Source organism: Streptomyces sp. T39, from assembly GCF_008042045.1.
Lineage (GTDB): Bacteria > Actinomycetota > Actinomycetes > Streptomycetales > Streptomycetaceae > Streptomyces.
Genome location: NZ_RDBP01000012.1, coordinates 1996553 through 2038294 on the forward strand (window position 1 = coordinate 1996553; position 41742 = coordinate 2038294).

Consider the following 41742-nt stretch of genomic DNA (forward strand, 5'->3'; position numbering starts at 1 on the left):
GTGTCGAATACTGCGCACCCCCGCCGAAGGCGGAAAAGGCGCAGATTGCGGTGGCCGGTCTCGGACTCGCGGTGCGGTTGAGGACACGCACACGAGCCCAGGCACACCCCAGGCACAAGGTCTGAGCGTACCTACCGCACGGACATCGGTCAAAACAAATGGCCTCGCGCACGGCCTCGGACATCGGGCCGCGGGGGCACGGGGGACGGGCACGGGCGCGGCGGCCCGATGTCCGAGGCCGTGCGCGAGGCCATTTGTTTTGACCGATGTCCGTGCGGTAGGTACGCTCAGACCTTGTGCCTGGGGTGTGCCTGGGCTCGTGTGCGTGTCCTCAACCGCACCGCGAGTCCGAGACCGGCCACCGCAATCTGCGCCTTTTCCGCCTTCGGCGGGGGTGCGCAGTATTCGACACACCCGACCGCGTGGGTCGGTGACGTTCCAGGTTAGTTTCACAGACGGCACACAGAAACCGGAGAAGTAGTGCCTACGATCCAGCAGCTGGTCCGGAAGGGCCGGCAGGACAAGGTCGAGAAGAACAAGACGCCCGCACTCGAGGGTTCCCCTCAGCGCCGCGGCGTCTGCACGCGTGTGTTCACGACCACCCCGAAGAAGCCGAACTCGGCCCTCCGCAAGGTCGCGCGTGTGCGTCTGACCTCCGGTATCGAGGTCACGGCCTACATCCCGGGTGAGGGGCACAACCTGCAGGAGCACTCCATCGTGCTCGTGCGTGGTGGCCGTGTGAAGGACCTGCCGGGTGTTCGTTACAAGATCATCCGCGGTTCGCTCGACACCCAGGGTGTCAAGAACCGCAAGCAGGCCCGCAGCCGCTACGGCGCCAAGAAGGAGAAGTAAGAATGCCTCGTAAGGGCCCCGCCCCGAAGCGCCCGGTCATCATCGACCCGGTCTACGGTTCTCCTCTGGTGACCTCGCTCATCAACAAGATCCTGCTGAACGGCAAGCGTTCCACCGCCGAGCGGATCGTCTACGGCGCGATGGAGGGTCTTCGCGAGAAGACCGGCGCCGACCCGGTCATCACGCTGAAGCGCGCTCTCGAGAACGTCAAGCCGTCCCTCGAGGTCAAGTCCCGCCGTGTCGGTGGCGCCACCTACCAGGTGCCGATCGAGGTCAAGCCGGGTCGTGCCGCCACCCTCGCGCTGCGCTGGGTCGTCGGCTACTCCCGCGCCCGCCGCGAGAAGACCATGACCGAGCGCCTCATGAACGAACTGCTCGACGCCTCCAACGGCCTCGGCGCTTCGGTCAAGAAGCGTGAGGACACGCACAAGATGGCCGAGTCCAACAAGGCCTTCGCGCACTACCGCTGGTAGTCGCTACCCACATCGAGACCGAGAGAAGACTGAGCCATATGGCCACCACTTCGCTTGACCTGGCCAAGGTCCGCAACATCGGGATCATGGCCCACATCGACGCGGGCAAGACGACGACCACCGAGCGCATCCTCTTCTACACCGGTGTGAGCTACAAGATCGGTGAGGTCCACGACGGCGCTGCCACGATGGACTGGATGGAGCAGGAGCAGGAGCGCGGCATCACGATCACGTCCGCCGCGACGACCTGTCACTGGCCGCTCGAGGACGTCGACCACACCATCAACATCATCGACACCCCCGGTCACGTGGACTTCACCGTCGAGGTGGAGCGTTCGCTCCGCGTCCTCGACGGCGCCGTGACCGTGTTCGACGGTGTGGCCGGTGTGGAGCCGCAGTCCGAGACGGTGTGGCGCCAGGCCGACCGTTACGGCGTGCCGCGCATCTGCTTCGTCAACAAGCTCGACCGTACGGGTGCCGAGTTCCACCGCTGCGTCGACATGATCGTGAACCGCCTCGGCGCGACCCCGATCGTCATGCAGCTCCCGATCGGCGCCGAGGCCGACTTCAAGGGCGTGGTCGACCTCGTCCGCATGAAGGCCCTGGTCTGGTCCGCCGAGGCCACCAAGGGCGAGATGTACGACGTCGTCGACATCCCGGCCACGCACACCGAGGCCGCCGAGGAGTGGCGCGGCAAGCTGGTCGAGACCGTCGCGGAGAACGACGAAGAGATCATGGAGCTGTACCTGGAGGGCCAGGAGCCCACCGAGGAGCAGCTGTACGCCGCGATCCGTCGTATCACCATCGCGTCGGGCAAGGGCGGCGACACGACCGTCACCCCCGTGTTCTGCGGCACCGCGTTCAAGAACAAGGGCGTCCAGCCCCTGCTCGACGCCGTCGTGCGCTACCTCCCCTCCCCCCTGGACGTCGAGGCCATCGAGGGCCACGGCGTCAAGGACCCGGAGGAGGTCGTCAAGCGCAAGCCGTCCGAGAGCGAGCCGCTGTCGGCCCTCGCGTTCAAGATCGCGAGCGACCCGCACCTGGGCAAGCTCACCTTCATCCGGGTCTACTCGGGTCGCCTGGAGGCCGGCACCTCGGTGCTGAACTCCGTCAAGGGCAAGAAGGAGCGCATCGGCAAGATCTACCGGATGCACGCGAACAAGCGTGAGGAGATCGACGCGGTGGGCGCCGGCGACATCGTCGCCGTCATGGGCCTGAAGCAGACCACCACCGGTGAGACGCTGTGCGACGAGAAGAACCCGGTGATCCTGGAGTCCATGGACTTCCCGGCGCCGGTCATCCAGGTCGCGATCGAGCCCAAGTCCAAGGGTGACCAGGAGAAGCTGGGTGTCGCCATCCAGCGTCTCGCGGAGGAGGACCCCTCCTTCCAGGTCCACTCGGACGAGGAGACCGGCCAGACCATCATCGGTGGTATGGGTGAGCTCCACCTCGACGTCCTCGTCGACCGCATGCGTCGCGAGTTCAAGGTCGAGGCCAACGTCGGCAAGCCGCAGGTCGCGTACCGCGAGACGATCCGCAAGGCCGTCGAGCGTCACGACTACACGCACAAGAAGCAGACCGGTGGTACCGGTCAGTTCGCCAAGGTGCAGATCGCGATCGAGCCGATCGAGGGCGGCGACGCCTCGTACGAGTTCGTGAACAAGGTCACCGGTGGCCGCATCCCCAAGGAGTACATCCCCTCGGTGGACGCGGGTGCGCAGGAGGCCATGCAGTTCGGCATCCTGGCCGGCTACGAGATGACGGGCGTCCGCGTCATTCTTCTCGACGGTGGCTACCACGAGGTCGACTCCTCCGAGCTCGCCTTCAAGATCGCCGGTTCGCAGGCCTTCAAGGAGGCCGCGCGCAAGGCTTCGCCCGTGCTTCTCGAGCCGATGATGTCCGTCGAGGTCACCACGCCCGAGGACTACATGGGTGAGGTCATCGGCGACATCAACTCCCGCCGTGGCCAGATCCAGGCCATGGAGGAGCGCAGCGGCGCTCGCGTCGTGAAGGGCCTCGTGCCCCTCTCGGAGATGTTCGGCTACGTCGGAGACCTCCGCAGCAAGACCTCGGGTCGCGCAAGCTACTCGATGCAGTTCGACTCCTACGCCGAGGTTCCCCGGAACGTCGCCGAGGAGATCATCGCGAAGGCCAAGGGCGAGTAACTCTCCCGAGTTCACGCTTTAGGCTTGACACCAGTCGTCGGGGCTCGGCCCCCGGAACCCCGAAGGATCGGGCCCCGGCGAATGGCATCCCAGCAAAGATCACCTGGCGCCGATGAAGCAAGGCGTTCAGAACCACTCCAGGAGGACCCCAGTGGCGAAGGCGAAGTTCGAGCGGACTAAGCCGCACGTCAACATCGGCACCATCGGTCACATCGACCACGGTAAGACGACCCTCACGGCCGCCATTACCAAGGTGCTGCACGACGCGTACCCGGACCTGAACGAGGCCTCGGCCTTCGACCAGATCGACAAGGCTCCCGAGGAGCGCCAGCGCGGTATCACCATCTCCATCGCGCACGTCGAGTACCAGACCGAGTCGCGTCACTACGCCCACGTCGACTGCCCCGGTCACGCGGACTACATCAAGAACATGATCACCGGTGCTGCCCAGATGGACGGCGCCATCCTCGTGGTCGCCGCCACCGACGGCCCGATGCCGCAGACCAAGGAGCACGTGCTCCTGGCCCGCCAGGTCGGCGTTCCGTACATCGTCGTCGCCCTGAACAAGGCCGACATGGTGGACGACGAGGAGATCCTGGAGCTCGTCGAGCTCGAGGTGCGTGAGCTCCTCTCCGAGTACGAGTTCCCGGGCGACGACCTGCCGGTCGTCAAGGTCTCGGCGCTCAAGGCTCTCGAGGGCGACAAGGAGTGGGGCCAGTCGGTCCTGAACCTGATGGCCGCCGTCGACGAGGCGATCCCGCAGCCCGAGCGTGACGTCGACAAGCCGTTCCTGATGCCGATCGAGGACGTCTTCACGATCACCGGTCGTGGCACCGTCGTCACCGGCCGTATCGAGCGTGGTGTCCTCAAGGTCAACGAGACCGTCGACATCGTCGGTATCAAGCAGGAGAAGACCACCACCACGGTCACCGGCATCGAGATGTTCCGCAAGCTGCTCGACGAGGGCCAGGCCGGTGAGAACGTCGGTCTGCTCCTCCGTGGCATCAAGCGCGAGGACGTCGAGCGCGGCCAGGTCATCATCAAGCCCGGTTCGGTCACGCCGCACACCGAGTTCGAGGCCCAGGCCTACATCCTGTCGAAGGACGAGGGTGGCCGTCACACCCCGTTCTTCAACAACTACCGCCCGCAGTTCTACTTCCGTACCACGGACGTGACCGGCGTCGTGACCCTCCCCGAGGGCACCGAGATGGTCATGCCGGGTGACAACACCCAGATGTCCGTCGAGCTGATCCAGCCCGTCGCCATGGAAGAGGGCCTGAAGTTCGCCATCCGTGAGGGTGGCCGGACCGTGGGCGCCGGCCAGGTCACCAAGATCACCAAGTAAGTCCCGGTGGTCTGACCTGGTGGCTCACCGAGCCGCAGAAGGGCCTCGCACCTCTCGCAAGGGAGGTGCGAGGCCCTTCGTCATGTGCGGGGAGGGCGGGGCGGGCGGCGCGAGCAGGCGGGCTTGCCAGAAGGCCACCATCGTCTGCTGGTGCTCGGCAAGGATGAGCACATGCCCACTCTGCTCTACTACCCGCTTGTCCGGCCTCCGGAGGCAGTGCTGCATCAGGCGCTGTTGTACTGGGACGGAATAGCCACGGTGGTGCCTGAGGACCTGAACGTCCGCACCGGTGCGGTGACGCCCGAGTTGAGGGAACTCGCCGAACGGGGGCTGTACCGCCCGCTCACCTGGAACGCGGGTAACGTCCGCCTGCTGTGCCGGGGCAGCAGTGGCGGCCCGGGTGAGTCGTACGACGTGCTCGTGGAAGAGCTGCGCAGCCTTGCCGCTCAGCGGCGACCGCTCGGTGAGGCGATGCGGCTGGATCGCCGCCTGTATCACTCGAAGATCGGCTACTTCCTGGAGGAGGCGGTCCTGGAACTGGGCCTGGGTCGGCGCATCGAGGAAGGAGGCCGCTGGAGCGTGGCCGTTCCACGCGAAGTGCAGCTGCTGCTCGTGGGCGCGGCTGCCCGAGAGCTCGCCGCGCGCGCAGGGGCGACTGCGGCGTACATGCCGTACACCGATCAGGTGAGTGCACATGAGTCGGCAGTACGTCCGCTGGTGCCCGGCAGTGCCCTTGCCGCCTGGCAGGTCGAGATCGGCCGTCTGCTGCCCGTTCCGGCGGCCGGCACGCCGGTGGAGGACGTGATCGCTTTTCGGGAGCGATACGACGTCGAGCGTCGGCGGCTCATGTCGGAGATTCACGCCCTGCTCGCGGAGTTGCGCCGGAACTGGGAACAACCGGCCGATGTCATGGAGGCCATGCGGGACCGTCTGCGGGGGGCGGTTGACGACTACCATGCCGCCGTCCGGAGCAGTCGCCGAGCATGGTTCAGCGGGGGCTGGCCGTCACCGTGGGCTTGGCCGGGGCTGCTGCGGGCGAGCTTGTCGTGCCGGGCATGAACTGGCTGGTCGGAGCGGTCGCGGGCGGGTTCGCGATCAACGTGGCGGCTCGCGAGGTGCGCCCCTTGCAGAAGGAACGGGCGGAGCACCCCTTTGCCTACCTGCAGCACGTGGAGACGTTGGCCCGCTGAGCTCTTCCCCTCGATCCGGGGGAGCGGGCCGATGCTGTCCGCGGAAGGGCCCCGCACCTCTCGCAAGGGAGGTGCGGGGCCCTTCGTCATGTGCGGGGAGGGTTGGGCGGGGCGGCGCCGGATCGGGTGCCGGGCGGTCAGACGCCGGCGACCGACTGGATCCAGGAGCGGTAGGCGGTGACGTTGGTGTACGCCGTGGTGGTCTGGCGGTCGCTGGTGGAGGCGACGCCCACCTGGACGCCGTTCAGCATCATCGGGCCGCCGGAGTCGCCGCCGGCGGTGATGCCGTTGCCGCGGCGGGCGCAGATCGCGGAACCGCCGTACGCGTCGGTGCAGCCGCTGGTCACGGTCACGTTCGCCACCTTCAGGTAGCGCGACTGGCAGGTGGCCTCGGAGCCGCACTGCGAGGTGGCGCCCCAGCCGTAGACCTGGACGCTCTGGCCGACCCGGACGGTGCCGGGCTGGCCGAGCGTCGCGTACGTGCCGCCGACGGAGCGGTCCAGGCGCACCAGGGCGAGGTCCGAACCGTGGGTGTAGGTCTGGGCGCCGTTGGCCACGGTCCCGCCGCTGTGCTGGTCCAGGCTGCCGATGCGGAACGAGAGCCCGCCGCCGGTGACACAGTGCTTGGCGGTCAGGATCCAGGTGGGGGCGATGATCGTCGCCGAACAGGTCTCCCTGCCGTTCGAGAACAGGCGCGCCGCCCAGGGGGCGTTCTGCGCGTAGCCGCCGCCGATGATCGGCTGGGGGCCGCTGGGGACGGGCTGCGGGGCGGCGGAGGCGGCCGTGGCGGTGGGGATCACGGCGACGGCGGAGAGCACGGCGGCCGCGAGTGCGGTCACTGTCCTGGTTATGCGCAAGGCTCCTCATTTCCGAAGACACGCGGTGGGGGCCGCGTATGGGGGTGTCCGGGAGCCATCAGGATTGCGGCCGGGCCGAGGGCGCGGGTAATAGCGCTTTGCCATAACACCGCGCTATGGGGCGGGAGTCGGCCAGGCGCGGGCGGTTTCCGGCCGGGCCTTCCAGGTCGATCGGGGCACGCGAGCCCTGATCCGGGCGAGCGGCCCTAGCTCGGCGCTTCCGCCGAGGGGCGCCAGGTCCACGGGTGGCCGTCGGGGCCGAGACCGATGACGCGGACGTCCGAGGCGGTGGTGACGAGGACGGGCGTGCCGAGGGCCTGCGGCCCGGACGTCCGCGTGAACAGACCGTCCCCGGTGCGGACCTGGAGACGGCCGCCGAGGTCCCGGCCGAGCAGAGCCGTGCCGTCCGCGGTCACCGGGCCGTAGCCCTCGAACGCCGGGGCGGGCAGCACGGTGCCGTCGGGGCGGACCCGGACCAGTCGCGGGTCCGCCGTGCCCCGCCCGTCACGGGGCGAGGCCCGGCGGTAGTCGAGCTCCCGGCGGAAGAGCAGCTCGACGGTGCCGTCGGCCGCGGCGACGGCGGCGGGTACGTCGACGGGGGCGGGCAGGCCGGCGGACGGGCGGTGGGTCACCGCGGCCCCCGGGTGTTCCTGGGCCCAGTGGTGCACGGTGTCGTGCCCGGCACCGAGGACATGGACCCGCCCCGCCGAGTCGACGACCGCGGCCAGCCCGTCCTGGACCGCCCCGCCGCCCAGGTCGCGCCAGCCGCGCCAGCGGCCGTCCGGTTCCCGCGACCTGGTGCTGACGCCCTGGTCCGCGTTGCGCACGAAGAGGTGGACCCGTCCGGCCCGGTCCGTGACGGCCACCGGCACGCCGGCGCGCCGACCGCGGTCGCCGTCGCGCTCCGGGTTGCCGAGGCCCTGCCAGGCGCGGAACGGGCCGCCGGGGGAACGCTGTTCGAGGACGACCAGCTCCCGGGCGTCGTCACCGCTGCCGTGTCCGCTGATGGACGTGAGCCGCAGCCCGAACAGCAGCCGGCGGCCGTCGGGGAGCGCGGTCGTGCCGAGCACCGGGGCCAGTGGCCCGCCGCCCAGGTCCTCCGGCTCGCCCCAGCGGCCCCCGCCCGGGGTGGTCTCGCGCCAGCGGACCGCCCGCAGCCCGAGGACGCCGTAGGCGGTCAGCCGCCCGTCGTCCTCGGCTGCCACCGCCATGCGGGGCCCCGGATGGCGGTGCCGGGTGGACCGGATCCAGCCCTTCTCGTTGGTCAGCGGACGCCGCCCGCCGACGTTGTAGTCGCCGCAGCCCGCCGTGTTGCCGCAGGCCCAGTCCACACCACCGCCGTAGGGGACGAGCGGTTCCGCCTTGCGGTCCAGCACGGTCCGCGGGAGGTTCTTCGGCCAGTGGCGGTTGTGGTAGCCGCGGAAGGCGGTGACGGCGAACGCGGGGACCCCGCCGCCGTCCCGCGTCGCCTCGGCCACCCTGCGTATCATCGCCGCCCAGCTGAACGAGGCGACGGCCGTGTGGTCCGCGTGGTCCGAGTAACCGCGCTGCTCGCTGTCCTTGCGGCGGGTCGCCTCGTCGCTGAGCTGGATGTCGGGATCCGGGTCCAGGGTGTGCACGACGGTGGGCCGGTACCGCTCCAGCAGGCCGGCGAGCACGTCGACCAGCCGGTCGTAGTCGTAGCCGCCCGACCTGCGCAGCGGTGAGCCGTCGGCGACCACCGTGGGCAGGGTGAGGGCGCGGTCGTGCCACAGGCTGGGCAGGCCGGGGCGGTTGCCGCGGGCGGTGTGCATGGCGAGGTTGAGGAAGACCAGCTCCACCCGGCGCGCCCCGTCGGCGAGCGTGTCGATCTCGGCACGCGCCCCGCCCCGGAGGGTGACGGTGTCCCGGCGCCACGCGGTGAACACGTCGAGGCCGAGCAGATGGGCGTAGGCCTGGCGCAGTCCCTGGTGACGGGCCGACGCGTAGGCGGCCTTGTCGACGGGGACTCCGGCGGCGCCGGGTATGCGGTTCCTGCCGTCGGACTCGCCCGCCGTGACGTAGACGCAGACGACCGGGACGCCGTCGGCCAGCATCTGGCGGGCGTCCGGGTTCATGAAGTACAGGTCGTCGTCCGGGTGGGCGAGGATCTGCATCAGCAGGGCGTGCCGGGGCGCGGCGATCGGGATGCCCGGTGCCGGGTCGGCGACCGGGCCGGTCCGGCGCGGCGCCGGCACCGAGCAGGCCCCGAGGGCGCCGCTCGCGGAGAGGGCCGCCAGCGCCGCGAGGACCCCGCGCCGGGGCGGGCCCGGGCGCGGGGCCTGTCCGGCCTCGGTGGTGTCGCCCCGGGCGCGCCGGGTGGAGCTGGTCTTCCTCAACCTCGCCATGCACACCGCCCGCGGCAACCGCCCCGGCCTGCCCAGCCTGTGGCACGACCGCGCCCTCACCCTGCCCACGGTGGTCGCCGACGGCTCACCGCTGCGCAGGTCGGGCGGCTACGACTACGACCGGCTGGTCGACGTGCTCGCCGGCCTGCTGGAGCGGTACCGGCCCACCGTCGTGCACACCCTGGACCCGGATCCCGACATCCAGCTCAGCGACGGACGCCGCCGCGGTGACGAACCGATGCGCGTCCGCGCGACGGTCGCCCTAGGCACCGGGGAGGTGCGGTGGGCCGCGGATGCCGCCGGGGCGTCCAGCGGCTCCGCGGCCCACCGCACCTCCCCGGTGCCTAGGGCGACCGTCGCGCGGACGCGCATCGGTTCGTCACCGCGGCGGGAGAGGACGGCGATCTCGCCGACGCGCACGTCGGCCGGTGCGAGGCGGGCCTCGCAGGCGGCGGTCAGGGTCTGCGGATCGGTGGTGCGGCCGAGGCTCAGGTGCGGGGTGAAGCCGGGACGCCGTCCCCGGCAGGCGGGGAAGCGATCGAGCAGCCGCTCGCGCAGGGCCGCCCACGGCTCCTCGCCGGCGCCCGCCGGGTCCAGCCACACCGTCGCGCCCTCCCGGTGCCCGAACCAGTGCACTCCGGCCAGCCGGGCCGCGAACGGCCCGAAGCCGGTCATGGCCGCGGAGACCAGCGGCAGCGCCGCGTCGAAGGAGGACTCGGGCACGAAGCCGAAGAGCAGATTGACGTGCGGAGGCCAGCGGTGGATCTGCGGGTCGTTCTCCCGGCGGATCTCCTGGAGAGCCGGCCAGGTCTCCCGCGGCGGGATCCAGGCCAGTGCCGTCCGGACGGTGGGCGGGACGTCCAGGGCCTCGCCCGACTCCGTCCGTGCGGGGGCCAGTTCGGCGCGTACCCCGTAGTGGTCGGAGATGTACAGGCCGTCCGCGGACGGTTCGGTGCCGAGGAGGGACGCCTCACGCGCCCGCAGCCGCCCGGCACGCAGCAGCACGCGGTCGAGCCGGGAGGCGCGGCCGGTCAGGGAGGAGACCGCGGCCAGCGGGTTGGCGGCCGGGTCGAACGTCGGGGTCGTGTCAGCGGCGCCGTGGGTCTCGCTCCACGCGTCCCGCATGCCGAGCGTGGTCTGCGGCGCGTCCGTGCCGTCGTTGACGTCGCCCAGCAGGACGACGTCGCCGTCGAGCGGGGCCAACCCCTCCGCGATGCGCGTCAGTTCGGCCTCCCGCCGGGCGGCGCCGTCGGCGGAGTGGTCGCTGCTGAGGTGGGTCGCCGCGACGGTGAGCGGCTCGGCGCCGGTCTCCACGACCAGTGCGGTCACGGCCTTGTGCGGGCCGAGCCCGTGGTGGCCGGCCTCCCGTACGGGCAGTCTGCTGAGCAGCAGCAGCCCGCAGTCGTCGACGTCCCGGGCGACCGGGTCGGTGCCCAGGGTGTAGGCCTCGCGCACCCAGGGCTCGCCGAGGAGCATGGTGAGCAGCCGCGGCTCGACCTCCTGGAGCGCGATCACGTCCGCGTCCGCCGCGCGCAGCGCCGCGATCAGCAGCGGCCTGCGCCGGACGGTGTCGATGCGGTCGGCGTCGTAGCGGTCCCACAGCGTGTTCCAGGTCAGCAGCCGCACCCGGCCCGAGGGCGGCACCGTCCCTCGCGGCGAGCGGGCCGGGACCCACTCCCCGCCGTCGAAGACGTGCGGGGTGCGGGCGGCGAAGAAGGGCGCCCGCAGGCTGCGTGCCTCGCGCACCCGGCCGGCGTCGGTGGCGTCCATCCGGTCGGTGCCGGTGGCCCGGTCCCACACCGTCTCGCCGTCCGCCTCGAAGAAGAGCACCCGGTGCCACGGGATCTCGCCGCCCGGCACGAAGGCGGGCAGCGGCACCCGCTTGGGGGCCGCGCCCCGCTGCATCACGCCGACCGTGAAGCGGGCCGGGTCGAAGCGGGCGTCCCAGCGGACCCGGTGGTAGATCTCCTCGCTGGTGCGCATGCTCAGGCCTCCTCCTCGATCGTCCCACTCGCCCCGATGTACCAGGTGCGGTGCGCCTCGCCCGGGTAGGGCGGGCCGAAGCGGCGCAGCTGGGAGGCGAGCACCGGGGGCGGAACGGGGTGGGCGCGCCGCCCGTTCCGCCGCACCAGCTCGTCCTCGTCGACGAGGACGACCGCATCGGTGACCAGCGCGTCCCGGCGGCGGGCGACCGCCTCGACCAGGGAGCGCTGCTGCCGGTTGAGCGACGTGGCGTCCCAGACCACGGTCGCGCGGCCGGTGAGGGCGGCGTCCAGGCGGCCGAGGGCGTCCCGCAGGATCTCGCCGTTGGCGCGCTGGTCGGACCGGGAGCCGCGCGCCTCGCGCAGGTCGTCCAGGCCGATGTACGTGTCCACGCCCGGGAGGCCGCGGGCGAAGGTGCTCTTGCCGCTGCCCGAGGGGCCCACGGTCCGGATCAGCCGGGGGAAGCCGCCGGAGCGCCACCGCCAGGTCGCGGCGACGGCCTCGCCGGGGCCGCCGATCCGCCCGTCGGCGTACGCCGTGTGCGCCTCGGCACGGCAGCGGGCGGCGCTCTCGGCGTCGAGGTCCGCGAACGCCTCCGCGAGACCGGTCAGGGGGCGGATCTCCTCGGCGTGCAGCGCGGACCACTCCACCTGCTCCCGTGCCTCGCGGCCGTCGGCGGTCGCCCGGGCCACGGCGTGCAGGGCGGCCAGGTCGGCGGCGCGGGACAGGCGCCGCAGGCCGCACGGGCGGTCGGCGTCGGGATACGGGCGGTGGAGCACGGGATGGAGCCCCACGAGGTCCGCGATCCGCCGCGCCTGCGGCAGCCCGAGGCGCCCGGCGAGCCCGGCGGCGAGGCGTGCCCGCCGCTGACGGTGCAGAAGTGCGGCGAGCACGGTGTCGAGCCGCGTGTCCCCGAGGACCCCGCCCGTGTCCACCCGCTCGGCCGCCTCCCGGTCCGGCACCGCGTCCGCTCCGGGCCCGCCGGCCCGGCCCGGCTGGCCCGGAGCGGACGCCGTGACCGTCTCCACCGAGCCGCACGCCTCCCGCTCCGTGCCGGCGAGCGCCTCCGTGCCGGCGGGGCCCAGTGCGGGTTCGAGTGCGGCGGCGAGCGCGTCGGGGCCGGCGGGGCCCAGTGCGGGTCCGAGTGCGGCGGCGAGCGCCTCCGGGTCGGCGGCGGCGCCCGAACGCACCGCCCACAGCGGCGCGTCGGGGCCGAGTCCGTTCGGCACGACCGCGCTGTGCATCCAGTGGGTGCCGGTCGTCACGTGCCCGGGGCGCACCCACTTGGCGACCCGCTGCCCGAACTCCTCGGCCATGAAGCCCTCGGCGGTGCGGACGACGTAGCCCTCCTGGCGTCCGAGGTCCAACCGCAGCGCGCGCAGGGCGCGTTCGTCGAACACGCCGCGCCACAGCACCCGGGGCGCGGGGATGCCGCGCTCGCGCAGGAAGCGCACGGTGCGGTCCCAGTCGGGGCACCAGCCGAGTTCGTCCCACACGGAGAAGCCGTAGAAGTACCCGTCCAGGTCGTCGTAGGCCAGCGAGTGGCGGGCGTAGAGGTTCTCGCCGCAGATCCGCCACCCCTCGGGGACGGTGTGGGCGATCCGGCCCTGGAGCGCCTTCACCCAGGCACGGGACGGATGGTGGGCGGAGTCGGGGGAGCGCGCGTGCAGCCCGTCCGCGTAGAGCGTGGTGTTCTCGCCGTCGAGCTTCTCGGTGACGACCACCTCGCGGCCCCGCAGTCCGCCGAGGTCGGTGGTGCGCAGGTCGTCCGGGGTCGCCCCGGGCGACCACGGCAGATGCCGGGTCCGCGGATAGTGCGTACGCATGGTGACCGTCCCCCGTGACCGCTGATGCCGTCGTCACTGTAGGTGTGCGGCGGGTGGGGCATCGAGGGATTTACGCCGCGGGGCAGGGCGGTGCGGGCCGGGTGCGCCCGGTGGGGTGAGGCCCCCGGGCGAGTGCCCCGGCGAGGCGCGGGGCGCCCGTATCGTCCCGGTATGAAACCGAGGCCGGGGGCGTTTCTGACCTCCGTGATGGTGCTGCTCACCGTGACGACCGGGATGGTCGAGGCCGTCTCCTTCCTCGCGCTCGGGCCGGTCTTCGCGGCCGTCCAGACGGGCAGCCTGCTGCTCCTCGGCTTCGCCCTCGGGGGCGCGCCGGGGATCTCGGCGGCCGTCTCCGCCGTCTCGCTCGCCGGGTTCGCGCTCGGCGCGGTCGCCGGGTCGAGGGTCGAGTCGGCGTTCGACGTGCGGGAGCGGCGCTGGTTCGAGGCGGCGCTCGTGGTGGAGGGCCTGCTCCTGGCGGCCGCGGCCCTGGTGATCTGGCGTGCGGACATCGACGCCCCGGGCGGCCCCGTGGACGGCAGGCACCTGGCCGCGATCGCGATGGTGGCCTGCGCGATGGGCGTGCGGAACGTGACGGCGCTGCGGGTCGCGCTGCCGGGCGTCACCACCACGGTGGCCACGCGGGCGCTCACCGGCCTGGTCGTGGCGCTGCACCCGTTCGCGGCCGACAGCCGGGTCGGTTCGGGGACGGGGATCGAGGTGCGGCGGCTGTCGTCGATCCTGGCCATGGTGGCCGGGGGAGTGTGCGGCGCGGGGTTGCTGGCGGCGTCCGTGCGGCCCGCGGTGGTGCTGGCGGTGCCCGCCGCCCTCGTGCTGGCCGCGGGCCTCGTCCGGCTGGCGGCGGCCCGGATGCGGACCTCGATGCCGGGCTGACGCGACCGTTCACGGGGCCGCGGAGGCGCGGCGCCGGACGCCGCCGTTCGGGCTCACGGGCCCCGGGGCACTGGCGCCCGGACGGCGCCGTTCCGGGGTTTCGGGGCCGCGGGCGCGCGGCGCCCGGACGGAATGGTTCCGCTGGGCGGGGCCGCCGGGGACGGGTACGGGTTCGTGCGCGGCGGTTTGACAGGCAACCCCCGCGGGGTAATCTCTTCGGCTCGATTGGCCATGGCGCGGACCCGTGTGGCAGACTGTCCGGGTTGCTCGGTTGAGTGCCGATGCTGCGCGCCTCCCGCCGGGAGGACCGGAAGCGAGTCCCACAGTACTCGTCGCCCTTCTTCGCCCCAGGCGGGGAATGGCGGACGTACGGGAATCTTCCGGGAAGTGTCAGCGGGGTACCGACCAGGCGCGCGGCGGGAGCTCTTCCCCCGGTCAGCGGTCTTCGGGCCCGCAACCCCTTGGTTGGGAAATCCTTCGGGAGATCTTCGTAGAGGGAATGCGACACGCCCGACCGCGGGGGTCGGAGAAGAGTGCAGGACTCGCCGGGCACCAGAGCGTTTCACTAGACAAAGGACTACTGAGTAGCCATGGCGGGACAGAAGATCCGCATCCGGCTCAAGGCCTACGACCACGAGGTCATCGACTCCTCGGCGAAGAAGATCGTCGAGACGGTGACCCGCACTGGTGCGTCGGTCGCGGGCCCGGTGCCGCTGCCCACTGAGAAGAACGTGTACTGCGTCATCAAGTCGCCGCACAAGTACAAGGACTCGCGCGAGCACTTCGAGATGCGCACGCACAAGCGCCTGATCGACATCCTCGACCCGACGCCCAAGACCGTTGACTCGCTGATGCGCCTGGACCTTCCGGCCGGCGTTGACATCGAGATCAAGCTCTGAGAGGCGCGGAAGAGATGGCAAAGCAGATCAAGGGCGTCCTGGGCGAGAAGCTCGGCATGACCCAGGTCTGGGACGAGAACAACCGTGTCGTCCCGGTGACCGTTGTCAAGGCCGGGCCCTGCGTCGTCACCCAGGTCCGTACGAACGACATCGACGGCTACGAGTCGGTCCAGATCGCCTTCGGCGAGATCGACCCTCGCAAGGTGAACAAGCCCCTCAAGGGCCACTTCGCCAAGGCCGACGTGACCCCCCGCCGCCACCTGGTGGAGCTCCGCACCCCTGACGCCAGCGAGTACACGCTGGGCCAGGAGATCACTGCCGAGGTGTTCGAGTCCGGCGTCAAGGTCGACGTCACGGGCAAGAGCAAGGGCAAGGGCTTCGCCGGTGTCATGAAGCGTCACAACTTCAAGGGCCTCGGCGCCGGTCACGGCACCCAGCGCAAGCACCGCTCTCCCGGTTCCATCGGTGGCTGCGCCACCCCGGGCCGTGTGTTCAAGGGCCTCCGCATGGCGGGCCGCATGGGCAACGAGCGGGTCACCACCCAGAACCTGACCGTTCACGCCGTTGACGCGGAGAAGGGTCTGCTCCTCATCAAGGGCGCAGTTCCCGGTCCGAACGGCGGCCTGGTCCTGGTCCGCACTGCGGCCAAGGGGGCCTGAGGACTATGAGCACCATTGACATTCTGTCGCCCGCCGGCGACAAGTCCGGGACCGTCGAGCTCCCGGCCGAGATCTTCGACGCCAAGGTCAGCATCCCGCTGATCCACCAGGTCGTCGTCGCGCAGCTGGCCGCTGCCCGTCAGGGCACGCACAAGGTCAAGACGCGTGGCGAGGTCCGTGGTGGTGGCAAGAAGCCCTACCGCCAGAAGGGCACCGGCCGCGCCCGTCAGGGTTCGACCCGTGCGCCGCAGTTCGCCGGCGGTGGCGTCGTGCACGGCCCCGTGCCGCGTGACTACTCGCAGCGGACCCCGAAGAAGATGAAGGCCGCCGCCCTGCGCGGTGCCCTCACCGACCGGGCCCGCCACTCCCGCATCCACGTCGTCTCCGGCGTGGTCGACGGCGCGGTGTCCACGAAGGCCGCCAAGTCCCTGCTGGGCAAGATCTCGGAGCGCAAGAACGTGCTCCTGGTCGCCGAGCGTGCGGACGAGGCCGCGTGGCTGTCCGCCCGCAACCTGCCCCAGGTCCACATCCTGGAGCCGGGCCAGCTGAACACGTACGACGTGCTCGTCTCCGACGACGTGGTCTTCACCCAGGCCGCCTTCGAGTCCTTCGTGTCCGGCCCCAAGGCCGCCAACGACACCGAAGGGAGCGAGGCCTGATGTCCGAGGCCACGATCACCAGCAAGACCTTCACGGACCCGCGCGACGTTCTCGTCAAGCCGGTTGTCTCCGAGAAGAGCTACGCGCTGCTGGACGAGAACAAGTACACGTTCATCGTCGCGCCCGGTTCCAACAAGACCCAGATCAAGCAGGCCGTCGAGGCGGTCTTCTCGGTCAAGGTCACCGGGGTCAACACGATCAACCGCCAGGGCAAGCGCAAGCGCACCCGCACCGGTTTCGGCAAGCGCGCCAACACCAAGCGCGCCATCGTGACCCTTGCTGAGGGCGACCGTATCGACATCTTCGGCGGCCCGACCTCCTGACGGAGGTCGAGTCGTCCGAATATCGGACGAGGACTGAGAAATGGGTATCCGCAAGTACAAGCCGACGACTCCGGGCCGTCGTGGCTCCAGCGTCGCCGACTTCGTCGAGATCACGCGGTCCACGCCGGAGAAGTCGCTGGTCCGCCCCCTGCACAGCAAGGGCGGCCGTAACAACACCGGTCGTGTGACCGTCCGTCACCAGGGCGGTGGCCACAAGCGCGCCTACCGCGTGATCGACTTCCGTCGTCACGACAAGGACGGCGTGCCGGCCAAGGTCGCTCACATCGAGTACGACCCGAACCGCACCGCGCGCATCGCGCTGCTCCACTACGTGGACGGCGAGAAGCGCTACATCATCGCGCCGCGTGGCCTGAACCAGGGCGACCGCGTCGAGAACGGCCCCGGCGCCGACATCAAGCCCGGCAACAACCTGGCGCTGCGCAACATCCCGGTCGGTACGACCATCCACGCCATCGAGCTGCGGCCCGGCGGCGGCGCGAAGTTCGCCCGTTCCGCGGGTGCCTCCGTGCAGCTGCTCGCGAAGGAGGGCCAGATGGCCCACCTGCGCATGCCGTCGGGCGAGATCCGTCTGGTCGACGTCCGCTGCCGCGCCACGATCGGCGAGGTCGGCAACGCCGAGCAGTCGAACATCAACTGGGGCAAGGCCGGCCGTCTGCGCTGGAAGGGCGTCCGCCCGACCGTCCGCGGTGTCGCGATGAACCCGGTTGACCACCCGCACGGTGGTGGTGAGGGCAAGACCTCCGGTGGTCGCCACCCGGTCTCCCCGTGGGGTCAGAAGGAGGGTCGTACTCGTTCGCCGAAGAAGGCTTCGAACAAGTACATCGTCCGCCGCCGCAAGACGAACAAGAAGCGCTAGGAGCGGGTTTAGATGCCGCGCAGTCTCAAGAAGGGGCCCTTCGTCGACGACCACCTGATCAAGAAGGTGGACGCCCAGAACGAAGCCGGCACCAAGAACGTCATCAAGACCTGGTCCCGTCGCTCGATGATCATCCCGGCCATGCTCGGCCACACGATCGCGGTGCACAACGGCAAGATCCATGTCCCGGTGTTCGTCACCGAGTCCATGGTCGGCCACAAGCTCGGCGAGTTCTCGCCGACTCGCACCTTCCGCGGCCACGTCAAGGACGACCGGAAGTCGAAGCGCCGCTAACGCGGGGTGGAACGACTATGACTTACACCGAAGGGACAACCATGGAAGCCAGGGCCCAGGCGCGGTACATCCGCGTCACGCCCATGAAGGCCCGCCGCGTGGTGGACCTCATCCGTGGCATGGATGCCACGGAGGCTCAGGCGGTCCTGCGTTTCGCCCCGCAGGCCGCGAGCGTGCCGGTTGGCAAGGTGCTGGACAGCGCCATTGCCAACGCCGCGCACAACTACGACCACACCGACGCCTCTTCGCTGGTCATCAGCGAGGCGTACGTGGATGAGGGCCCGACCCTGAAGCGGTTCCGTCCGCGTGCCCAGGGCCGTGCCTACCGGATCCGTAAGCGGACCAGCCACATCACCGTGGTCGTCAGCAGCAAGGAAGGAACCCGGTAATGGGCCAGAAGGTAAACCCGCACGGGTTCCGGCTCGGTATCACCACGGACTTCAAGTCCCGCTGGTACGCCGACAAGCTGTACAAGGACTACGTCAAGGAAGACGTCGCCATCCGTCGGATGATGACGTCCGGCATGGAGCGCGCCGGCATCTCGAAGGTCGAGATCGAGCGCACCCGTGACCGCGTGCGGGTGGACATCCACACCGCGCGTCCCGGCATCGTCATCGGCCGCCGTGGCGCCGAGGCCGACCGCATCCGCGGCGACCTCGAGAAGCTCACGGGCAAGCAGGTCCAGCTGAACATCCTCGAGGTCAAGAACCCCGAGGTCGACGCTCAGCTCGTGGCCCAGGCCGTTGCCGAGCAGCTGTCCTCCCGCGTCTCCTTCCGCCGTGCCATGCGCAAGAGCATGCAGTCGGCGATGAAGGCCGGCGCCAAGGGCATCAAGATCCAGTGTGGCGGCCGTCTCGGCGGCGCCGAGATGTCCCGCTCGGAGTTCTACCGCGAGGGCCGTGTGCCGCTGCACACGCTCCGCGCGAACGTCGAGTACGGCTTCTTCGAGGCCAAGACGACCTTCGGCCGCATCGGCGTGAAGGTCTGGATCTACAAGGGCGACGTCAAGAACATCGCCGAGGTCCGCGCCGAGAACGCTGCTGCCCGTGCGGGCAACCGCCCGGCCCGTGGCGGCGCCGACCGCCCGGCCGGCCGTGGTGGCCGTGGTGGCGAGCGTGGCGGACGCGGTCGCAAGCCGCAGCAGGCTCAGGCTGCCGAGGCCCCCAAGGCCGAGGCTCCCGCCGCCGCTCCGGCTGCTGAGAGCACCGGAACGGAGGCCTGACCGACATGCTGATCCCCCGTAGGGTCAAGCACCGCAAGCAGCACCACCCCAAGCGCCGCGGTATGGCCAAGGGTGGTACGACGGTTGCGTTCGGCGAGTACGGCATTCAGGCCATGACTCCGGCGTACGTGACCAACCGCCAGATCGAGGCGGCTCGTATCGCGATGACCCGCCACATCAAGCGTGGCGGCAAGGTCTGGATCAACATCTACCCGGACCGCCCGCTGACGAAGAAGCCCGCCGAGACCCGCATGGGTTCCGGTAAGGGTTCCCCCGAGTGGTGGGTCGCGAACGTGCACCCGGGCCGGGTCATGTTCGAGCTGTCCTACCCGAACGAGAAGATCGCACGTGAGGCTCTGACTCGCGCGGCGCACAAGCTGCCGATGAAGTGCCGGATCGTCAAGCGCGAGGCAGGTGAAGCGTGATGTCGGCCGGTACCAAGGCGTCCGAGCTGCGCGAGCTGGGCAACGAGGAGCTTGTTGCCAAGCTCCGCGAGGCCAAGGAAGAGCTGTTCAACCTCCGCTTCCAGGCGGCGACGGGCCAGCTCGAGAACCACGGCCGGCTGAAGGCCGTCCGCAAGGACATCGCCCGGATCTACACCCTGATGCGTGAGCGCGAGCTGGGCATCGAGACGGTGGAGAGCGCCTGATGAGCGAGAACAACGTGACTGAGAAGACCGAGCGCAACGCACGCAAGACCCGCGAGGGTCTGGTCGTCAGCGACAAGATGGACAAGACCGTCGTCGTCGCCGTCGAGGACCGCGTCAAGCACGCGCTGTACGGCAAGGTCATCCGCCGTACCAACAAGCTCAAGGCCCACGACGAGCAGAACGCTGCGGGCGTCGGCGACCGTGTCCTCCTGATGGAGACCCGGAAGCTGTCGTCCACGAAGCACTGGCGCGTCGTCGAGATCCTCGAGAAGGCCAAGTAATCGCTCGAAGGGGTAACCCTTCGAGTTCGTTCCGCCAGGCTCGGCGGGGGTCTCCGCCGGAGACCCCCGCCGGGAACCGGCAGACAATCAGGAGATAGACGTGATCCAGCAGGAGTCGCGACTGCGCGTCGCCGACAACACTGGTGCCAAGGAGATCCTTTGCATCCGTGTTCTCGGTGGCTCCGGTCGCCGCTACGCGGGCATCGGTGACGTCATCGTCGCCACCGTCAAGGACGCGATCCCCGGTGGCAACGTGAAGAAGGGTGACGTCGTCAAGGCGGTCATCGTTCGCACCGTCAAGGAGCGTCGTCGTCAGGACGGCTCGTACATCCGCTTCGACGAGAACGCCGCCGTCATTCTGAAGAACGACGGCGACCCTCGCGGCACCCGTATCTTCGGCCCTGTCGGCCGTGAGCTGCGCGAGAAGAAGTTCATGAAGATCATCTCGCTCGCGCCGGAGGTGCTGTAAGCATGAAGATCAAGAAGGGCGACCTGGTTCAGGTCATCACCGGCAAGGACAAGGGCAAGCAGGGCAAGGTCATCGCGGCCTTCCCCCGCGAGGACCGCGTCCTGGTCGAGGGTGTCAACCGGGTCAAGAAGCACACCAAGGCCGGCCAGACCGCTCGTGGTTCGCAGACCGGTGGCATCGTCACGACCGAGGCCCCCATTCACGTGAGCAATGTTCAGCTCGTCGTGGAGAAGGACGGCAAGAAGGTCGTGACCCGCGTCGGTTTCCGCTTCGACGACGAGGGCAACAAGATCCGCGTTGCCAAGCGGACGGGTGAGGACATCTGATGGCTACCACCACCACTCCGCGTCTGAAGACGAAGTACCGCGAGGAGATCGCGGGCAAGCTGCGTGAGGAGTTCTCCTACGAGAACGTCATGCAGGTTCCCGGCCTCGTCAAGATCGTGGTCAACATGGGTGTGGGCGACGCCGCCCGCGACTCCAAGCTGATCGACGGCGCGATTCGCGACCTCACCACGATCACCGGTCAGAAGCCGGCCGTCACCAAGGCCCGCAAGTCCATCGCGCAGTTCAAGCTGCGCGAGGGTCAGCCGATCGGTGCCCACGTCACGCTCCGTGGCGACCGCATGTGGGAGTTCCTGGACCGCACCCTGTCGCTCGCGCTCCCGCGCATCCGCGACTTCCGTGGTCTGTCCCCCAAGCAGTTCGACGGCCGTGGCAACTACACCTTCGGTCTCACCGAGCAGGTCATGTTCCACGAGATCGACCAGGACAAGATCGACCGCGTCCGGGGTATGGACATCACCGTGGTGACCACGGCGACCAACGACGCTGAGGGCCGCGCGCTTCTCCGTCACCTCGGCTTCCCCTTCAAGGAGGCGTAAGCGAGATGGCGAAGAAGGCTCTGATTGCCAAGGCTGCTCGTAAGCCCAAGTTCGGTGTGCGTGCCTACACCCGCTGCCAGCGTTGTGGCCGCCCGCACTCCGTGTACCGCAAGTTCGGCCTGTGCCGCGTGTGCCTCCGTGAGATGGCTCACCGTGGCGAGCTGCCGGGCGTGACCAAGAGCTCCTGGTAGTCCCTTCACAGGGATGACCGGAGTCTCTCGGTAAGCAGAGGGTCGGCGGAGCGCCCTCCCCGCATGCCGTAGGCTTGTGGGGTTGGGCGTCCGCCGCCCGTCACGACTTACTACGCCGTAGGTCCCCGCGCCGCACCCGTCCCGCCCCTGTGTGGGGAGAGGGATGGCGCATACAGGAAACCCCGGCGAGAGAGGCCGAAGGCCAATTCATGACCATGACTGATCCGATCGCAGACATGCTGACGCGTCTGCGTAACGCGAACTCGGCGTACCACGACTCCGTGGCCATGCCGCACAGCAAGATCAAGTCGCACATCGCCGAGATCCTCCAGCAGGAGGGTTTCATCACCGGCTGGAAGGTCGAGGACGCCGAAGTCGGCAAGAACCTCGTCCTGGAGCTGAAGTTCGGCCCGAACCGTGAGCGTTCGATCGCCGGCATCAAGCGCATCTCCAAGCCGGGTCTGCGTGTTTACGCGAAGTCCACCAACCTGCCGAAGGTTCTCGGCGGCCTGGGCGTGGCGATCATCTCCACGTCCCACGGCCTCCTGACCGGCCAGCAGGCGCAGAAGAAGGGCGTGGGTGGGGAAGTCCTCGCCTACGTCTGGTAGTCGGGAACGGAGGAATAGCTCATGTCGCGAATCGGCAAGCTCCCCATCCAGGTTCCCGCCGGTGTGGACGTCACCATCGATGGCCGCACGGTCGTCGTGAAGGGTTCCAAGGGCACCCTCACGCACACCGTCGCGTCGCCGATCGAGATTGTTAAGGGCGAGGACGGCGTTCTCAACGTCACCCGTCCCAACGACGAGCGTCAGAACAAGGCCCTGCACGGCCTGTCCCGCACGCTGGTGGCGAACATGATCACCGGTGTGACCCAGGGATACACCAAGGCGCTCGAGATCAGCGGTGTCGGTTACCGCGTCGCCGCGAAGGGCTCCAACCTGGAGTTCCAGCTCGGCTACAGCCACCCGATCCTGGTGGAGGCGCCCGAGGGCATCTCCTTCAAGGTCGAGTCGCCGACCAAGTTCTCGGTCGAGGGCATCGACAAGCAGAAGGTCGGCGAGGTCGCCGCGAACATCCGCAAGCTGCGCAAGCCCGACCCGTACAAGGCCAAGGGCGTCAAGTACGCGGGCGAGGTCATCCGCCGCAAGGTCGGAAAGGCGGGTAAGTAAGCAATGGCATACGGCACGAAGATCGCTAAGGGCGACGCCTACAAGCGCGCCGCGAAGCAGCGCCGCCACATCCGCATCCGCAAGAACGTGTCGGGTACGGCGGAGCGTCCGCGCCTCGTCGTGACGCGTTCGAACCGCAACATCGTCGCTCAGGTCATCGACGACCTCAAGGGTCACACCCTTGCGTCGGCGTCGACCCTGGACACGTCGATCCGCGGTGGCGAGGGTGACAAGTCCGCGCAGGCCAAGCAGGTCGGCGCCCTGGTCGCCGAGCGCGCCAGGGCCGCCGGTGTCGAGGCCGTCGTGTTCGACCGTGGTGGCAACAGGTACGCCGGGCGCATTGCCGCTCTGGCTGACGCCGCCCGCGAAGCCGGGCTGAAGTTCTGAGCCCCGGTTCCGGGACTAACGGACGTAACAGAGAGAGGTAATCCAATGGCTGGACCCCAGCGCCGCGGAAGCGGTGCCGGTGGCGGCGAGCGGCGGGACCGGAAGGGTCGCGACGGTGGCGCTGCCGCCGCCGAGAAGACCGCGTACGTCGAGCGCGTCGTCGCGATCAACCGCGTCGCCAAGGTTGTGAAGGGTGGTCGTCGCTTCAGCTTCACCGCGCTGGTCGTGGTGGGCGATGGTGACGGCACCGTCGGCGTCGGTTACGGCAAGGCCAAGGAGGTGCCGGCCGCCATCGCCAAGGGTGTTGAGGAGGCCAAGAAGCACTTCTTCAAGGTCCCCCGTATCCAGGGCACCATCCCGCACCCGATCCAGGGCGAGAAGGCTGCCGGCGTCGTGCTGCTGAAGCCGGCTTCCCCCGGTACCGGCGTCATCGCCGGTGGCCCGGTGCGCGCCGTGCTCGAGTGCGCGGGCGTGCACGACATCCTGTCGAAGTCGCTCGGCTCGGACAACGCGATCAACATCGTGCACGCGACCGTGGAGGCCCTGAAGGGTCTGCAGCGTCCCGAGGAGATCGCGGCCCGCCGCGGTCTGCCGCTCGAGGACGTCGCTCCCGCGGCTCTGCTGCGTGCGCGTGCGGGAGCGGGTGCGTAATGGCCCGTCTCAAGATCACGCAGACGAAGTCGTACATCGGCAGCAAGCAGAACCACCGTGACACGCTGCGTTCGCTCGGGCTCAAGCGCCTGAACGACGTGGTCGTCAAGGAGGATCGTCCCGAGTTCCGCGGCATGGTGCACACCGTCCGCCACCTCGTGACGGTCGAGGAGGTCGACTGACATGGCGGAGAACAACCCGCTGAAGGTCCACAACCTCCGTCCCGCCCCGGGCGCCAAGACCGCCAAGACCCGTGTGGGTCGTGGTGAGGCGTCGAAGGGTAAGACGGCCGGTCGTGGTACCAAGGGCACGAAGGCCCGTTACCAGGTTCCGGAGCGCTTCGAGGGTGGGCAGATGCCCCTCCACATGCGTCTCCCGAAGCTCAAGGGCTTCAAGAACCCGTTCCGCACCGAGTACCAGGTCGTGAACCTGGACAAGCTCGCGGCCCTGTACCCGCAGGGTGGCGAGGTCACCGTGGCCGACCTGGTCGCCAAGGGTGCCGTGCGCAAGAACCAGCTCGTCAAGGTCCTTGGCCAGGGCGAGGTCTCCGTGGCGCTGCAGGTGACGGTCGACGCCGTCTCCGGCTCCGCCAAGGAGAAGATCGCCGCTGCCGGCGGCACCGTCACCGAGCTCGTCTGAGACGACTCGATGGCCTGAACATCCTGCCGGGGATGCCTCTCAAATGGGGCATCCCCGGTTGGTCGTTCCTAGGGGGGCATGGTCGCCGGTAAGGTGGCGTCCACTGTTAACTTCAGCCCGGTGTGCCTCATGGGGCCCGCCGAGCGGTTTGGCCCCTTTCGTATTCGTCGATCCTCAATACCGTCACCTCTGACGCAGTAGCGCGGGGGTCGCAGGAGGCACCGTGCTCACCGCGTTCGCCCGGGCGTTCAAGACGCCCGACCTGCGCAAGAAGCTGCTCTTTACCCTTGCCATCATCGTTCTGTACCGCCTCGGGTCGCACATCCCGGTTCCGGGCGTCGACTACCAGAACGTACAGATCTGTGTGGATGCAGCCTCGAAGGGCAACAACAGCCTCTTCGGGCTGGTGAACATGTTCAGTGGCGGGGCGCTGCTGCAGATCACCATCTTCGCGCTCGGCATCATGCCGTACATCACGGCGAGCATCATTCTTCAGCTGCTGACGGTGGTCATCCCGAGGCTGGAGGCCCTCAAGAAGGAGGGGCAGTCCGGCACCGCGAAGATCACGCAGTACACGCGTTATCTGACGGTCGCCCTCGCTGTCCTCCAGGGCACCGGCCTCGTCGCCACCGCCCGCAGCGGCGCACTCTTCAGCGGCTGCCGGGTCGCCAACGACATCGTCCCGGACCAGTCGATCTTCACCACCGTCGTGATGGTCCTCACCATGACCGCCGGCACCGCCGCCGTCATGTGGCTCGGTGAGCTCATCACCGACCGCGGCATCGGCAACGGCATGTCGATCCTGATGTTCATCTCGATCGCCGCCGGCTTCCCGGGTGCCCTGTGGGCCATCAAGGAGAGCGGCAAGCTCGCCCAGGGCTGGATCGAGTTCGGCACCGTCATCCTGATCGGCTTCGTGATGGTCGGGCTCGTCGTCTTCGTCGAGCAGGCCCAGCGCCGGATCCCCGTGCAGTACGCGAAGCGCATGATCGGCCGCAGGTCGTACGGCGGTACGTCCACGTACATCCCGCTCAAGGTGAACCAGGCGGGTGTGATTCCCGTCATCTTCGCGTCGTCGCTGCTCTACATCCCGGCGCTCGTCGCGCAGTTCTCCAGCGGCCAGTCGGGCTGGAAGACCTGGATCGAAGCCCACTTCGTGAAGGGTGACCACCCGTACTACATCGCTACGTACTTCCTGCTGATCGTGTTCTTCGCCTTCTTCTACGTGGCGATCTCGTTCAACCCCGAGGAAGTCGCGGACAACATGAAGAAGTATGGTGGCTTCATCCCGGGTATCCGGGCCGGTCGTCCTACTGCCGAGTATCTGAGCTACGTGCTCAACCGGATCACTTGGCCGGGCTCGCTGTATCTGGGTCTGATTGCTCTTGTCCCGACGATGGCGTTGGCAGGCTTCGGCGGCGCGAACCAGAACTTCCCGTTCGGCGGGACGAGCATCCTCATCATCGTGGGTGTGGGTCTGGAGACCGTGAAGCAGATCGAGAGCCAGCTCCAGCAGCGTAATTACGAAGGGTTCCTCCGCTGATGCGAATCGTCCTCGTCGGACCGCCCGGTGCAGGGAAGGGAACGCAGGCCGCCTTCCTGGCGAAGAACCTGTCGATCCCGCACATCTCCACGGGTGACCTCTTCCGTGCGAACATCTCCCAGGGCACGGAGCTGGGCAAGCAGGCCAAGGCGTACATGGACGCCGGCAACCTGGTACCCGACGAGGTCACCATCGGCATGGCCAAGGACCGCATGTCGCAGCCGGACGCCGTGGGCGGCTTCCTGCTCGACGGCTTCCCGCGGAACGTGGGCCAGGCCGAGGCGCTGGACGGCATGCTCCGGGGCGAGGGCGTCACGCTCGACGCCGTGCTCGACCTGGAGGTCCCCGAGGGCGAGGTCGTCAAGCGGATCGCCGGCCGGCGGGTGTGCCGCAACGACAGCGCGCACGTCTTCCACGTGGCGTACACGCCGCCGAAGACCGAGGGCGTCTGCGACGAGTGCGGCGGCGAGCTGTACCAGCGCGACGACGACTCCGAGGAGACGGTGCGCAAGCGCCTGGAGGTCTACCACACGCAGACCGAGCCGATCATCGACTACTACAAGGCCCAGGGCCTGGTGGTCACGATCTCCGCACTGGGCAAGGTGGGCGACGTGACCGCCCGTGCCATGGAGGCTCTGCAGGTGGACAAGGCCACCCAGGCCTGATCCCTCCGCACGACCGAGACGAGGCCGCGGTGTCCCCAGGACGCCGCGGCCTTATCGTTGACTCGCCCCGTTTTCACCGAGACCGTCCCCGACCGGAAAGGCGCCCGCCGCAATGGTGCAGATCAAGACCCCCGAGCAGATCGCGAAGATGCGTGAGGCGGGACTGGTCGTCGCCGCCATCCACGCGGCCACCCGTGAGGCGGCCGTCCCCGGCGCCACCACCCGCGACCTGGACGAGGTGGCCCGCAAGGTCATCGCCGAGCACGGCGCCAAGTCGAACTTCCTCGGCTACGGCGGCTTCCCCGCCACCATCTGCACCTCGGTGAACGAGGTCGTGGTCCACGGCATCCCGGACGAGAAGACCGTCCTCAAGGACGGCGACATCATCTCCGTCGACTGCGGCGCGATCGTCGACGGCTGGCACGGCGACGCGGCCTACACGGCCTTCGTGGGCTCCGGTCACGCTCCGGAGCTGATCGAGCTCTCCCGGGTCACCGAGGAGTCGATGTGGGCCGGTATCGCGGCCATGCGCAACGGCAACCGGCTGGTGGACGTCTCCCGGGCCATCGAGACCTACATCCGCCGTCAGCCGCGGCCGGCGACCGGCAGGTACGGGATCATCGAGGACTACGGCGGCCACGGCATCGGCACCGAGATGCACATGGACCCGCACCTGCTGAACTACGTCTCCCGGGGGCGCGGCCGCGGACCGAAGCTGGTGCCCGGCTTCTGCCTGGCGATCGAGCCCATGGTCTCGCTGGGCACCCCGGAGACCGAGGTCCTCGCCGACGACTGGACGGTCATCACGACCGACGGCACCTGGTCCTCGCACTGGGAGCACTCGGTCGCCCTCACGGAGGAGGGCCCGCTGGTGCTGACGGCCCCCGACGGCGGCCGGGCGAAACTGGCGGAGCTGGGCGTCACCGCGGCCCCGGACCCGCTGGCCTGAGCAGGGATTGACGATCTACGCCGGTGGGCAGACTTGACGGATTCGTCTTTTCGGCACCCCTGACGTAGACTGATGCGTCGGCTCTCGTGCATCCGTGTGTCCGCACCCGGATCGAGAGTCGATCAAGGTAGCCGATTCGAAAGGCGAAGCGTGGCCAAGAAGCAAGGTGCCATCGAAATCGAGGGCACCGTGATCGAGTCCCTCCCGAACGCCATGTTCAAGGTGGAGCTCCAGAACGGTCACAAGGTCCTCGCGCACATCTCCGGCAAGATGCGTATGCACTACATCCGTATCCTGCCGGACGACCGGGTCGTGGTGGAGCTCTCTCCCTACGACCTGACGCGTGGGCGGATCGTCTACCGCTACAAGTAGATCTTGTCGCACTCCCTCTCGGGGGTGTCGGCACTGACCCGGAGAACCTCACATCCCATGAAGGTCAAGCCGAGCGTCAAGAAGATCTGCGACAAGTGCAAGGTGATCCGCCGTCACGGCCGGGTCATGGTCATCTGCGACAACCTGCGCCACAAGCAGCGCCAGGGCTGACGCACGACCACCTGCACTCGCAGTTCTTCGCGCGACGCACGTAAAAACACGTACATACGCAGGGTCCGCCTGGCTTCGGCCGGCGACACCCCCGGTGGAGGCCGGGGACCTGGTCCGTATCACCCCTCTGCGGGGTCGGCGGCCACGGAACGACTCTGCGGAAGACCTCCGACTATCACAGGAGCCATGAATGGCACGCCTTGAAGGCGTTGACCTTCCGCGCGACAAGCGCATCGAGGTCGCCCTCACCTACGTTTTCGGCATCGGGCGCACCCGGTCCCAGGAGACCCTCGCCGCCACCGGTGTCGACCCGAACGTCCGCGTTCGTGACCTCCCGGAAGAGGACCTGGTCAAGATCCGCGAGTACGTGGACGTCAACTTCCAGACGGAAGGCGACCTCCGCCGCGACATCCAGGCCAACATCCGCCGCAAGGTCGAGATCGGCTGCTACCAGGGTCTGCGTCACCGCCGCGGCCTGCCGGTCCACGGCCAGCGCACCAGCACGAACGCACGTACCCGCAAGGGCCCGCGTCGCGCCATCGCCGGTAAGAAGAAGCCGGGCAAGAAGTAGTCCTCAGCGGACGCTCATCAGCGGTCTTCGCTGTAGGACCGACCACCTCCCGTAGGAGTTAGAAGATGCCCCCCAAGGGACGTCAGGGCGCTGCCAAGAAGGTGCGCCGCAAGGAAAAGAAGAACGTCGCTCACGGCCACGCGCACATCAAGAGCACGTTCAACAACACGATCGTCTCGATCACCGACCCCTCGGGCAACGTGATCTCCTGGGCCTCCGCCGGCCACGTCGGCTTCAAGGGCTCGCGCAAGTCCACCCCCTTCGCAGCGCAGATGGCCGCCGAGTCGGCCGCCCGCCGCGCGCAAGAGCACGGCATGCGCAAGGTCGACGTCTTCGTCAAGGGTCCCGGCTCCGGCCGTGAGACCGCGATCCGCTCCCTCCAGGCCACCGGCCTCGAGGTGGGTTCGATCCAGGACGTCACCCCCACCCCGCACAACGGCTGCCGTCCGCCGAAGCGCCGCCGCGTCTGACGCACGGCGCGGGCCCGGCGGCCCGGCTGCTCCACCAGGGTGTTCGCGGGCGGTACGTCCCTTCCGGGGCGTGCCGCCCGTACCCTGTATCAGAGGACGTCAAATAGCGGGCGTCCACGACTGAAGGAAAATCACCATGCTGATCGCTCAGCGTCCCTCGCTGACCGAAGAGGTCGTCGACGAGTACCGTTCGCGGTTCGTCATCGAGCCCTTGGAGCCGGGCTTCGGCTACACGCTCGGCAACTCCCTGCGCCGTACCCTCCTCTCCTCGATCCCGGGTGCGGCCGTCACGTCCATCCGCATCGACGGTGTCCTGCACGAGTTCACCACCGTGCCGGGCGTCAAGGAGGACGTCACCGACCTCATCCTCAACATCAAGCAGCTGGTCGTCTCCTCGGAGCACGACGAGCCGGTCGTGATGTACCTGCGCAAGCAGGGCCCCGGCCTGGTCACCGCCGCGGACATCGCCCCGCCGGCCGGTGTCGAGGTGCACAACCCCGACCTGGTGCTCGCCACGCTGAACGGCAAGGGCAAGCTGGAGATGGAGCTGACCGTCGAGCGCGGTCGCGGCTACGTCTCGGCCGTGCAGAACAAGCAGGTCGGCCAGGAGATCGGCCGCATCCCGGTCGACTCCATCTACTCGCCGGTCCTCAAGGTCACCTACAAGGTCGAGGCGACCCGAGTCGAGCAGCGGACCGACTTCGACAAGCTGATCGTCGACGTCGAGACCAAGCAGGCCATGCGCCCGCGCGACGCCATGGCGTCCGCCGGCAAGACCCTGGTCGAGCTGTTCGGCCTGGCCCGTGAGCTCAACATCGACGCCGAGGGCATCGACATGGGCCCGTCCCCGACGGACGCCGCCCTCGCCGCCGACCTGGCGCTGCCGATCGAGGAGCTCGAGCTCACCGTTCGTTCGTACAACTGCCTCAAGCGTGAGGGCATCCACTCCGTGGGTGAGCTCGTGGCGCGCTCCGAGGCGGACCTGCTCGACATCCGCAACTTCGGTGCGAAGTCGATCGACGAGGTCAAGGCGAAGCTGGCCGGCATGGGCCTGGCCCTCAAGGACAGCCCGCCCGGATTCGACCCGACCGCCGCCGCCGACGCCTTCGGCGCCGACGACGACGCGGACGCCGGTTTCGTCGAGACCGAGCAGTACTGAGTCTGAGCCGGGCCCGCGGGCCCGGCCCCCACTTCCGGCGGGCGGCCGTCCGCCGGTAACTGACACCGGTACCTGACACGGCCGGTGCAGATCACAAGGAGAAACCCCATGCCGCGTCCCACCAAGGGAGCCCGTTTCGGTGGCAGCGCCGCTCACGAGAAGCTTCTTCTCGCGAACCTGGCGAAGTCGCTGTTCGAGCACGGCCGCATCACCACGACCGAGGCCAAGGCCCGCCGCCTGCGTCCGGTCGCCGAGCGCCTGATCACCAAGGCGAAGAAGGGCGACATCCACAACCGTCGCCTGGTGCTGCAGACGATCACGGACAAGGGCATCGTGCACACGCTCTTCACCGAGATCGCTCCGCGTTACGCCGAGCGTCCGGGTGGCTACACCCGTATCACCAAGATCGGCAACCGTCGTGGCGACAACGCCCCGATGGCTGTGATCGAGCTGGTCGAGGGTGAGATCGCCAAGAAGGCGACCGTCGCCGAGGCCGAGGCCGCCACCAAGCGCGCCGTCAAGGAGTCCGAGGCCAAGGCCGAGGAGTCCAAGGTCGAGGACACCAAGGCCGACGAGGCCGCCGAGGCCCCGGCCGAGGAGTCCAAGGACGCCTGAGCCTGATCCCAGGTTCGTCGAGCGGGCCCGTCCCCCTGTGGGGGCGGGCCCGTTCCGCATGAGTTGAGAGGATGGTCGCGTGAGCGACGAGGTGAGGCCCGGTTTCGTCCGGGTGCGGCTGGACCTTTCGTACGACGGCAAGGACTTCTCCGGCTGGGCCAAGCAGGCCCACGGGCAGCGGACCGTGCAGGGCGAGATCGAGGACGCCCTGCGGACGGTGACGCGGTCGGCCACCACGTACGAGCTGACGGTAGCGGGGCGCACGGACGCCGGGGTGCACGCGCGGGGGCAGGTGGCGCACGTCGACCTGCCCGGCGAGGTGTGGGCCGAGCACCGGGAGAAGCTGCTCAAGCGCCTGGCCGGCCGGCTCTCGCGCGATGTGCGCATCTGGAGCGCCGAGGAGGCGCCCGCCGGGTTCAACGCCCGTTTCTCGGCGATCTGGCGGCGGTACGCGTACCGGGTGACCGACGCACCCGGCGGCGTCGACCCGCTGCTGCGGGGTCATGTGCTGTGGCACGACTGGCCGTTGGACGTGGACGCCATGAACGCCGCCGCCGAACGGCTGGTGGGGGAGCACGACTTCGCCGCCTACTGCAAGAAGCGCGAGGGCGCCACCACCATTCGCACCCTCCAGCAACTGTCCTGGGCGCGGGACGCCTCGGGGATCCTCACCGCCACGGTGCAGGCCGACGCCTTCTGCCACAACATGGTGCGCTCCCTCGTCGGGGCGATGCTGTTCGTCGGCGACGGGCACCGCCCGGTCGACTGGCCGGCGAAGGTCCTGGCGGCCGGCGTCCGCGACTCGGCCGTGCACGTGGTGCGCCCGCACGGTCTGACCCTGGAGGAAGTCGCCTACCCCGCGGATGAGTTGCTGGCCGCACGCAGCAAGGAGGCGCGCAACAAACGCTCGCTGCCGGGGGCTTCGGCGGGCTGCTGCTGAAGCCCGGGGCAACCATCCGCCCGCTGAACGGTCTTGCCACAGGGGCGGGGATTTCCGTCCGGGTGCCGGGCAGTGCGGCGAGGGGTGGGGTCATGGCGGGGGGTGCGGAACGACTGGTGCGCGGTGCGGCGGCCTTCGCGGCGGTCCCTGGCCCTCCTGTGCGCTCGGCCGGCGTCGTGCGGGCCGAGGAGCCCGTGTACGGGATACAGGTCGAGGCCGCTCTGCGGCTGCCGCCGGCGGGGTCACGCGATCAGCAGCCCTCCTACCACGCCCACCTCGGCGAGCCGAAGGGTGATGCGCCCCGGGACTACGTGTTCACCTGGGACTTCTCCGAGCTGGCCGGCTTCGTCGACGTCGGGGTCGAGCCCCACTCCGGGGACAGGTGCACCGTCGACGGCACGCGCATGACGTGCCGTCACCGGTATGTGGACGACAACCCGCCGGTGCCGACTCCCCTGCTCCGGGCGGTCCCGGGCGCGCAGGAGGGGCGCAGCGGTCATCTGCGGGTGACCGCCGAGTCCGAGGGCGTCACCGTGCGGGGCGCCTCGACCCTGGTGCGCGTGGGCGGAGCGGAGCTCTTCGCCGTCCGGGTGCCCTTGAAGAGCCGGCCGTTCGTGGGCGAGGTCCAGCGCCCTCGGTACTCCTTCGTCAACAACGGCACGCTGCCGGCCGGGAGGGTGCTGCCGGTACTGACGGTCACGCGGGGCATGGACCTCCGGCGGGCCTCCTGACGGGACCCGTGCCCCAGTGGCGGGAGAGCCGTGCGAAGCACGGCCGCGGACCGGAGGAACCCCGGGCGCTCGCCGTTCCCCGGCCCGCCCCGGGGGCAACCATCCCCGTCCCCGTTGGTCTACTCAGTGGACGCAGGACGGCTTCCGGGTGACGAACGGACGGGGTGCGGGATGCGCGAGGACGGCGGGAGACGGACGCTGCGGCGTCTGACGGGGGGCCTGGCGGCCCTGGGGGCGATGGCGGCCGCCCTGGGCGGAGCCGCGGGCACGGCGCGTGCCGAGGAGCCCGGGTACCGGGTCACGCTGGAGGCGGAACTCGGGCTGCCGCTGCCCGGTTCTACGCTCCAGCAGCCCTGGTTCCACGCTGCGCTGGAGCGGCCGGCCGGGGACACGGCCGCCCGGGAGTACGTGCTGACCTACGACTTCGCGGAGATCGCGTCCTTCGTCGACGTGTCGGTCCGGGCCGTCGACGCCCGCTTCTGCTCGATCGCCGGCACCACGATGACGTGCCGGCACACCGTCGAGGGCGAGATCGCGTCCGTCGGAGTCCCCGAACTGCTCGCCGCCCAGGGGAGCAGGAACGGGCAGAGCGGGCGGCTGAAGGTCAGCGCCGCCTCCGAGGGCATCACCGTCGAGGGCTCCTCGACGCTCGTGCGGGTGGGCGGGCCGGATCTCGCCGCCGTACGCGTGCCGTTGAAGGACAATCCGTCCGTGGGCGAGGTGCAGAACCCCCGGTACTCCTTCGTCAACAAGGGCACGCTGCCGGCCGCGGGAGTGCTGCTCGCGCTGACGGGCACCCGGGGCCTGGAGCTGCCGCGCACCGCGGGGAACTGCGAGTACGCCGATCTGCCGGGGCCGGAGCAGACCGTCTTCGCGCTGTGCTCCTTCCCGGGCGCGTACGAACCGGGGGCCACCTACCGTGCCGACCGCGGCATCGCGGTGAGGACGGGCACGCGGGCCTATGTGGACCGGCTGAGCTACCGGTTCGTGGAGGACACCCCCGCCGAGCGGGCGAAGCTGCGCGGGACGCTGAGCTTCACCCAGGGGACGGGCCCGGCGGTCGTGATGGAGAAGACCGGCGCCTCCGCCCGCTCGACGGACCTCTACATCTGGGACAACACCGGCTGGTGGGAGCCGACGGCCCGCAACACGGCCGACTTCCAGGCGGTCGGCGACACCGCCGCGGGGGCGAAGGGCGAACACGTCACCGTCGACCTGGGCTTCCGCAACAACGGCCCGGCCTGGGTCACCGGCACCAGCGGCGGCGACCCGCGTTCCGTCGGTGCCGTCGAGTTCCTGGTGCCCCCGGGCACCCGGGTGACGACCGTCGCCGAGGGGTGCGACGGCTACTCGGCGGACCGCAGGAAGTACTACGGCAGCAAGCCCGGTGCGCCGCTGTACGTCTGCGGCCAGGGCACGTTCGTCCTGGAGGACGCGCGCGCGGACCTGCCCTTCGTCCTGCTGATCGAGAAGGACGTGGAGAACGCCGAGGGCCGGATCAAGGTCACGTCGACGTACTACGGCGGCCACGGCGAGCACGACAAGAAGCCGTCGAACGACTCGGCGGCCGTCGTGGTGAACCCGGTCGACGAGCCGGGTGACGGCTCCGGCGGCTCCACCGCAGGCGGGACGTCCTCGGGCGGTTCCGGCGGCTCCGACGGCGGCGCGGCGGCGTCCGGCGGCGCCTCGTCCGGCGGCTCCACCGGTGCCGCCGGCGGCGATCTGGCGTCCACCGGATCGCCGGTGCTGCCCGTCGCGCTCGGCGCGGCCGCGGCCGTCCTGGCGGGCGGGGTGCTCGTCACGGTGGTGCGCCGGCGGCGCGGCACGGTCTGACACGGCACGGACGGCACGCCCGCAAGGGCACGGTTCCCGGGCGGGTGTGCGGCGCACCGTGCGCACGACGGGAGGGGACCGGCACGGCGAGGACGACCGGAGGCCGGCACCGTGCTCCAGCGGGCCGCGCTGGGGTGGCGGCGGCAGCACTCGCCGCCCCGGCGCAGGCCACGGGCACGGATGCGGCCGCCGCCGGAGCGGCGGCCGGCAGCCCGGACCTGGCCGTGGTGGACCCGCGGCTGTACGACGAGCGGTCCACCGTCGGTGAGACCCGGCGGCCGCGCTACGCCTGCACGGACACGGACACGGACCCGGACACGGGCACCGGTGCCGCGGACGGCGTGCTGACGAGCGTGACCGTCACCAGAGGGCTGGAGCCGCCGCGCACCGCGGGCACCTGCGAGTACGCCGGCACGCAGGTCACCGCGTGGCGGTCACTGCCGTGCGGCGGTCACCGCGCGGTGGTCACCGCCCGCCCCCGCGTCACTGCGCGGGCCGGGTGGCCGCCGCCTTCGCCTGGGCGTCGCCGCGGCGCACGATCTGGCGGAACGCGAACTCGCCCACGTCGTCGCCGGTCTGGTACGCCTTGGTGTCCTTGGTGGTCACCGACTTGGCCGTGGTGTAGCCGGTGATGGTGAAGTAGGCGTAGCGGCCGTAGGAGTTGTAGGTGTTCCGGCAGACGGGCCCGCCCTTGCAGAAGGTGGGGACGCCGGCGCCCGGCATCGGGAGGACGCCGCCCTTCGCCTCCCGTACGGCCTTCTTGGCGGTGGCCTCGTTCTCGAAGGTCGCCACGCCGACGGTGACCGCGATGCCGTCCTTGACGTAGGTGGCGCGGAACACCTGCTCGCACTTGTTGCGTTCCAGCACGCCGCCGAGCGTCGGGCTGGTGGCGGCTGCGCAGTTGCCGGTCCGTGCGGTCAGGCCCTTGGTGTAGACGCGCGCCCCGTTGCCCATGGTGAGCTTCTTCCCCGGGAAGAGGGTGTCGGCGCTCAGCGGGGCCGTGTCCTTCTTCCGGTCGGAGATGAAGTCCTTGGGGTTCGGCGGGGGCAGCGGGGCCACCGAGGAGAAGGACGGCTGCGGCTGGGTCGTGTCCTGCGGCAGCGTGGGCGCGGTGGGCAGGGCCCCGCCGTTGCGGTCGGAGGCCGTCGGGCCGTCGTCCTTGTTGGACGTGACGATCGCCGTCGCCACGGCGCCCGCGATCAGCGCGGTCGCCAGCGCGCCGCCGCCGATCATCAGCCAGCGCCTGCGACGGGTACGGGCGGCGGAGGCGTCCGCGAGCGCGGCCCAGTCCGGGGTGCCCGGGTCCGAGCCGTACCGGTCACCGCCGTAGGAGCCCTGGCCGAAGCCCCCCTGTCCGCCCCCGTACTGGCCCTGGTGGTACGGGTCCTGGTCCTGTCCGCCGGACCCCCACTGAGGTCCCCCCTGCCCAAAGCTCATGCCGCGCATCCTAAACCGGTTGGGTGAGACCGGGCCCGGCGGTGACAATCGCCCCATGGGACATGTGGAAGCGGCACACCTCGAGTACTACCTACCGGACGGGCGGGTGCTCCTCGGTGACGCGTCGTTCCGCGTGGGAGAGGGCGCGGTCGCCGCGCTGGTGGGGGCGAACGGAGCGGGCAAGACGACGCTGCTGAGGATCATCGCCGGCGAGATCCAGCCGCACGGCGGCTCGGTGACGGTCAGCGGCGGCCTCGGGGTGATGCCCCAGTTCGTCGGCTCGGTGCGTGACGAGCGCACCGTGCGGGACCTGCTGGTGTCGGTCTCCCAGCCGCGCATCCGCGAGGCGGCCGCCGCGGTGGACAAGGCCGAGCACGCGATCATGACCGTCGACGACGAGGCCGCGCAGATGCGGTACGCGCAGGCGCTGAGCGACTGGGCGGAGGCGCGCGGCTACGAGGCGGAGACCGTCTGGGACATGTGCACCACGGCCGCGCTGGGCGTCCCGTACGAGAAGGCGCAGTGGCGGCAGGTGCGCACGCTCTCCGGCGGCGAGCAGAAGCGGCTGGTGCTGGAGGCGCTGCTGCGCGGTCCCGACGAGGTGCTGCTGCTCGACGAGCCGGACAACTACCTGGACGTGCCGGGCAAGCGGTGGCTGGAGGAGCGGCTCGCGGAGACCCGCAAGACGGTCCTGTTCGTCTCCCACGACCGGGAGCTGCTCTCCCGGGCGGCCGAGCGGATCGTTGCGGTCGAGCCGGGGCCCGCCGGATCCGACGTGTGGATCCACGGCGGCGGCTTCGCCACCTTCCCCGAGGCGCGCAAGGAGCGGTTCGCGCGCTTCGAGGAGCTGAAGCGGCGCTGGGACGAGGAGCACGCCCGGCTCAAGGCGCTGGTGCACCGGCTGCGCCAGCAGGCGGCCATCAGCCCCGACATGGCCTCGCGCTACCGGGCGATGCAGACCCGCTTCCGGAAGTTCGAGGAGGCCGGCCCGCCGCCGGAGCCGCCCCGAGAGCAGGAGATCCGGATGCGGCTGCGCGGCGGCCGGACCGGGGTGCGCGCGCTGACCTGCACGGACCTGGAGCTCACCGGGCTGATGAAGCCGTTCTCGCTGGAGGTCTTCTACGGCGAGCGGGTGGCCGTCCTCGGGTCCAACGGTTCGGGCAAGTCCCACTTCCTGCGGCTGCTGGCCGGGGACGGGGTGGCGCACACCGGTGCGTGGAAGCTGGGCGCCCGGGTGGTGCCGGGCCATTTCGCGCAGACCCACGCGCACCCCGAGCTGATGGGCCGCACCCTGGTCGACATCCTGTGGACCGAGCACGCGAAGGACCGGGGCGGTGCGATGTCGGTGCTGCGCCGGTACGAGCTGGAGCGCCAGGGCGACCAGCCCTTCGAGAAGCTCTCCGGCGGGCAGCAGGCGCGCTTCCAGATCCTGCTGCTGGAGCTCGCGGGCACGACGGCGCTGCTGCTCGACGAGCCGACGGACAACCTGGACCTGGAGTCGGCCGAGGCGCTCCAGGCGGGCCTGGAGGCGTACGAGGGCACGGTGCTCGCGGTCACCCACGACCGGTGGTTCGCCAAGTCTTTCGACCGGTTCCTGGTCTTCGGCTCGGACGGGAAGGTGCGCGAGACCCCGGAGCCCGTCTGGGACGAGCGCCGCGTCGAGCGGGCGCGCTGACCCGCGGGCCCCGGGACGAGGGTGAACGGAACCGTCCCGGGGTAGGGACGCGTCGTTGCCGTGCCGCGCGGGCGTCGCACGGCGGAGGCGGGACGCCGGGGGGGCAGGCATGCAGGGCGAGGACGTCACGGGTGCGGTGCGCCCGGGGGAGCGGTTCGGGCGGTTCACCGTCCTGGCGGAGCTGGCAGCCGGAGGCATGGGCCGCGTCTATCTGGCCCGGACCGACGGCGGCCGCACGGTCGCCCTCAAGACGCTGCTCACCGACAGCGAGGACGACCGGCGGCGGTTCGCGCGCGAGGTCGCGCTGGCGCAGCGGGTGCGGGGCGTCTACACCGCGAGCATCGTCGCGGCGGACCCCGCCGCGGCGGTGCCCTGGATGGCGCAGGAGTACGTGCCCGCGCCGTCGCTGAAGGAGCTGCTGGACGGCTGCGGCACGCTGGGGCCGGACGCGCTGCACTGGATCGCCGCCGGGATCGCCGAGGCCCTCGCCTCGCTGCACGAGGCCGGTCTGGTCCACCGGGACGTGAAACCGGCCAATGTGCTGCTGCCGATCGAGGGGCCCCGGCTGATCGACTTCGGGATCTCGCAGGCGCACGACGTGACCCGGACGCAGACGGCGCTCGGCACGGTCGCCTTCGCCGCGCCGGAGCAGGCCCGGGGCGAGCCGACGACGGGCGCGTCCGACGTGTTCTCCCTCGGCGCGACCCTCTTCTGTCTCGCCACCGGCCGGCCGCCGTATGCGCGGATCGAGACCGCCTCGGCGATGGAGCTGCTGGTGCGCGCCGCCCGGGGCGAGACCGACGTGACCGGGCTGCCCGAGGAGGTGGCCGGCCTGGTGCTGCCGTGCCTGGCGCCGGACCCCGCCGACCGCCCGACGCCCGCCGCGGTCGTCGCCCTGTGCGCGCGGCGGCTGAGCGGCAGGCCGTCCTCCGCACGCGGTGGCGAGGACTGGATCGGGCCGCGGTGGGCCGAGGCCGTGGAGCGTCACCGCGCCCGCAGGATCGAGGCACTGGAGGCCGCGGGCCGCCGCTTCGGCCCGGACGCGACGACCTCACGGGTGCCGGCGCCGCCCGCGACGTCCCGGCTGGACGGACCGGCGGACGGCGCGCCGGGCGCCGGCGGTGCCGGAGCGGGCGGGCGCGGCGGGCCGCGGTCCGCCCGGAACGGGCGGCTGCCCCGGGCCGTGGGCGCGCTCGCGGTGACGGTGCTGGCGGCATCGGTGCTGGTCTGGCGGCCCTGGGAGGGGGAGACGCGTCAGGAGGCGGGCGTGCCGGACACACCGGTGCGGTTCCTGGAGGTGGCCGAGGAGCACCTGGGGGTGTGCCCGGGGACGGTCGAGGGGACGGACGGCGTGCTCGGGGCCGCGACCGAGCCGCCCCTCCCCGAGGGGCGGGGCTTCGTCGCGGACGACCGCAGCGTGTGTGTGGAGGTGTCCGACGCCGAGGGCCTGACCGTCGACCGTTTCCGTGAGGTCGTCGCCCGGGAGTCGCAGGGCACGGGACTGTCGGGGTGGGAGGTGGCGGTGACCTTCGAGGACGCGGACCGGGCGGCGTGGACGGCACTGACGTCGAAGGTCAGCGGCCGGCCGAGCCCCACCGACCAGCTGGCGGTCGTGCAGGGTGAGGGACGGCTGCTGTCCAACGTAATGATCAAGGAGCCGCTGACCGGGGGCAGCGCCGTGATCGCCACCCGGCTGGGCAGGAACCAGGCACGATTCCTGGCCGAGGCGCTCGGCGCTCCGTGACCCCGGCCCGGCACGGGATTTTGACCCGTACGGGGGGCGACGGTATTCTTCTGGTTCGTTATGCGTATTGGCTTGCTCTATCTCACGTGAGGGGCCCTTACGCCGGTTCACCGGGCCGATGACCAGCGGCTGGCACCCGGGTTGCGTCCCCGCGGCGCCGCCAAGGCTGTCGTGATCGTCCGGGTGGCCTTGTCAGGACCCCGTCCTTCGTGCCTTCACCGGCCGCGGAGGATCCCCATCACTGAAGAAGCGAAGGCTACGACCGTGCGTACGTACAGCCCCAAGCCCGGCGATGTGACGCGCCAGTGGCACATCATCGACGCGCAGGACATCGTCCTGGGCCGTCTGGCGACGACCGCCGCAACCCTTCTCCGGGGCAAGCACAAGCCGATCTACGCGCCGCACGTCGACGCTGGTGACTTCGTCATCATCGTCAACGCCGACAAGGTGCACCTGTCCGGCAACAAGCGGACCCAGAAGATGGCGTACCGCCACTCCGGTTACCCGGGTGGTCTGCGCTCCGTCCGCTACGACGAGCTGCTGGAGAAGAACCCCGAGAAGGCCGTCGAGAAGGCCATCAAGGGCATGCTCCCCAAGAACACCCTGGGCCGTCAGATGCTCTCGAAGCTGAAGGTCTACGCGGGCGAGAACCACCCGCACGCTGCGCAGCAGCCTGTTCCGTTCGAGATCACCCAGGTCGCGCAGTAAGTCCGGCCACCCCCTAAGACGAAAAGAATCTGAGGAGAATCGTGGCTGAGACCACCGCCGAGACCCCGCTCGAAGAGGTTGACGTCGAGCAGTACACCACCGAGACCGAGGTTCCGGTCGAGGGTGAGTACACCTCCGAGTCCCTGGCTTCCCGCTTCGGCGACCCGCAGCCGGCCGCCGGCCTGGGCCGTCGCAAGAACGCCATCGCCCGTGTCCGGATCGTTCCGGGCTCCGGCAAGTGGAAGATCAACGGCCGCACCCTTGAGGACTACTTCCCCAACAAGGTGCACCAGCAGGAAGTCAACGAGCCCTTCAAGGTGCTCGAGCTCGACGACCGCTACGACGTTGTCGCCCGTATCTCGGGTGGCGGCGTCTCCGGCCAGGCCGGCGCCCTGCGCCTCGGTGTGGCCCGCGCCCTGAACGAGGCGGACGTGGACAACAACCGCGGCCCGCTGAAGAAGGCCGGCTTCCTCTCCCGCGACGACCGTGCGGTCGAGCGCAAGAAGGCCGGTCTCAAGAAGGCCCGTAAGGCCCCGCAGTACAGCAAGCGCTAAAGCGCACGCTGGCTGTACGAGCTGGTACGGCTTCTGTACGGCTTTTCGTTCGCCCCGGCGGCACTCGTTGCTGCCGGGGCGTTCGTTTATCGACTCCCGACGACCTCGGGCGTGTAAGAGTTCGAGCAATCAGCTTCTCGGAGGAACAACAGTGGGACGACTCTTCGGAACGGACGGTGTCCGCGGTGTGGCCAACGCCGACCTCACGGCCGAGCTCGCGCTCGGACTGTCGGTCGCCGCGGCGCACGTGCTGGCCGAGGCGGGGACCTTCGCCGGCCATCGCCCGACCGCGGTGGTGGGCCGTGACCCCCGTGCATCCGGAGAGTTCCTGGAGGCCGCCGTGGTGGCCGGCCTGGCGAGCGCCGGAGTCGACGTGCTGCGCGTCGGTGTGCTGCCCACCCCCGCGGTGGCGTATCTCACCGGTGCGCTCGGCGCCGACCTCGGTGTGATGCTCTCCGCCAGCCACAACGCCATGCCGGACAACGGCATCAAGTTCTTCGCCCGCGGCGGGCACAAGCTCGCCGACGAGCTGGAGGACCGCATCGAGCAGGTCTACGAGCAGCACCGCACCGGTGAGCCGTGGGACCGCCCGACCGGTGCGGGCGTCGGCCGCGTCAAGGAGTACGACGAGGGCTTCGACAAGTACGTCGCCCACCTGATCGCCGTCCTCCCCAACCGTCTCGACGGTCTGAGGATCGTGCTGGACGAGGCGCACGGCGCGGCGTCCCGCGTGTCGCCCGAGGCGTTCACCCGCGCCGGTGCCGAGGTCGTGACGATCGGCGCCGAGCCGGACGGCCTCAACATCAACGACGGCTGCGGCTCGACCCACCTCGGCCTGCTCAAGGCCGCCGTCGTCGAGCACGGGGCCGACCTCGGCATCGCGCACGACGGCGACGCGGACCGCTGCCTGGCCGTGGACGCGGCGGGCGAGGAGGTCGACGGCGACCAGATCCTCGCCGTGCTCGCCCTCGCGATGCGCGAGGCGGGCACCCTGCGCGGCGACACCGTCGTGGCCACCGTCATGTCGAACCTCGGCTTCAAGCTGGCGATGGAGCGCGAGGGCGTCGAGCTGGTGCAGACCGCGGTCGGCGACCGCTACGTGCTGGAGGCGATGAAGGAGAAGGGCTACGCGCTCGGCGGCGAGCAGTCCGGCCACGTCATCGTCCTCGACCACGCCACCACCGGTGACGGCACGCTGACCGGTCTGATGCTCGCGGCCCGGATCGCCGCCACGGGCCGTTCCCTCGCCGACCTGGCCGGTGTGATGGAGCGGCTGCCGCAGGTGCTCGTCAACGTGCGCGACGTCGACAAGTCCCGGGTGACGACCTCCGCGGAGCTGTCCCAGGCCGTGGCCGAGGCCGAGCGCGAGCTCGGCGCCACCGGCCGGGTGCTGCTGCGCCCCTCG

At 70.1% G+C, this 41742-nt stretch carries 50 protein-coding genes; 45 read left to right on the forward strand and 5 right to left on the reverse strand.

Features of this window, described 5'->3' with window-relative positions; genetic code table 11:
* The first annotated feature begins 480 nt into the window (after positions 1 to 480).
* The 6 genes from rpsL to EAO77_RS39890 all read left to right on the forward strand — a co-directional run bounded on the left by rpsL (position 481) and on the right by EAO77_RS39890 (position 6025).
* Positions 481 to 852: a 30S ribosomal protein S12 gene (rpsL, locus tag EAO77_RS10035; protein WP_003948652.1), complete on the forward strand. Its 372-nt coding sequence runs from the start codon at positions 481 to 483 to the stop codon at positions 850 to 852.
* Positions 853 to 854: 2 nt separating this feature from the next.
* Positions 855 to 1325 carry a 30S ribosomal protein S7 gene (gene rpsG / locus EAO77_RS10040; protein ID WP_147987673.1) on the forward strand — a complete coding sequence of 157 codons (471 nt, stop codon included), beginning with the start codon at positions 855 to 857 and terminating at the stop codon, positions 1323 to 1325.
* A 38-nt stretch (positions 1326 to 1363) separates the two neighbouring features.
* Complete coding sequence (gene fusA / locus EAO77_RS10045) at positions 1364 to 3490, forward strand: elongation factor G (RefSeq protein WP_147987674.1); 2127 nt, start codon at positions 1364 to 1366, stop codon at positions 3488 to 3490.
* Between the two features lie 151 nt (positions 3491 to 3641).
* A complete protein-coding gene (tuf, locus tag EAO77_RS10050) occupies positions 3642 to 4835 on the forward strand; it encodes an elongation factor Tu (protein ID WP_147987675.1) in 1194 nt (397 codons plus the stop codon).
* Between the two features lie 171 nt (positions 4836 to 5006).
* Positions 5007 to 5894: a DUF6236 family protein gene (locus tag EAO77_RS10055; RefSeq protein WP_147987676.1), complete on the forward strand. Its 888-nt coding sequence runs from the start codon at positions 5007 to 5009 to the stop codon at positions 5892 to 5894.
* Complete coding sequence (locus tag EAO77_RS39890; protein ID WP_261993852.1) at positions 5891 to 6025, forward strand: hypothetical protein; 135 nt, start codon at positions 5891 to 5893, stop codon at positions 6023 to 6025. Before EAO77_RS10055 ends, EAO77_RS39890 begins: the two co-directional genes overlap by 4 nt.
* A 137-nt stretch (positions 6026 to 6162) precedes the next feature.
* Here EAO77_RS39890 and EAO77_RS10060 read toward each other — a convergent pair whose 3' ends face one another.
* The 4 genes from EAO77_RS10060 to EAO77_RS10080 form a co-directional block, all read right to left on the reverse strand.
* On the reverse strand, positions 6163 to 6882 hold the full coding sequence (locus EAO77_RS10060) for a S1 family peptidase (protein ID WP_147987677.1): 720 nt from the start codon (positions 6880 to 6882) through the stop codon (positions 6163 to 6165).
* A gap of 206 nt (positions 6883 to 7088) precedes the next feature.
* Complete coding sequence (locus tag EAO77_RS10065; protein ID WP_222723650.1) at positions 7089 to 9248, reverse strand: PIG-L family deacetylase; 2160 nt, start codon at positions 9246 to 9248, stop codon at positions 7089 to 7091.
* 114 nt (positions 9249 to 9362) lie between these two features.
* Positions 9363 to 11231 (reverse strand): RNA repair domain-containing protein, encoded by a 1869-nt coding sequence (locus EAO77_RS10075; RefSeq protein ID WP_147987678.1) that lies wholly within the window; start codon positions 11229 to 11231, stop codon positions 9363 to 9365.
* 2 nt (positions 11232 to 11233) lie between these two features.
* Positions 11234 to 13057: an RNA ligase family protein gene (locus EAO77_RS10080; RefSeq protein ID WP_147987679.1), complete on the reverse strand. Its 1824-nt coding sequence runs from the start codon at positions 13055 to 13057 to the stop codon at positions 11234 to 11236.
* Between the two features lie 171 nt (positions 13058 to 13228).
* Between EAO77_RS10080 and EAO77_RS10085 the strand changes: the two genes are divergently transcribed.
* The 34 genes from EAO77_RS10085 to EAO77_RS38545 all read left to right on the forward strand — a co-directional run bounded on the left by EAO77_RS10085 (position 13229) and on the right by EAO77_RS38545 (position 34219).
* Entirely contained in the window at positions 13229 to 13948 is a 720-nt protein-coding gene (locus EAO77_RS10085; RefSeq protein ID WP_261993853.1) for a YoaK family protein, read from the forward strand.
* A 590-nt stretch (positions 13949 to 14538) separates the two neighbouring features.
* Positions 14539 to 14847 (forward strand): 30S ribosomal protein S10, encoded by a 309-nt coding sequence (gene rpsJ, locus EAO77_RS10090; protein WP_003948644.1) that lies wholly within the window; start codon positions 14539 to 14541, stop codon positions 14845 to 14847.
* 14 nt (positions 14848 to 14861) lie between these two features.
* Complete coding sequence (rplC, locus tag EAO77_RS10095; protein WP_005313592.1) at positions 14862 to 15506, forward strand: 50S ribosomal protein L3; 645 nt, start codon at positions 14862 to 14864, stop codon at positions 15504 to 15506.
* Positions 15507 to 15511: 5 nt separating this feature from the next.
* Complete coding sequence (gene rplD, locus EAO77_RS10100) at positions 15512 to 16165, forward strand: 50S ribosomal protein L4 (RefSeq protein ID WP_147987680.1); 654 nt, start codon at positions 15512 to 15514, stop codon at positions 16163 to 16165.
* Positions 16165 to 16488, forward strand: a complete 324-nt coding sequence (gene rplW, locus EAO77_RS10105) for a 50S ribosomal protein L23 (RefSeq protein ID WP_147987681.1) — start codon at positions 16165 to 16167, stop codon at positions 16486 to 16488. The genes rplD and rplW overlap by 1 nt, the downstream gene beginning before the upstream one ends.
* A 40-nt stretch (positions 16489 to 16528) precedes the next feature.
* Positions 16529 to 17365, forward strand: a complete 837-nt coding sequence (gene rplB / locus EAO77_RS10110) for a 50S ribosomal protein L2 (protein WP_147987682.1) — start codon at positions 16529 to 16531, stop codon at positions 17363 to 17365.
* 12 nt (positions 17366 to 17377) lie between these two features.
* Positions 17378 to 17659 carry a 30S ribosomal protein S19 gene (gene rpsS / locus EAO77_RS10115; RefSeq protein ID WP_147987683.1) on the forward strand — a complete coding sequence of 94 codons (282 nt, stop codon included), beginning with the start codon at positions 17378 to 17380 and terminating at the stop codon, positions 17657 to 17659.
* A 41-nt stretch (positions 17660 to 17700) separates the two neighbouring features.
* Entirely contained in the window at positions 17701 to 18048 is a 348-nt protein-coding gene (gene rplV / locus EAO77_RS10120; RefSeq protein ID WP_004571827.1) for a 50S ribosomal protein L22, read from the forward strand.
* Positions 18048 to 18881 carry a 30S ribosomal protein S3 gene (gene rpsC, locus EAO77_RS10125; RefSeq protein WP_147987684.1) on the forward strand — a complete coding sequence of 278 codons (834 nt, stop codon included), beginning with the start codon at positions 18048 to 18050 and terminating at the stop codon, positions 18879 to 18881. The genes rplV and rpsC overlap by 1 nt, the downstream gene beginning before the upstream one ends.
* A 5-nt stretch (positions 18882 to 18886) precedes the next feature.
* Entirely contained in the window at positions 18887 to 19306 is a 420-nt protein-coding gene (gene rplP / locus EAO77_RS10130; protein ID WP_005313579.1) for a 50S ribosomal protein L16, read from the forward strand.
* Positions 19306 to 19530: a 50S ribosomal protein L29 gene (gene rpmC / locus EAO77_RS10135; RefSeq protein ID WP_017949657.1), complete on the forward strand. Its 225-nt coding sequence runs from the start codon at positions 19306 to 19308 to the stop codon at positions 19528 to 19530. The genes rplP and rpmC overlap by 1 nt, the downstream gene beginning before the upstream one ends.
* Positions 19530 to 19811 (forward strand): 30S ribosomal protein S17, encoded by a 282-nt coding sequence (gene rpsQ / locus EAO77_RS10140; protein WP_147987685.1) that lies wholly within the window; start codon positions 19530 to 19532, stop codon positions 19809 to 19811. Before rpmC ends, rpsQ begins: the two co-directional genes overlap by 1 nt.
* A gap of 100 nt (positions 19812 to 19911) precedes the next feature.
* Positions 19912 to 20280, forward strand: coding sequence for a 50S ribosomal protein L14 (gene rplN, locus EAO77_RS10145; protein ID WP_003956455.1), 369 nt, complete (start codon positions 19912 to 19914; stop codon positions 20278 to 20280).
* Between the two features lie 2 nt (positions 20281 to 20282).
* The gene (rplX, locus tag EAO77_RS10150; RefSeq protein WP_005313570.1) at positions 20283 to 20606 is read left to right on the forward strand and encodes a 50S ribosomal protein L24; all 324 of its coding nucleotides are present in this window, start codon (positions 20283 to 20285) and stop codon (positions 20604 to 20606) included.
* The gene (gene rplE / locus EAO77_RS10155) at positions 20606 to 21163 is read left to right on the forward strand and encodes a 50S ribosomal protein L5 (RefSeq protein WP_147987686.1); all 558 of its coding nucleotides are present in this window, start codon (positions 20606 to 20608) and stop codon (positions 21161 to 21163) included. Before rplX ends, rplE begins: the two co-directional genes overlap by 1 nt.
* Positions 21164 to 21168: 5 nt before the next feature.
* Complete coding sequence (locus EAO77_RS10160) at positions 21169 to 21354, forward strand: type Z 30S ribosomal protein S14 (protein ID WP_003956452.1); 186 nt, start codon at positions 21169 to 21171, stop codon at positions 21352 to 21354.
* 209 nt (positions 21355 to 21563) lie between these two features.
* Positions 21564 to 21962 (forward strand): 30S ribosomal protein S8, encoded by a 399-nt coding sequence (gene rpsH, locus EAO77_RS10170; protein WP_018847496.1) that lies wholly within the window; start codon positions 21564 to 21566, stop codon positions 21960 to 21962.
* 21 nt (positions 21963 to 21983) lie between these two features.
* On the forward strand, positions 21984 to 22523 hold the full coding sequence (gene rplF, locus EAO77_RS10175; protein WP_147987687.1) for a 50S ribosomal protein L6: 540 nt from the start codon (positions 21984 to 21986) through the stop codon (positions 22521 to 22523).
* Between the two features lie 3 nt (positions 22524 to 22526).
* Positions 22527 to 22910, forward strand: a complete 384-nt coding sequence (gene rplR / locus EAO77_RS10180) for a 50S ribosomal protein L18 (protein WP_147987688.1) — start codon at positions 22527 to 22529, stop codon at positions 22908 to 22910.
* Positions 22911 to 22955: 45 nt separating this feature from the next.
* Positions 22956 to 23561 (forward strand): 30S ribosomal protein S5, encoded by a 606-nt coding sequence (rpsE, locus tag EAO77_RS10185; RefSeq protein ID WP_030201551.1) that lies wholly within the window; start codon positions 22956 to 22958, stop codon positions 23559 to 23561.
* A complete protein-coding gene (gene rpmD / locus EAO77_RS10190; RefSeq protein WP_005313525.1) occupies positions 23561 to 23743 on the forward strand; it encodes a 50S ribosomal protein L30 in 183 nt (60 codons plus the stop codon). Before rpsE ends, rpmD begins: the two co-directional genes overlap by 1 nt.
* 1 nt (position 23744) lies before the next feature.
* A complete protein-coding gene (gene rplO / locus EAO77_RS10195) occupies positions 23745 to 24200 on the forward strand; it encodes a 50S ribosomal protein L15 (protein ID WP_128985125.1) in 456 nt (151 codons plus the stop codon).
* 223 nt (positions 24201 to 24423) lie between these two features.
* The gene (gene secY, locus EAO77_RS10200) at positions 24424 to 25743 is read left to right on the forward strand and encodes a preprotein translocase subunit SecY (protein ID WP_147987689.1); all 1320 of its coding nucleotides are present in this window, start codon (positions 24424 to 24426) and stop codon (positions 25741 to 25743) included.
* Positions 25743 to 26408, forward strand: coding sequence for an adenylate kinase (locus EAO77_RS10205; RefSeq protein ID WP_147987690.1), 666 nt, complete (start codon positions 25743 to 25745; stop codon positions 26406 to 26408). The genes secY and EAO77_RS10205 overlap by 1 nt, the downstream gene beginning before the upstream one ends.
* A gap of 112 nt (positions 26409 to 26520) precedes the next feature.
* Positions 26521 to 27357 carry a type I methionyl aminopeptidase gene (map, locus tag EAO77_RS10210; RefSeq protein ID WP_147987691.1) on the forward strand — a complete coding sequence of 279 codons (837 nt, stop codon included), beginning with the start codon at positions 26521 to 26523 and terminating at the stop codon, positions 27355 to 27357.
* A 150-nt stretch (positions 27358 to 27507) separates the two neighbouring features.
* A complete protein-coding gene (gene infA / locus EAO77_RS10215) occupies positions 27508 to 27729 on the forward strand; it encodes a translation initiation factor IF-1 (RefSeq protein ID WP_003956442.1) in 222 nt (73 codons plus the stop codon).
* A gap of 57 nt (positions 27730 to 27786) precedes the next feature.
* Positions 27787 to 27900, forward strand: a complete 114-nt coding sequence (gene rpmJ, locus EAO77_RS10220) for a 50S ribosomal protein L36 (protein ID WP_003956441.1) — start codon at positions 27787 to 27789, stop codon at positions 27898 to 27900.
* 190 nt (positions 27901 to 28090) lie between these two features.
* Complete coding sequence (rpsM, locus tag EAO77_RS10225; RefSeq protein WP_147987692.1) at positions 28091 to 28471, forward strand: 30S ribosomal protein S13; 381 nt, start codon at positions 28091 to 28093, stop codon at positions 28469 to 28471.
* A 65-nt stretch (positions 28472 to 28536) separates the two neighbouring features.
* Positions 28537 to 28941: a 30S ribosomal protein S11 gene (rpsK, locus tag EAO77_RS10230; protein WP_003956432.1), complete on the forward strand. Its 405-nt coding sequence runs from the start codon at positions 28537 to 28539 to the stop codon at positions 28939 to 28941.
* Positions 28942 to 29077: 136 nt separating this feature from the next.
* On the forward strand, positions 29078 to 30100 hold the full coding sequence (locus EAO77_RS10235; RefSeq protein WP_003956430.1) for a DNA-directed RNA polymerase subunit alpha: 1023 nt from the start codon (positions 29078 to 29080) through the stop codon (positions 30098 to 30100).
* Positions 30101 to 30208: 108 nt separating this feature from the next.
* Positions 30209 to 30715 (forward strand): 50S ribosomal protein L17, encoded by a 507-nt coding sequence (rplQ, locus tag EAO77_RS10240; protein WP_147987693.1) that lies wholly within the window; start codon positions 30209 to 30211, stop codon positions 30713 to 30715.
* A gap of 79 nt (positions 30716 to 30794) precedes the next feature.
* Positions 30795 to 31655 (forward strand): tRNA pseudouridine(38-40) synthase TruA, encoded by an 861-nt coding sequence (gene truA / locus EAO77_RS10245; protein WP_147987694.1) that lies wholly within the window; start codon positions 30795 to 30797, stop codon positions 31653 to 31655.
* Between the two features lie 194 nt (positions 31656 to 31849).
* Complete coding sequence (locus EAO77_RS10250) at positions 31850 to 32386, forward strand: hypothetical protein (protein WP_147987695.1); 537 nt, start codon at positions 31850 to 31852, stop codon at positions 32384 to 32386.
* 171 nt (positions 32387 to 32557) lie between these two features.
* The gene (locus EAO77_RS38545) at positions 32558 to 34219 is read left to right on the forward strand and encodes a hypothetical protein (RefSeq protein WP_187283174.1); all 1662 of its coding nucleotides are present in this window, start codon (positions 32558 to 32560) and stop codon (positions 34217 to 34219) included.
* Positions 34220 to 34702: 483 nt separating this feature from the next.
* On the opposite strand, the gene EAO77_RS10260 is transcribed toward EAO77_RS38545, so the two are convergent.
* Positions 34703 to 35656 carry a hypothetical protein gene (locus EAO77_RS10260; protein WP_147987696.1) on the reverse strand — a complete coding sequence of 318 codons (954 nt, stop codon included), beginning with the start codon at positions 35654 to 35656 and terminating at the stop codon, positions 34703 to 34705.
* Positions 35657 to 35711: 55 nt separating this feature from the next.
* Here EAO77_RS10260 and EAO77_RS10265 point away from each other — a divergent pair, with 55 nt between their 5' ends.
* The 5 genes from EAO77_RS10265 to glmM all read left to right on the forward strand — a co-directional run.
* Positions 35712 to 37331 carry an ABC-F family ATP-binding cassette domain-containing protein gene (locus tag EAO77_RS10265; RefSeq protein ID WP_147987697.1) on the forward strand — a complete coding sequence of 540 codons (1620 nt, stop codon included), beginning with the start codon at positions 35712 to 35714 and terminating at the stop codon, positions 37329 to 37331.
* A gap of 109 nt (positions 37332 to 37440) precedes the next feature.
* Positions 37441 to 39075, forward strand: a complete 1635-nt coding sequence (locus EAO77_RS10270) for a serine/threonine-protein kinase (protein WP_147987698.1) — start codon at positions 37441 to 37443, stop codon at positions 39073 to 39075.
* A gap of 264 nt (positions 39076 to 39339) precedes the next feature.
* A complete protein-coding gene (gene rplM, locus EAO77_RS10275; protein ID WP_147987699.1) occupies positions 39340 to 39783 on the forward strand; it encodes a 50S ribosomal protein L13 in 444 nt (147 codons plus the stop codon).
* Positions 39784 to 39824: 41 nt separating this feature from the next.
* Positions 39825 to 40337, forward strand: a complete 513-nt coding sequence (rpsI, locus tag EAO77_RS10280) for a 30S ribosomal protein S9 (RefSeq protein WP_147987700.1) — start codon at positions 39825 to 39827, stop codon at positions 40335 to 40337.
* A gap of 151 nt (positions 40338 to 40488) precedes the next feature.
* Positions 40489 to 41742: phosphoglucosamine mutase (gene glmM, locus EAO77_RS10285; RefSeq protein ID WP_147989062.1), on the forward strand; the 1254-nt coding region annotated here is incomplete at its 3' end.

Coding starts and splice junctions, on each gene's coding strand:
- rpsC (WP_147987684.1), top strand. CDS start 18,048: ATGGGCCAGAAGGTAAACCCGCACGGGTTCCGGCTCGGTATCACCACG.
- EAO77_RS10265 (WP_147987697.1), top strand. CDS start 35,712: ATGGGACATGTGGAAGCGGCACACCTCGAGTACTACCTACCGGACGGG.
- rpsS (WP_147987683.1), top strand. CDS start 17,378: ATGCCGCGCAGTCTCAAGAAGGGGCCCTTCGTCGACGACCACCTGATC.
- rplD (WP_147987680.1), top strand. CDS start 15,512: ATGAGCACCATTGACATTCTGTCGCCCGCCGGCGACAAGTCCGGGACC.
- EAO77_RS38545 (WP_187283174.1), top strand. CDS start 32,558: ATGCGCGAGGACGGCGGGAGACGGACGCTGCGGCGTCTGACGGGGGGC.
- rpsK (WP_003956432.1), top strand. CDS start 28,537: ATGCCCCCCAAGGGACGTCAGGGCGCTGCCAAGAAGGTGCGCCGCAAG.
- EAO77_RS10160 (WP_003956452.1), top strand. CDS start 21,169: ATGGCGAAGAAGGCTCTGATTGCCAAGGCTGCTCGTAAGCCCAAGTTC.
- rplR (WP_147987688.1), top strand. CDS start 22,527: ATGGCATACGGCACGAAGATCGCTAAGGGCGACGCCTACAAGCGCGCC.
- EAO77_RS10235 (WP_003956430.1), top strand. CDS start 29,078: ATGCTGATCGCTCAGCGTCCCTCGCTGACCGAAGAGGTCGTCGACGAG.
- rpsM (WP_147987692.1), top strand. CDS start 28,091: ATGGCACGCCTTGAAGGCGTTGACCTTCCGCGCGACAAGCGCATCGAG.
- rpsJ (WP_003948644.1), top strand. CDS start 14,539: ATGGCGGGACAGAAGATCCGCATCCGGCTCAAGGCCTACGACCACGAG.
- rplQ (WP_147987693.1), top strand. CDS start 30,209: ATGCCGCGTCCCACCAAGGGAGCCCGTTTCGGTGGCAGCGCCGCTCAC.
- rplE (WP_147987686.1), top strand. CDS start 20,606: ATGGCTACCACCACCACTCCGCGTCTGAAGACGAAGTACCGCGAGGAG.
- rplC (WP_005313592.1), top strand. CDS start 14,862: ATGGCAAAGCAGATCAAGGGCGTCCTGGGCGAGAAGCTCGGCATGACC.
- rpsE (WP_030201551.1), top strand. CDS start 22,956: ATGGCTGGACCCCAGCGCCGCGGAAGCGGTGCCGGTGGCGGCGAGCGG.
- rplW (WP_147987681.1), top strand. CDS start 16,165: ATGTCCGAGGCCACGATCACCAGCAAGACCTTCACGGACCCGCGCGAC.
- rpsG (WP_147987673.1), top strand. CDS start 855: ATGCCTCGTAAGGGCCCCGCCCCGAAGCGCCCGGTCATCATCGACCCG.
- rplV (WP_004571827.1), top strand. CDS start 17,701: ATGGAAGCCAGGGCCCAGGCGCGGTACATCCGCGTCACGCCCATGAAG.
- rplX (WP_005313570.1), top strand. CDS start 20,283: ATGAAGATCAAGAAGGGCGACCTGGTTCAGGTCATCACCGGCAAGGAC.
- rplF (WP_147987687.1), top strand. CDS start 21,984: ATGTCGCGAATCGGCAAGCTCCCCATCCAGGTTCCCGCCGGTGTGGAC.
- rpmC (WP_017949657.1), top strand. CDS start 19,306: ATGTCGGCCGGTACCAAGGCGTCCGAGCTGCGCGAGCTGGGCAACGAG.
- map (WP_147987691.1), top strand. CDS start 26,521: ATGGTGCAGATCAAGACCCCCGAGCAGATCGCGAAGATGCGTGAGGCG.
- EAO77_RS10055 (WP_147987676.1), top strand. CDS start 5,007: ATGCCCACTCTGCTCTACTACCCGCTTGTCCGGCCTCCGGAGGCAGTG.
- fusA (WP_147987674.1), top strand. CDS start 1,364: ATGGCCACCACTTCGCTTGACCTGGCCAAGGTCCGCAACATCGGGATC.
- rpmD (WP_005313525.1), top strand. CDS start 23,561: ATGGCCCGTCTCAAGATCACGCAGACGAAGTCGTACATCGGCAGCAAG.
- EAO77_RS39890 (WP_261993852.1), top strand. CDS start 5,891: ATGAACTGGCTGGTCGGAGCGGTCGCGGGCGGGTTCGCGATCAACGTG.
- rplO (WP_128985125.1), top strand. CDS start 23,745: ATGGCGGAGAACAACCCGCTGAAGGTCCACAACCTCCGTCCCGCCCCG.
- rpsH (WP_018847496.1), top strand. CDS start 21,564: ATGACCATGACTGATCCGATCGCAGACATGCTGACGCGTCTGCGTAAC.
- EAO77_RS10080 (WP_147987679.1), bottom strand. CDS start 13,057: ATGCGTACGCACTATCCGCGGACCCGGCATCTGCCGTGGTCGCCCGGG.
- rpsQ (WP_147987685.1), top strand. CDS start 19,530: ATGAGCGAGAACAACGTGACTGAGAAGACCGAGCGCAACGCACGCAAG.
- EAO77_RS10085 (WP_261993853.1), top strand. CDS start 13,229: ATGAAACCGAGGCCGGGGGCGTTTCTGACCTCCGTGATGGTGCTGCTC.
- rpmJ (WP_003956441.1), top strand. CDS start 27,787: ATGAAGGTCAAGCCGAGCGTCAAGAAGATCTGCGACAAGTGCAAGGTG.
- rplP (WP_005313579.1), top strand. CDS start 18,887: ATGCTGATCCCCCGTAGGGTCAAGCACCGCAAGCAGCACCACCCCAAG.
- EAO77_RS10260 (WP_147987696.1), bottom strand. CDS start 35,656: ATGAGCTTTGGGCAGGGGGGACCTCAGTGGGGGTCCGGCGGACAGGAC.
- EAO77_RS10075 (WP_147987678.1), bottom strand. CDS start 11,231: ATGCGCACCAGCGAGGAGATCTACCACCGGGTCCGCTGGGACGCCCGC.
- rplB (WP_147987682.1), top strand. CDS start 16,529: ATGGGTATCCGCAAGTACAAGCCGACGACTCCGGGCCGTCGTGGCTCC.
- EAO77_RS10270 (WP_147987698.1), top strand. CDS start 37,441: ATGCAGGGCGAGGACGTCACGGGTGCGGTGCGCCCGGGGGAGCGGTTC.
- EAO77_RS10205 (WP_147987690.1), top strand. CDS start 25,743: ATGCGAATCGTCCTCGTCGGACCGCCCGGTGCAGGGAAGGGAACGCAG.
- EAO77_RS10065 (WP_222723650.1), bottom strand. CDS start 9,248: ATGGCGAGGTTGAGGAAGACCAGCTCCACCCGGCGCGCCCGGGGCGAC.